Annotated in this window: 48 protein-coding genes; 30 read left to right on the top strand and 18 right to left on the bottom strand. The window is 65.0% G+C overall.

The features are described from left to right. Nucleotides 1–332: 332 nt before the first annotated feature. Nucleotides 333–3,095 (bottom strand): aconitate hydratase AcnA, encoded by a 2,763-nt coding sequence (acnA, locus tag Q0602_RS04850; RefSeq protein WP_298839699.1) that lies wholly within the window; start codon nt 3,093–3,095, stop codon nt 333–335. A gap of 385 nt (nt 3,096–3,480) precedes the next feature. Between acnA and Q0602_RS04845 the strand changes: the two genes are divergently transcribed. The 3 genes from Q0602_RS04845 (at nt 3,481) to trxB (ending at nt 5,631) form a co-directional block, all read left to right on the top strand. Then, entirely contained in the window at nt 3,481–3,687 is a 207-nt protein-coding gene (locus tag Q0602_RS04845; protein ID WP_298839696.1) for a CPXCG motif-containing cysteine-rich protein, read from the top strand. A gap of 150 nt (nt 3,688–3,837) precedes the next feature. Beyond that, nucleotides 3,838–4,440: a peroxiredoxin gene (locus Q0602_RS04840; protein ID WP_110602207.1), complete on the top strand. Its 603-nt coding sequence runs from the start codon at nt 3,838–3,840 to the stop codon at nt 4,438–4,440. 240 nt (nt 4,441–4,680) lie between these two features. Further along, nucleotides 4,681–5,631: a thioredoxin-disulfide reductase gene (gene trxB / locus Q0602_RS04835; RefSeq protein WP_298839693.1), complete on the top strand. Its 951-nt coding sequence runs from the start codon at nt 4,681–4,683 to the stop codon at nt 5,629–5,631. A 188-nt stretch (nt 5,632–5,819) separates the two neighbouring features. Here the strand turns inward: trxB and Q0602_RS04830 are convergent, their stop codons facing one another. Continuing rightward, the gene (locus Q0602_RS04830) at nt 5,820–6,098 is read right to left on the bottom strand and encodes a SlyX family protein (RefSeq protein ID WP_298839690.1); all 279 of its coding nucleotides are present in this window, start codon (nt 6,096–6,098) and stop codon (nt 5,820–5,822) included. A gap of 151 nt (nt 6,099–6,249) precedes the next feature. Here Q0602_RS04830 and Q0602_RS04825 point away from each other — a divergent pair, with 151 nt between their 5' ends. Then, nucleotides 6,250–6,732 (top strand): cold-shock protein, encoded by a 483-nt coding sequence (locus tag Q0602_RS04825; protein ID WP_295039540.1) that lies wholly within the window; start codon nt 6,250–6,252, stop codon nt 6,730–6,732. 60 nt (nt 6,733–6,792) lie between these two features. Here Q0602_RS04825 and Q0602_RS04820 read toward each other — a convergent pair whose 3' ends face one another. The 5 genes from Q0602_RS04820 to Q0602_RS04800 all read right to left on the bottom strand — a co-directional run bounded on the left by Q0602_RS04820 (nt 6,793) and on the right by Q0602_RS04800 (nt 10,820). Next, complete coding sequence (locus tag Q0602_RS04820; RefSeq protein ID WP_298839687.1) at nt 6,793–7,728, bottom strand: cation diffusion facilitator family transporter; 936 nt, start codon at nt 7,726–7,728, stop codon at nt 6,793–6,795. A 49-nt stretch (nt 7,729–7,777) separates the two neighbouring features. Then, nucleotides 7,778–8,170 carry a hypothetical protein gene (locus Q0602_RS04815; RefSeq protein WP_295039533.1) on the bottom strand — a complete coding sequence of 131 codons (393 nt, stop codon included), beginning with the start codon at nt 8,168–8,170 and terminating at the stop codon, nt 7,778–7,780. Then, nucleotides 8,154–9,335 carry a succinyl-diaminopimelate desuccinylase gene (gene dapE / locus Q0602_RS04810; protein WP_298839683.1) on the bottom strand — a complete coding sequence of 394 codons (1,182 nt, stop codon included), beginning with the start codon at nt 9,333–9,335 and terminating at the stop codon, nt 8,154–8,156. The genes Q0602_RS04815 and dapE overlap by 17 nt, the downstream gene beginning before the upstream one ends. 31 nt (nt 9,336–9,366) lie before the next feature. Next, entirely contained in the window at nt 9,367–10,392 is a 1,026-nt protein-coding gene (dapD, locus tag Q0602_RS04805) for a 2,3,4,5-tetrahydropyridine-2,6-dicarboxylate N-succinyltransferase (RefSeq protein WP_298839681.1), read from the bottom strand. Between the two features lie 68 nt (nt 10,393–10,460). Then, nucleotides 10,461–10,820: an ArsC family reductase gene (locus Q0602_RS04800; protein ID WP_298839678.1), complete on the bottom strand. Its 360-nt coding sequence runs from the start codon at nt 10,818–10,820 to the stop codon at nt 10,461–10,463. Nucleotides 10,821–11,035: 215 nt separating this feature from the next. On the opposite strand from Q0602_RS04800, the gene Q0602_RS04795 reads away from it, so the two are divergent. Further along, nucleotides 11,036–11,434, top strand: a complete 399-nt coding sequence (locus Q0602_RS04795) for a DUF305 domain-containing protein (RefSeq protein WP_298839675.1) — start codon at nt 11,036–11,038, stop codon at nt 11,432–11,434. 28 nt (nt 11,435–11,462) lie between these two features. On the opposite strand, the gene Q0602_RS04790 is transcribed toward Q0602_RS04795, so the two are convergent. Beyond that, nucleotides 11,463–14,138: a [protein-PII] uridylyltransferase gene (locus tag Q0602_RS04790; protein ID WP_295038059.1), complete on the bottom strand. Its 2,676-nt coding sequence runs from the start codon at nt 14,136–14,138 to the stop codon at nt 11,463–11,465. A gap of 42 nt (nt 14,139–14,180) precedes the next feature. Then, nucleotides 14,181–14,972: a type I methionyl aminopeptidase gene (map, locus tag Q0602_RS04785; protein ID WP_295038062.1), complete on the bottom strand. Its 792-nt coding sequence runs from the start codon at nt 14,970–14,972 to the stop codon at nt 14,181–14,183. A 362-nt stretch (nt 14,973–15,334) separates the two neighbouring features. Between map and rpsB the strand changes: the two genes are divergently transcribed. The 18 genes from rpsB to tilS all read left to right on the top strand — a co-directional run bounded on the left by rpsB (nt 15,335) and on the right by tilS (nt 36,354). Next, nucleotides 15,335–16,066 carry a 30S ribosomal protein S2 gene (gene rpsB, locus Q0602_RS04780; protein WP_295038066.1) on the top strand — a complete coding sequence of 244 codons (732 nt, stop codon included), beginning with the start codon at nt 15,335–15,337 and terminating at the stop codon, nt 16,064–16,066. 168 nt (nt 16,067–16,234) lie between these two features. Further along, the gene (tsf, locus tag Q0602_RS04775) at nt 16,235–17,104 is read left to right on the top strand and encodes a translation elongation factor Ts (protein ID WP_110714747.1); all 870 of its coding nucleotides are present in this window, start codon (nt 16,235–16,237) and stop codon (nt 17,102–17,104) included. Between the two features lie 155 nt (nt 17,105–17,259). Next, the gene (gene pyrH, locus Q0602_RS04770) at nt 17,260–18,015 is read left to right on the top strand and encodes a UMP kinase (protein ID WP_149434474.1); all 756 of its coding nucleotides are present in this window, start codon (nt 17,260–17,262) and stop codon (nt 18,013–18,015) included. A 10-nt stretch (nt 18,016–18,025) separates the two neighbouring features. Further along, nucleotides 18,026–18,583, top strand: a complete 558-nt coding sequence (gene frr, locus Q0602_RS04765) for a ribosome recycling factor (protein WP_295038070.1) — start codon at nt 18,026–18,028, stop codon at nt 18,581–18,583. Between the two features lie 64 nt (nt 18,584–18,647). After that, nucleotides 18,648–19,409, top strand: coding sequence for a polyprenyl diphosphate synthase (uppS, locus tag Q0602_RS04760; RefSeq protein ID WP_295038072.1), 762 nt, complete (start codon nt 18,648–18,650; stop codon nt 19,407–19,409). Continuing rightward, a complete protein-coding gene (locus tag Q0602_RS04755; RefSeq protein WP_295038073.1) occupies nt 19,402–20,202 on the top strand; it encodes a phosphatidate cytidylyltransferase in 801 nt (266 codons plus the stop codon). Before uppS ends, Q0602_RS04755 begins: the two co-directional genes overlap by 8 nt. A 7-nt stretch (nt 20,203–20,209) precedes the next feature. Further along, entirely contained in the window at nt 20,210–21,430 is a 1,221-nt protein-coding gene (gene ispC, locus Q0602_RS04750) for a 1-deoxy-D-xylulose-5-phosphate reductoisomerase (RefSeq protein ID WP_295038076.1), read from the top strand. Continuing rightward, entirely contained in the window at nt 21,430–22,785 is a 1,356-nt protein-coding gene (gene rseP / locus Q0602_RS04745) for a sigma E protease regulator RseP (protein WP_298839702.1), read from the top strand. The genes ispC and rseP overlap by 1 nt, the downstream gene beginning before the upstream one ends. 149 nt (nt 22,786–22,934) lie before the next feature. Next, the gene (gene bamA / locus Q0602_RS04740; protein ID WP_298839665.1) at nt 22,935–25,274 is read left to right on the top strand and encodes an outer membrane protein assembly factor BamA; all 2,340 of its coding nucleotides are present in this window, start codon (nt 22,935–22,937) and stop codon (nt 25,272–25,274) included. Between the two features lie 97 nt (nt 25,275–25,371). Continuing rightward, complete coding sequence (locus Q0602_RS04735; RefSeq protein ID WP_149434479.1) at nt 25,372–25,875, top strand: OmpH family outer membrane protein; 504 nt, start codon at nt 25,372–25,374, stop codon at nt 25,873–25,875. A 22-nt stretch (nt 25,876–25,897) separates the two neighbouring features. Continuing rightward, nucleotides 25,898–26,938, top strand: coding sequence for a UDP-3-O-(3-hydroxymyristoyl)glucosamine N-acyltransferase (gene lpxD, locus Q0602_RS04730; protein WP_298839661.1), 1,041 nt, complete (start codon nt 25,898–25,900; stop codon nt 26,936–26,938). A 149-nt stretch (nt 26,939–27,087) separates the two neighbouring features. Beyond that, nucleotides 27,088–27,531 carry a 3-hydroxyacyl-ACP dehydratase FabZ gene (gene fabZ / locus Q0602_RS04725; protein ID WP_110714740.1) on the top strand — a complete coding sequence of 148 codons (444 nt, stop codon included), beginning with the start codon at nt 27,088–27,090 and terminating at the stop codon, nt 27,529–27,531. Further along, the gene (gene lpxA, locus Q0602_RS04720) at nt 27,528–28,295 is read left to right on the top strand and encodes an acyl-ACP--UDP-N-acetylglucosamine O-acyltransferase (RefSeq protein WP_295038086.1); all 768 of its coding nucleotides are present in this window, start codon (nt 27,528–27,530) and stop codon (nt 28,293–28,295) included. The genes fabZ and lpxA overlap by 4 nt, the downstream gene beginning before the upstream one ends. 10 nt (nt 28,296–28,305) lie before the next feature. Further along, nucleotides 28,306–29,475, top strand: coding sequence for a lipid-A-disaccharide synthase (lpxB, locus tag Q0602_RS04715; RefSeq protein ID WP_298839656.1), 1,170 nt, complete (start codon nt 28,306–28,308; stop codon nt 29,473–29,475). A gap of 8 nt (nt 29,476–29,483) precedes the next feature. Then, complete coding sequence (rnhB, locus tag Q0602_RS04710; RefSeq protein WP_295038091.1) at nt 29,484–30,107, top strand: ribonuclease HII; 624 nt, start codon at nt 29,484–29,486, stop codon at nt 30,105–30,107. A gap of 166 nt (nt 30,108–30,273) precedes the next feature. Beyond that, nucleotides 30,274–33,783 (top strand): DNA polymerase III subunit alpha, encoded by a 3,510-nt coding sequence (dnaE, locus tag Q0602_RS04705; protein WP_298839652.1) that lies wholly within the window; start codon nt 30,274–30,276, stop codon nt 33,781–33,783. Between the two features lie 123 nt (nt 33,784–33,906). Beyond that, a complete protein-coding gene (locus Q0602_RS04700; RefSeq protein WP_298839649.1) occupies nt 33,907–34,860 on the top strand; it encodes an acetyl-CoA carboxylase carboxyltransferase subunit alpha in 954 nt (317 codons plus the stop codon). Between the two features lie 186 nt (nt 34,861–35,046). After that, nucleotides 35,047–36,354 carry a tRNA lysidine(34) synthetase TilS gene (gene tilS / locus Q0602_RS04695; RefSeq protein WP_298839643.1) on the top strand — a complete coding sequence of 436 codons (1,308 nt, stop codon included), beginning with the start codon at nt 35,047–35,049 and terminating at the stop codon, nt 36,352–36,354. Between the two features lie 13 nt (nt 36,355–36,367). Here tilS and Q0602_RS04690 read toward each other — a convergent pair whose 3' ends face one another. Then, on the bottom strand, nt 36,368–37,876 hold the full coding sequence (locus Q0602_RS04690) for a Ppx/GppA phosphatase family protein (RefSeq protein WP_295038099.1): 1,509 nt from the start codon (nt 37,874–37,876) through the stop codon (nt 36,368–36,370). Between the two features lie 190 nt (nt 37,877–38,066). On the opposite strand from Q0602_RS04690, the gene Q0602_RS04685 reads away from it, so the two are divergent. The 5 genes from Q0602_RS04685 to Q0602_RS04665 all read left to right on the top strand — a co-directional run bounded on the left by Q0602_RS04685 (nt 38,067) and on the right by Q0602_RS04665 (nt 43,370). Beyond that, the gene (locus Q0602_RS04685; protein ID WP_298839638.1) at nt 38,067–38,399 is read left to right on the top strand and encodes a thioredoxin domain-containing protein; all 333 of its coding nucleotides are present in this window, start codon (nt 38,067–38,069) and stop codon (nt 38,397–38,399) included. A gap of 434 nt (nt 38,400–38,833) precedes the next feature. After that, on the top strand, nt 38,834–40,093 hold the full coding sequence (rho, locus tag Q0602_RS04680; RefSeq protein ID WP_110602257.1) for a transcription termination factor Rho: 1,260 nt from the start codon (nt 38,834–38,836) through the stop codon (nt 40,091–40,093). Nucleotides 40,094–40,315: 222 nt separating this feature from the next. After that, the gene (gene ubiD / locus Q0602_RS04675) at nt 40,316–41,833 is read left to right on the top strand and encodes a 4-hydroxy-3-polyprenylbenzoate decarboxylase (RefSeq protein ID WP_295038104.1); all 1,518 of its coding nucleotides are present in this window, start codon (nt 40,316–40,318) and stop codon (nt 41,831–41,833) included. 20 nt (nt 41,834–41,853) lie between these two features. Further along, nucleotides 41,854–42,687, top strand: a complete 834-nt coding sequence (locus Q0602_RS04670; RefSeq protein WP_295038117.1) for an FAD-binding oxidoreductase — start codon at nt 41,854–41,856, stop codon at nt 42,685–42,687. Beyond that, complete coding sequence (locus Q0602_RS04665) at nt 42,684–43,370, top strand: SDR family NAD(P)-dependent oxidoreductase (protein ID WP_295038106.1); 687 nt, start codon at nt 42,684–42,686, stop codon at nt 43,368–43,370. Before Q0602_RS04670 ends, Q0602_RS04665 begins: the two co-directional genes overlap by 4 nt. 22 nt (nt 43,371–43,392) lie before the next feature. Here the strand turns inward: Q0602_RS04665 and Q0602_RS04660 are convergent, their stop codons facing one another. Continuing rightward, on the bottom strand, nt 43,393–44,100 hold the full coding sequence (locus tag Q0602_RS04660; protein ID WP_298839632.1) for an anti-sigma factor: 708 nt from the start codon (nt 44,098–44,100) through the stop codon (nt 43,393–43,395). Next, the gene (locus tag Q0602_RS04655; RefSeq protein ID WP_295038110.1) at nt 44,079–44,633 is read right to left on the bottom strand and encodes a sigma-70 family RNA polymerase sigma factor; all 555 of its coding nucleotides are present in this window, start codon (nt 44,631–44,633) and stop codon (nt 44,079–44,081) included. The genes Q0602_RS04660 and Q0602_RS04655 overlap by 22 nt, the downstream gene beginning before the upstream one ends. Before the next feature lie 181 nt (nt 44,634–44,814). Here Q0602_RS04655 and Q0602_RS04650 point away from each other — a divergent pair, with 181 nt between their 5' ends. Beyond that, nucleotides 44,815–44,940, top strand: a complete 126-nt coding sequence (locus Q0602_RS04650) for a hypothetical protein (RefSeq protein ID WP_295038112.1) — start codon at nt 44,815–44,817, stop codon at nt 44,938–44,940. A 148-nt stretch (nt 44,941–45,088) separates the two neighbouring features. Next, nucleotides 45,089–46,141, top strand: a complete 1,053-nt coding sequence (locus Q0602_RS04645; protein ID WP_367276915.1) for a 3-deoxy-7-phosphoheptulonate synthase — start codon at nt 45,089–45,091, stop codon at nt 46,139–46,141. A 21-nt stretch (nt 46,142–46,162) separates the two neighbouring features. Here the strand turns inward: Q0602_RS04645 and Q0602_RS04640 are convergent, their stop codons facing one another. From Q0602_RS04640 to Q0602_RS04615, 6 genes are read right to left on the bottom strand one after another with little or no spacing between them, the layout of a single operon-like run. Further along, complete coding sequence (locus Q0602_RS04640) at nt 46,163–46,888, bottom strand: hypothetical protein (RefSeq protein ID WP_298839624.1); 726 nt, start codon at nt 46,886–46,888, stop codon at nt 46,163–46,165. Next, nucleotides 46,885–47,457, bottom strand: a complete 573-nt coding sequence (locus Q0602_RS04635) for a hypothetical protein (RefSeq protein WP_298839622.1) — start codon at nt 47,455–47,457, stop codon at nt 46,885–46,887. The genes Q0602_RS04640 and Q0602_RS04635 overlap by 4 nt, the downstream gene beginning before the upstream one ends. Continuing rightward, on the bottom strand, nt 47,454–48,866 hold the full coding sequence (locus Q0602_RS04630; protein ID WP_298839619.1) for a type II secretion system protein GspL: 1,413 nt from the start codon (nt 48,864–48,866) through the stop codon (nt 47,454–47,456). Before Q0602_RS04630 ends, Q0602_RS04635 begins: the two co-directional genes overlap by 4 nt. After that, complete coding sequence (gene gspK, locus Q0602_RS04625; protein WP_298839616.1) at nt 48,866–50,002, bottom strand: type II secretion system minor pseudopilin GspK; 1,137 nt, start codon at nt 50,000–50,002, stop codon at nt 48,866–48,868. The genes Q0602_RS04630 and gspK overlap by 1 nt, the downstream gene beginning before the upstream one ends. After that, on the bottom strand, nt 49,999–50,607 hold the full coding sequence (locus Q0602_RS04620; RefSeq protein ID WP_298839613.1) for a prepilin-type N-terminal cleavage/methylation domain-containing protein: 609 nt from the start codon (nt 50,605–50,607) through the stop codon (nt 49,999–50,001). The genes gspK and Q0602_RS04620 overlap by 4 nt, the downstream gene beginning before the upstream one ends. Then, nucleotides 50,604–50,978, bottom strand: coding sequence for a type II secretion system protein (locus Q0602_RS04615; protein ID WP_298839610.1), 375 nt, complete (start codon nt 50,976–50,978; stop codon nt 50,604–50,606). The genes Q0602_RS04620 and Q0602_RS04615 overlap by 4 nt, the downstream gene beginning before the upstream one ends. Nucleotides 50,979–51,149: the final 171 nt, after the last annotated feature.

The following is a 51,149-nucleotide window of genomic DNA, read 5'->3' as shown; positions in this document are numbered from 1 at the left end:
CTACGAGCTACGAGCTACGAGCTACGAGCTACGAGCTACGAGCTACGAGCTACGAGCTACGAGCTACGAGCTACGAGCTACGAACAAGCCCCGCCCGAGAGCGGGGCTTGTTCGTTGATGGATATTTCTCTCCACGCTCGAGAGGCGTCAAGAAGGGGAGTGTGAGGGGCTTGCCCCTCACGACCATGAGCAGAAGGGAGGTTGGTGCCCGGTCAGTGGTAAATACGAGGAGATGAAATGAGTCGCCTCGTCCGTCTGGCACAGGATCCACGAAAAAGCCCCACCGATCGGTGGGGCTTCGCTGACTGCCATTCAAACGACGCGCTACGCGCTTACAGCATGCTGCGCAGTACGTAGTGGAGAATACCGCCGTGACGGTAGTACTCCAGCTCGTTGGCGGTGTCGATGCGGCAGAGCGCGTCGATCTTCTTCTCGCCCTTGTCGCCGGCAATGGTCACCTTGACGGTGGCGCCCGGAGAAAGATCCGTCAGACCCTCGATGGAGATGGTCTCGTCGCCGGTGAGCCCCAGCGTCTCGCGGCTTTCGCCCTCGGGGAACTGCAGCGGCAGCACGCCCATGCCGATCAGGTTGGAGCGATGGATCCGCTCGTAGGACTCGGTGATGACGGCGCGCACGCCAAGCAGTCGCGTGCCCTTGGCGGCCCAGTCGCGGGAGGAGCCGGTGCCGTACTCCTTGCCGGCGATGATCACCAGCGGGGTGTCGTCCTCGGCATACTTCATCGCCGCGTCGTAGATCGACATCTGCTCGCCGCTGGGCACGTGGCGGGTGTAGCCGCCCTCGACGTTCTCCAGCATCTCGTTGCGGATACGGACGTTGGCGAAGGTGCCGCGCATCATCACTTCGTGGTTGCCGCGACGCGAGCCGTAGGAGTTGAAATCCTTCACCGCCACGCCGTTTTCCTGCAGGTACTTGCCGGCGGGGCTGTCCGGCTTGATCGAGCCGGCCGGCGAGATGTGGTCGGTGGTGACGGAGTCGCCCAGCTTGGCCAGCACGCGGGCGTTGGTGACGTCCTCGACCGGTTTCGGCTCTTTTTCCATGCCTTCGAAGAACGGCGGATGCTGGATGTAGGTGGAGTCCTTGGACCAGGCGTAGACCTCGCTCTCCGGGAACTCGATCGACTGCCAGATCTCGTCGCCGTCGAAGACCTCCGCGTACTCCTTGCGGTACATCTCGGTCTTGACCTTTTCGACCGCCTCGGCGATCTCGGCCTGGGAGGGCCAGATATCCTTCAGGTAGACGGGCTTGCCATCCTTGCCTTCACCCAGCGGCTCCTTCGACAGATCCTTGCGGACGTTGCCGGCCAGCGCGTAGGCGACGACCAGGGGCGGAGAGGCCAGCCAGTTGGTCTTGACCAAGGGATGCACACGGCCTTCGAAGTTGCGGTTGCCGGAGAGCACCGAGGCGACGGTCAGGTCGCCGTCGTTGACCGCCTTCTCGATCGGTCCGGGCAGCGGGCCGGAGTTGCCGATACAGGTGGTGCAGCCGTAACCGACCAGGTTGAAGCCCAGCGCATTGAGATCGTCCTGGACGCCACCGGCTGCCAGATAGTCGGTCACGACCTTGGAACCGGGCGCGAGCGAGGTCTTGACCCACGGCTTGGTGTCGAGTCCTTTCTCCTTGGCCTTTCGCGCCAGCAGGCCGGCGGCCATCATCACGCTGGGGTTGGAGGTGTTGGTGCAGGAGGTGATGGCTGCGATCACCACGGCACCGTGGTCGAGCGAGAACTTCTCGCCGTCGTACTCCACGTCCTGGCTGGCGTCGGTACGATATTCGCTGCCGTTCCGGTCGGTCTCGTCGTCAGCCGGGGGCGCGCCGACAGCCGTGTCTCCGCCTTCCGACATCCACTTGCCCTGCTCTTCGGTCGAGGCGTCCGGCTTGTCGCCGTCCATCAGCTTCTCGAAGGTGGATTTCATGTCGGAGAGCGCGACGCGATCCTGCGGGCGCTTGGGTCCGGCCAGCGAGGCTTCCACTTCCCCCATGTCCAGCGCCAGCGAATCGGTGAACGTCGGTTCGGCACCCTGTTCGCGCCACAGGCCCTGGGCCTGGGTATAGGCCTTGACCAGTTCGATCTGGTCTTCCTCGCGGCCGGTCAGGCGCAGATAGTTGAGCGTCTCGTCGTCGACCGGGAAGAAGCCGCAGGTGGCGCCGTATTCCGGGGCCATGTTGGCGATGGTGGCGCGATCGGCCAGCGGCAGGTCGTTGAGGCCGTCGCCGTAGAATTCGACGAACTTGCCCACCACGCCTTTCTTGCGCAGCATCTGGGTGACGGTCAGCACCAGGTCGGTGGCGGTGATGCCCTCCTTGAGCTTACCGGTCAGCTTGAAACCGACGACTTCGGGGATCAGCATCGACACCGGCTGACCGAGCATGGCGGCTTCGGCCTCGATACCGCCCACGCCCCAGCCGAGGATGCCCAGGCCGTTGATCATGGTGGTGTGGGAGTCGGTACCGACCAGCGTGTCCGGGAAGGCGTAGGTCTTGCCGTCGATCTCCTTGGTCCACACGGTCTTGCCGAGATACTCCAGGTTGACCTGGTGGCAGATGCCGGTGCCCGGCGGCACGACGCGGAAATTGTCGAACGCTTTCTGGCCCCAGCGCAGGAACTCGTAGCGCTCCAGGTTACGTTCCATCTCCATGGCGACGTTGTCCTTGAACGCGGAGGCATCGCCGAAATGGTCGACCATGACGGAGTGGTCGATGACCAGGTCCACCGGCGACAACGGATTGATGCGATCCGCCTTGGCGCCCAGTTTCTTGACCGCATCGCGCATGGCGGCGAGATCGACGACGCCGGGGACGCCGGTGAAATCCTGCATCAGAACGCGCGCGGGGCGATAGCCGATTTCGCGAGTCGATCTGCCTTCCTTGAGCCAGTCGGCCAGCGCCTGGATATCCTCTTCGGCCACGGTGGGGTCGTCGGCGTAGCGCAACTGGTTTTCCAGCAGCACCTTGAGTGTCATCGGCAACTTGTCGATGTTGCCGAGCGTCTCGGCCGCCTTGGGCAGACTGTAGTAATGGAAAGTCGTGCCGTTGACGTCGAGCGTCGCTAGCGTATGACTCGGGTCGGTAGACATCGGGGGGTTCCTCCTCATGGCGGCAGCTGGCCCCTGGAGTCGGGCGCCAGCTAGCCTGTCAGGTTCCTTGGCGACGGTCCGAGAGCGTGCTGCCGGCTGTCGACCGTCTTTCGATGGGGTGTCTGTACACCACTCTTTTGTCTGGGCTTGTCCGGGCTCTGCTGCCGTGCCCGGCGAGAGACCTTGGCTGCCGTCGGCAGCTGTCGACGAACAGGTTGTCGACAATCATCATGGGCACGATAACATGTATTTTCAATCGGATGCTTCACGACTATCGTCCGGTACGCGTCCGGTACGACCTTGAAAGCGCGTCCCATCGCCACCAACTTCAGCGTAGCTCGTGGCGAGACACTCTGCCGGGCAACCACAGCGCTGGAGATGACCCATGTCACAGGATTCGCTCGTCGATTGGCCTGTCCACTGCCCCTACTGCGATGCGCCGTTCTCGTTGCTACTGGATCTGAGCGCGGGCGGTTACGACACCTGGGAGGACTGCGCGATCTGCTGTCAGCCGATTCATGTCGTGGTCGAGACGACCCTCTCGGGGGAGCTGCAAGGCGTGACACTGGCCAGCGACGACGATGTGGTATGAGCCCGGGCCCGATAGGAAGAGCGAAGAGATTCGATAGCCAATTGCTATATGATCCATTACGCCAATCAAATTGGCCCATGAGTGGTTAGCCTTTAGTCTGACCCCTCCAAAATTCGCCATCACACGACGACTCAATACAGGAGATGCCCAATGAGCGTACTCGTAGGACGCCAAGCCCCGGATTTCGAAACTGCCGCGGTGATGCCCGACGGTTCCATCAAGGATGACTTCCGCCTGTCCGACAGCAACGGCAAGCTGCGCGTGCTGTTCTTCTGGCCGCTGGACTTCACCTTCGTCTGCCCGTCCGAGATCATCGCCCACGACAACCGTCTGGCGAAGTTCAAGGAGCTCGGCGTCGAGGTGATCGGTGCCTCCATCGACTCCCAGTACACCCACCACGCCTGGCGCAAGACCTCGCCGGACGCTGGCGGCATCGGCGAAGTCGGCTTCCCTGTCGTGGCCGACGTCAAGCACGAGATCTGCCAGGCCTATGGCATCGAGCACCCGGAAGCCGGCGTTGCGCTGCGCGCCTCCTTCCTGATCGATGAAGATGGCGTCGTCCAGCACCAGACGGTCAACAACCTGCCGCTGGGCCGCAACGTCGACGAGATGCTGCGCATGGTCAAGGCACTCAAGTACCACCAGACCCACGGCGAAGTCTGCCCGGCGGGCTGGGAAGAGGGCCAGGAAGGTATGAAGGACACCGCCGAGGGCGTGGCCAAGTACCTGGGCACCTACGCCGGCAACCTGTAAGGGAAACACTGCATAAATGTCTGTGCAGGCGAATCGCCGCGCTGCAGCCTGCTCGTCAATTTATCCGGTATTTCCTGAGCGGCATGATGCCGGAGGCGGCCCATCGGGCCGCCTCTGTCGTTTCTGGTATCATGCCTGCCGATCGCAGTGCCCTGTGGCATGACTCGGGTTCGGGATATGCCACAGGGTGTTGAGTAACGATACTTACCAACCGAATCGTTGATCTGAATCGAGGTAGTCATGAGCGATGCGCGTCACGAACGTCTGATTATTCTGGGCTCCGGGCCGGCAGGCTACACGGCGGCGGTCTACGCGGCACGGGCCAATCTCAAGCCGTTGCTGATCACCGGTATGCAGGCTGGCGGTCAGTTGACCACCACCACCGACGTGGACAACTGGCCCGGCGACGACGAGGGCGTGCAAGGTCCGGAGCTGATGGAGCGCATGCGCAAGCACGCCGAGCGCTTCCAGACGGAAGTGCTGTTCGATCACATCAACGAGGTCGAGCTGCGCGAGAAGCCGTTCACCCTCAAGGGGGACAACGGCACCTATACTTGCGATGCGCTGATCATCGCCACCGGGGCCAGCGCCCGTTATCTCGGGTTGCCTTCCGAGCAGCAGTTCATGGGGCAGGGCGTGTCGGCCTGTGCGACCTGCGACGGTTTCTTCTATCGCAATCAGCACGTCGTCGTCGTCGGTGGCGGCAACACCGCGATGGAAGAGGCGCTGTATCTCTCCAATATCGCCTCGAAGGTCACGCTGGTGCACCGGCGCGACAGCCTGCGCGGCGAGAAGATCCTGCAGGATCGCCTTTTCGAGAAGGTCGAGAACGGCAACATGGCGATCGAGTGGAACCATACCCTCGACGAGGTGCTGGGCGACGGCAGCGGTGTCACCGGCGCGCGGCTCCGATCCACGTTGACGGGAGAGACCAGGCAGATCGATGCCATGGGCGTCTTCATCGCCATCGGCCACACGCCGAATACTGGCATCTTCGAAGGGCAGATCGACATGGCCAACGGCTATATTCGCGTGCAGTCCGGTCTGGAAGGTAACGCGACGGCGACCAGCGTTCCTGGCGTGTTCGCGGCGGGCGACGTCATGGATCACGTCTATCGCCAGGCCATTACCTCGGCTGGCAGCGGCTGCATGGCAGCGCTGGACGCAGAGCGGTTTCTGGACGAGCTCTAAGTCGGGCGTCGCCCGGAGCGGTATGAGCGGCGCTGCGCGCCTGGAAGAGATAAGCGGCAAGAAAGGGCAAGAGCCCTGAACGCAACATGCCAGCGACGATATCGTCGCTGGCATGTTGCATTCAGGGCTGCGGCACCCTGATTTCGCGGCTCGCGGCTCGCGGCTCGCGGCTCGCGGCTTAGCTTGGCTCAATAGTGCGGCGGCAGTTCATCCTCGGGGCGCGGCATCTCGCCGCCCAGTTCGTCGATGGCCTGACGCTGCTCGCTGAGCCGTTCGCGCATCAGCGCATTGACGCGGCCGAGTCGTTCGAGCTCGGTCGCCTGCTGTCTCACCAGGCGGTCGAGCGTTTCCAGCCAGTCTTCCTGGAATGTCAGGCGGCTCTCGAGCGCGTCGAGGCGAGCTTCCGAGGTCGTACGCGAGGGCGTCTCGACCGTGCTAGACTGCCGACGCTGTGTGTCATCTTTCATTCACGGCACCTTTAGTAATGAGTGAAACGGTAGCTGGTGGAATCGTAGTTAGTGAAAGTCGATTAACGATATTGGGTATGAAAACCGTCTCCGCTGGCCGATAAGGCGCGGTGGGTTTTCCTTGTTCCGACGTCCAGAGATATGAGAATCCATGAATAGCAAGATAATTTTGCGTTGTACGCTGATCAGTCTACTCCTCTCGATACCTTCGCCATTGCTGATCGGTCTTTTGATCACGCTGATCAGCAGCATGCTGGCCACCGACCTGACCTGGTTCTTGAACGTGGAAGGTGTCTCGGCGATGTATGGCGCGACGGTGATCGCCGTCTTCATCGTTCTGTGGCTGGGCACGTTGGCCATGGCTCTGCTGGCGCCAGCGACCCCACGCGCGGTCACGGCTGCCATGCTGGCGGACGTGGAGAACGACGATCGCGAGCTGGGTGAAGTCAAATGGTTCAATGTCAATAAAGGCTATGGCTTCATCACGCGCGCCGACGGCGAGGACGTGTTCGTGCACTTTCGGGCGATCCGGGGCAAGGGCCACCGGACTCTCGCCGAAGGACAGAAGGTCCGTTACCACGTGATCGAGAACGACCGCGGCCTGCAGGCGGATGACGTCACCGTCATCACCTGACAGCCTCGGCTGGATTGCCCGATGACCGACCCCCGGAGGCCTGCCTCCGGGGGTTTTTCGTCAAGCGCCGGAGGACGATGGGGTTTCGTCGACTCCCGCGCGCGCTTCGGCCTCGACGAATACCCGCTTGACGCCGTCGTGGGCCTGCTTGATCTCCCGGTCGAGCCTGGCGATGGCACGCTCGATGCGCTCCGCCGTGGCTCCGCGGGCGAAACGAACGCTGAGATTGACCAGGATGAAATTGGGGCCCATGTGCATGGTCAGGACTTCGTTGACGCCCTCCACCCCGTCGGCATCCCCGGCCAGCCGGCGGATGCTCTCGACCACGTGCTGGTTGGCGCTCTCCCCGATCAGCAGGCTCTTGGTCTCCTTGGCCAGCCAGATCGCGGTGCCGCCAAGGATCAAGCCGATGATCACCGAAGCGATACCGTCGAAGAGCAGAATCCCCGTCCACTGGGAGAGGGCGACACCGGCCAGCGCCACCAGCAGGCCTAGCAGAGCGGCGGAGTCCTCGAAGATCACCACGAACATCGAGGGGTCCTTGCCGCGGTGTACTGCCTCGACGTAGCCCCATTTGCCCTTGGTCTTGCGGAATTCGTTGAGCGCGAAGGCCCAGGACGCGCCCTCGAACAGGATGCCCAGCCCGAGCACGACGTAGTTGACCAGCGGCGACTCGATCGGCTCGGGGTGCAAGATGTGGATCACGCCCTCGTAGAGGGAGACGCCGGAGCCGATCGCGAAGATCAACAGCGCCACCACGAAGCTCCAGAAGTAGACCTCCTTGCCGTGGCCGAAGGGGAACTGGGGGCTCGGAGGCCGCTTGGCCCGCTTCATGCCCAGCAGCAACAGAATCTGATTGCCGGTGTCCACCACCGAGTGAATGCCTTCGGAGAGCATGGCGGAACTGCCGGTGATGGCGGCCGCGACGAACTTGGTGATCGCGATGAGCAGATTGCCGCCCATGGCGGCGTAGATGACTGGCTTGGATTCCGCCATGTTAGTGACTCCCTGTCGGATGGGCCGCGTGATGGCGGCGACGGCGTGATCAGCGGCCCGAGTCGGGCCACTCTATGGTGCTCTCGCGACCGTCCGGCGTTACCTGCCAGAAACGATCGGGGTCGTCGCCGGGCTGCCAGCCACCCAGCGAGCAGCGGGCCTCGCAACCCAGCTCGCGAGCGGCATCACGCGCGCAGTCGGCATCCCTGGGCCAGGGAGTGGCGTCGCAGTCGAACCACAGGCTGGCGTAACCATCGGCGGCCCGTTCGACCAGCATGATGCCGATGCCGCGCTCGGCGCCTGCGGTCCTGCCGCGCCAGATTCCCTTGCCGGCCCGGTTCAGCGTCAGAGCGTCGTCGTCCAGAGCCTGCCGCAGCCATTGCGTGATGGCGTCGACGTCGGCAACGGCCAGGTAGATTTCGATATCAGGAAAACGCTCCATGGGTTCCTCTGGCGAACAGCCGCTCGAGTATCGTCTCGTAGATGCGGCTCAGGGTATCGAGGTCGTCGGCACGGATGCGTTCGTTGACCTGGTGGATGGTGGCGTTGACGGGGCCCAGCTCGATCACCTGGGTGCCCAGTGTAGCAATGAAGCGTCCGTCCGACGTGCCGCCGGAGGTGGAAAGCGCGGGCCGGTGGCCGGTGATCGTCTCGCAGGCGCGCCGTGCCGCCTCGAGAAGCTCCCCCTCCGCGGTCAGGAAGGGTTCGCCATTGAGCGTCCAGTCGAGCTGGTGATCGAGCCCGTGGGCGGCCAGCTTCCGCTCGACCCGCTCGCGCAGCTGCATCTGCGTGACTTCGCTGGAGTAGCGGAAGTTGAACGTCACTTCCAGCTCGCCGGGAACGACATTGGTGGCGCCGGTTCCCGCATGCAGGTTGGAGATCTGGAAGCTGGTCGCCGGAAAGAAGTCGTTGCCGGCGTCCCAGGGCTCGTCGACCAGTTCGGAGAGGACGGAGAGCGCCTGGTGAATCGGATTGCGGGCCAGATGAGGATAGGCCACGTGGCCCTGGATGCCGCGCACCCGCAGCACGCCGCCCAGCGAACCGCGGCGGCCGTTCTTGATCACGTCGCCCAGGTGGCTGGTGGAGGAGGGCTCGCCGACGATGCAGTAGTCCAGCGGCTCGTGACGCTCGCGCAGTCGCTCCACCACGGCCCGGGTGCCGTGTACCGCAGGGCCTTCCTCGTCGGCGGTGATCAGAAAGGCGATTCTGCCGTGGTGATCCGGATGGGCGGTGACGAAGCGCTCGGCCGCCGTCACCATCGACGCCAGGCTGCCTTTCATGTCGGCGGCCCCGCGCCCGCAGAGAAAGCCCGCTTCGTCGATGCGCGGCTCGAACGGCGGATACTGCCACTCGCTCTCCGGTCCGCTGGGCACCACGTCGGTATGGCCGGCAAAGGCGAGCATCGGGCCGTGCTGGCCCCGGGTGGCCCAGAAATTGTCGATGCCGCCGATCGACATCCGCTCGATCCGGAAGCCGATGCGCTCCAGACGTTCGATCATCAGCGCCTGGCAGCCGTGATCGTCCGGCGTCACCGACGGTCGCTTGAGCAACTCGAGAGCCAGTGCCAGCGTGTCGGAAGGCGCGGTCGTCATTGACGCTTGGGGCATGCGGTTCTCCAGGGCAGCCGGTCGGGTCGGATCAATTGTGGGCGTGCAGCGATTCATTGAGGGCGACGGCGCTCTTGTTGGTGCGGCACTCCAGGCGCCCAGTCACCGAGTGACGAATGAACAGCAGGTCGTCCTGGCCGGCGAGTTCGCGTGCGGCCACGGTCTGCACGGCTTCACCCCGATCGTCCAGCACGGTGACCTTGGAGCCCGCGGTGACATAGAGGCCAGCCTCGACGGTGCAGCGGTCGCCCAGCGGGATGCCCAGGCCGGCATTGGCACCGATCAGGCAGTTCTCGCCGATCTTGATCACCACGTTGCCGCCGCCCGAGAGCGTACCCATGGTCGAACAGCCGGCGCCCAGGTCGGAGCCCTTGCCGACGAACACGCCGGCCGAGATACGGCCTTCGACCATGCCGGGCCCTTCGGTGCCGGCGTTGAAGTTGCAGAAGCCCTCGTGCATGACCGTGGTGCCTTCGCCCAGGTGCGCGCCGAGGCGCACGCGGGCGGTGTCGCCGATTCGGACTCCCTTGGGCACGACGTAGTCGGTCATCTTGGGGAACTTGTCGACGCAGTCCACCGAGAGCGGGCGTCCGGCCAGGCGGGCCTTGAGGCGGCGCGCGGGGAGTTCCTCGACGTCGATGGCGCCTTCGTTGGTCCAGGCGATGTTCTTGAGCAGGCCGAACATGCCATCGAGCTTGACGCCATGGGGCTTGATCAGCCGATGGGACAGCAGGTGCAGCTTCAGATAGACCTCCGGCACGCTGGCCGGCGCATGGTCGTCGCTCAGGAACACCGCGACCAGCGGGCGCCTGGCATCGACGAGCGACTCGGCGAGTTCGGCCTGGTCGGCGGCGCCAGCTGTTCGCAGCGCCGCGGCGAGCCCAGTCGCGTGCTCCGGCAGGAAACTGACGACTTCCTCGCTGGCATCGGCACCCAGTGCCTGGCGTGCGGCGGCGACGAGATCGGCGGCGGGCTGATGCAGCGGAGCCGGATAGTAGACTTCGAGCCAGTCGCCCTGGCTGTTCTGGGTGCCGATTCCTAGCGCGAAGCTCAACATCGCAGGTTCCTCATCGTGTTCGGTGAAAGGGTGTCGTGGAAGGTCGTGGGCCGGCGCGAGTTCGCCCGCTAGCCCAGCGTCGCGTAGCGGGCGGGATCGAAGCCGACGATCAGAGTGTCCTGGCCGGCAGGGCCGGTGCGCTGCAGTAGCGGGCGCTTCAGCAATGTCGGGTTGGCCAGCATCAGCTCGCGCGCGCGCTCGGCGTCCAGCGGCTCCTTGTCCGCGGCATCGAGCTGTCGCCAGGTGGTGCTGCGGGTGTTCAGCAGTGTCTGCCAGCTGGCGGTGGCCAGAAAGGCATCCAGTCGTTGCGGATCGAGTCCATCCTCCCGCAGGTCGTGATAGCGATACGGGATACCCAGCTCGTCGAGCTGGCGGCGGGCCTTGCGGCAGGTGTCGCAGGTCTTGATGCCGTAAACGGTGATGGTCATGTCGCTGGCCTGTCGGGCGCTGCCGGAGAAGCGGCAGATTATAGGCGCCCACGGACGGCGGCTCAAACCGCACCGCTGCGACGCCAGTCGCGTGTCGGTCGGGGACCGGTCCGACTGGTGTCGATGAAACGACAGTCGAGCGTCTCGGGTCGCGCTTGACCTATGGGTGACACCAGGGTGCTAGCGTCGGATGTTTCCCTGGGGAGAATTGACGAATGACGACTTCAAGGCGCTGGTTGGCCGGTATCGCAGCCGCCGGCTCACTGGTGTTTGCCGCCAGTGGTCTGGCTCAGCAGCAGGGCGATGGTCATGGTGACCATCAGGTCCGTTCCGACGCGTCCGGACAATCCAGCGAGGCCAGCGAGGCCTACCGTGAGGCGGCGACGAGAATGCAGCACGACATGGAGCTGGCGAACAGCGGTGATCCGGATGTCGACTTTGCCACCGGCATGCTGGCCCATCACATGGGGGCAGTGGCGATGGCCGAGGTCGAGCTCGATCACGGCAAGGATCCGGAAATGCGAGCGCTGGCTCAAAAGATCATCGAGGCCCAGCAGGCCGAGATAGAACAGATGCGGGCCTGGCTGAAGGCCAACCCCGCACCGGCCGATTGAGGAGATCTGGAGCTGGCACGACCGGGCGCTACACGTCCAGGACCTGGTACAGGCGCTCGCGCAGTCGTGCCTGGGCTTCGGGATCGGTCAGCGGCCGTCCGTGCTTGTCGGTGATGAAGAAGACGTCCTCGACCCGCTCGCCGAGCGTGGCGATCTTTGCCGTCGACAGCGCGATGTTCTGCTCCATGAAGATGCGGCCGACCCGGGCCAGCAGTCCCGGGCGATCGGGGGCGATCAGCTCCAGCGAAGTGCGCGCGTTGGCGGGGTCCTGCTCGATGATCACCTCCACCGGTACGCGGAAGTGCTTCAGTTGCCGAGGGGTGTGACGGCTGACGATCTGGGGGTAGTCGTCGGGATCGTCGAGCTCCTCGACCAGGTGTCGGCGGATCGTCTCCAGTCGCGCCGGATCGCGGATGGCGTCGTCGTCGTCGTCGAGCAGGATGAAGGTGTTGAGCGTCCAGTCGTCGCTGGAGGTGGCGATGCGGGCATCGTGGATCGACAGGCCCAGTTGCTCGATGGCGGCCGCCGTCGCGGCGAACAGGTCGTCGGCCGAGCGCGTATGAATGAACAGCTTGGTGCCGCCCTCGGTCATGTCCTCGCTGGGCGCACTGACCAGCACCAGCGGCAGGTGGTCGTCGTGATGGGCGAGAATCCCCTGGGTCTGCCAGACGATCTCGCTGGGCGTGTACTGCAGGAAGTAGTCTTCGCCGAAGGTCTGCCAGAGTGCCGCGACGCGGGTCACGTCGGCGCCGACGGTCCGCAGCAGCCCCAGCGCCTCCTCGCGGGTCTCGCTGACCCAGCCCTGTCGGTCGACGGTGTTGTCGAGGCCCCGGCGCAGCACGCGGCGGGTCTCGGTGTAGAGCTGGCGCATCAGCGAGGCGCGCCAGCCGTTCCATAGCGTCGGGTTGGTGGCGCTGATATCGGCGACGGTGAGCACGTAGAGATAGTCGAGGTGGGTCTCGTCGCGCACCGTGCGGGCGAAGGCGTGGATCACGTCCGGGTCGGAGATGTCGCGCTTCTGTGCCGTCTTCGACATCAGCAGGTGGTGCTCGACCAGCCAGGTCACCAGCTGCGTATCCCAGCTCGACAATGCATGGCGACGGCAGAACCCGGCGGCATCGACGGCGCCGAGTTTCGAATGATCGCCGCCACGGCCCTTGCCGATGTCGTGATAGAGCCCGGCAATCCACAGTAGTTCGAGCTTGGGCAGTTTCTGAATCACATCGATGGCGACGGTGTATTCGTCGGTATCCCGCTCTTCGCGAAAACGCTGCAGGAAACTGAGCAGGCGCAGGGTGTGCGCGTCGACGGTATAGATGTGAAACAGGTCGTGCTGCATCAGGCCGACGGCCTCGCCGAACTCGGGCAGATACTTGCCCAGCACCCCGTAGCGATTCATGCGGGTGAGCTGGGTGGGGACATCGCCGCCACTGCGTAGCAGTTCCATGAACAGGCTCTGGTGGCGCAGGTCGTCGCGGAAAGCGTCGTCGATCAAGTGGCGATGATCGCGAATCTGACGGATGGTGTCGGCCCGGACGCCCTCAATCTCCGGATGCTGGGCCATCAGCAGGAACAGCTCCAGCAGCGCGCCGGGGCGCCGCAGGAAGACGTTGGGGTGACGGAGCTGAATGTAGCCACCCCGATTCTCGAAGCGCCCGTTGATCGGCTTGACCTCGAGCGCCTCGCCGGCGTGGAGAATCACTTCATCGAAATGCTGCAGCAGCATGTCGTTCAGTCCCGCCAGGGCGGTGACGTGGCGGTAGTAGGCTTTCATGAATTGCTCGACTGCCAACCGCTGCGGTGTGTCCGCGTAGCCGAACAGCTTGGCCAGGGCGCGCTGGTGGTCGAACAGCATGCGATCCTCGGCACGCCCGGCGATCATGTGCAGGGCGTAGCGAATCTGCCACAGGAACGCCTGGCCCTGGCTGAGGATCCGCAGCTCGGCATCGTTCATGAAGCCCTGTGCGACGACGTCTTCATAGCGCAGGGGGCCGAAATGGCGCTTGGCCACCCAGCCGATCATCTGGATGTCGCGCAGGCCGCCCGGCGCGCTCTTGAGGTTGGGCTCGAGGTGATACTCGGAGTTGTTGTGCTTGTAGTGGCGGGCGATCTGCTCCTGCCACTTGCCTTCGAAGAACGCCGCCGACGACCACATGTGGCGGGTGGAGAGGCGCTCCCGCATGGCGCTGCGCAGGGTTTCCGGGCCCGCCAGGGTGCGGGTTTCCAGCAGGTTGGTGATGACCGTGATGTCGCTTCGGGCCTCCCGCTCGCAGTCATTGAGCGAACGCACGCTCTGCCCGACCTCGAGGCCGATATCCCACAGCAGGGTGATGAACCCCGTCAGCGACTCGCGATAGGGCGTGTCGTCGTCCGTGCCGAGCAGCAGCAGCAGGTCGATGTCGGAGTAGGGGTGCAGCTCGCCGCGACCGTAGCCACCGACGGCCAGCAGGGCGACGTTGTCGTCCGGCCACTCGAACCGCTCCCAGGCGATCTCGAGCAGTCGGTCCAGGCACCAGGCGCGGCCGTAAACCAGGTCGCGCACATCGGCGCCGCCGCGAAAACGGTCGTCGAGGCGCTCGCGGATCGTCTTCAGCGCCAGCTTGAACAGCGCGACGGGTTGGGAGTCACGCGCCAGCTCCTCGCGAAAGGCCGCTGCATCGAATAGTGTTTCGTCGGGTTGAAAACGATAGTGGTGCAGCAGCATGCGACGGGCGTCTCCGGAGGCGAGGCAGCAGGCGGGCGACGATCAGTCCGTCAGGAAGCCGAAATCTTCGTCGGAACGGGCCGTCAGGACCTCCACGCCGGAAGCGGTGACCAGCAGAGTGTGTTCCCACTGCGCCGACAGGCTCTTGTCCTTGGTCACTGCCGTCCATCCGTCCTTCAATACCTTGGTGCGATAGCCACCGGCGTTGAGCATCGGCTCGATGGTCAGGCACATGCCTTCGGCCAGTTCGGCATCGGCTTCCGGCGCGTAGCCATCATAATGCAGCACCTGCGGTTCCTCGTGGAAGCCTGCGCCGATGCCGTGACCGCAGAAATCCCGGACCACGGAGTAGCCGGCTTTCTCGGCATGGTTCTGGATCACCCGGGCGATGGTCGACAGCCTGGCGCCCGGCCTGACTTCGGCGATACCTTTATAGAGGCTCTCCTGAGTGACGCGGCAGAGGCGCTCACCCTGTATCGTGTCACCGATGACGAACATCATGCTGCTGTCGCCGTGATAGCCATCCTGGGTCTTCACGGTGATATCGATATTCATGATGTCGCCGTTCTTGAGCTTCTTGTCGAAGTCGGGGATGCCGTGGCAGACGACGTGGTTTATCGAGGTGCAGATCGACTTGGGAAATCCGTGGTAGTCGAGCGGCGCGGGGGTCGAGCCCAACTCCTTGACGATGAAATCGTGGCAGAGCCGGTCCAGCTCACCAGTGGAGGCGCCGGCCGTGACGTGCGGGATGATCATCTCGAACACTGCGGCGGCCTGGCGGCCGGCTTCGCGCATTTTTTCGATTTCGTCGGGCGTCTTGCGTGGAATGTTCATGCGCTCTCGCAATGGGGCAATAGGAGGATGAGTCGTTCCGGATGGCGATGAATGGCTCGCCCGGGAGCGGTCTTAGACGACCGGCGACTTCATCTTGTGCGTCTTCTATGGTATAAATCCGCGCGCTCGACTGCAATTGCCCGTCGACACGTTCCGGCGAGGATGGGCGATCTGGCCCGCGACAGGCGTCTCTACGCTGTCGCAGGGCGGTCGAGTCAGTAGCGGCGACGGCTTTCGAACGAGGGCCGCGTCATCAAAAACACACACGCACCGACACATGGTCCCGGGTGCCGCGACGGTCTAGCCGAGCGGTCGGATCCATGGGGTGTGTGGAGGCCTAACCCGATTCTTCAGGAGTCATCATGGCACAAGTCAATATGCGCGATCTGCTCAAGGCAGGCGCACACTTCGGTCACCAGACCCGTTACTGGAACCCGAAGATGGGGCAGTACATCTTCGGCGCACGTAACAAGATTCACATCATCAACCTCGAGCATACGCTCCCGGCACTGCTGGAAGCGACTGGCATCGTCGAGAAGATGGCCTCTTCCAGCAACAAGATCCTGTTCGTCGGCACCAAGCGTTCCGCCAGCAAGATCATCAAGGAAGAAGCCACTCGCGTCGGTCAGCCGTTCGTCAACCATCGCTGGCTGGGCGGCATGCTGACCAACTACAAGACCATCCGCCAGTCGATCAAGCGCCTGCGCGAGCTCGAAACCATGCGCGAAGATGGCACGTTCGAGAAGCTGACCAAGAAAGAAGTACTGATGGCAACGCGCGAGCAGGACAAGCTCGAGCGTTCCATCGGCGGCATCAAGGAGATGGGTGGTCTGCCCGACGCGCTGTTCGTGATCGACGTCGATCACGAGCGCATCGCGATCAACGAAGCCAACAAGCTTGGTATTCCGGTGATCGGTGTGGTCGACACCAACTCCAACCCGGACGGCGTCGATTACGTCATCCCGGGTAACGACGATTCCATTCGTGCCATTCAGATCTATGTGCAGGCGATCGCCGACGCTTGCGGCAAGGCGAAGGAAGGTCGTCCCGACGAGTTCGTCGAGGTGAGCGAGACCAGCGAAGCCGCTCAGTAATCGAGAGAACGGCATCGAGTCTGCGCTGAGCATGCTCCCGCAGGGCGGCAGTCGGTTCGCCGATATCGGCGCAGACACAAGGGGGCTCCATAGCCCCCTTTTTACACCCGGAGCGACGCTCGCGTGGCGTCGTTCGTCAGACGAAACAGCGATTCTCAGGGGTAGAACATGGCAGCTATCAGCGCTTCTCTAGTCAAGGAACTGCGTGAGCGTACCGGTCTCGGCATGATGGAATGCAAGAAGGCATTGACCGAAGCCGACGGTGACATCGAGCGCGCGATCGAGGATCTGCGCAAGAATTCCGGCCTGAAGGCCGCCAAGAAAGCGGGCCGCACGGCCGCCGAAGGCGCGATTCTGACCCGAGTCGCCGAAGACGGCAGCTACGCCGCGATGCTGGAAGTCAACTCGGAGACCGATTTCGTCTCCCGTGACGACAACTTCAAGAGCTTTGCCTCCAAGGTGCTGGCCAAGGTGTTCGAGACCAAGTCCGAAGACGTGGCGGCCATCATGGACGGCGAGCTGGAAGACGCGCGCAATCAGCTGGTGCAGAAGATCGGCGAGAACATCTCCGTGCGTCGCGCGGTCGTCGTCGATGCGCCGGAAGGCGGTGTCGTTGGCGCCTACGTCCATGGCGACCGTATCGGCGTGCTGAGCGTGCTCAAGGGTGGCAACCCGGAAGTGGCCAAGGATGTCTCCATGCACGTGGCCGCAATCAACCCGGTCGTCGCGCGTCCGGAAGACATGCCGCAGGCCCAGCTCGACAGCGAGAAGGCGATCATTCTGGCCCAGCCGGACATGGCCGGCAAGCCGGCGGAAATCGCCGAGAAGATGGTTCAGGGTCGCCTCAAGAAGTATCTGGCGGAGAACAGCCTGACCGAGCAGCCTTTCGTCAAGGACCCGAACCAGACCGTTGCCGAGTACGCCAAGACGGCGGGCGGCGAAGTGGTCGGCTTCACGCGCTTCGAGGTTGGCGAGGGGATCGAGAAGGAAGAGGTCGATTTCGCCAAGGAAGTGATGGAACAGGCTCGCCGCAGCTGAGTTCCTTGCAGTGCCTGGGATCGTGCGCAGGTGCTTGCACCTGTGGACGGTCCCTCTGATGGCGTGCGCGAAAGCGCACGCCATCGCGTATCCGGCGGATGAGAAGAGCGTCTGCCACCTGCCGAATCCGACTCGTCAAACCAGGAGAGAGCGTCATGCCTGAAGTCATCGATCGACCCAGCAAGCCCAATGAGCGTAGCGACAAGTCGAAGTACAAGCGCATATTGTTGAAGCTGTCAGGCGAGGCGCTGACCGGTGAGCAGGATTTCGGCATCGACCCCAAGGTGCTCGATCGCATGGCGCTGGAGATTGGCCAGCTGGTGGGGATCGGTGTCCAGGTCGGTATCGTCATCGGCGGCGGCAACCTGTTCCGCGGTGCGGCGCTGCACGCGGCGGGCATGGAGCGGGTCACCGGCGACCATATGGGCATGCTGGCCACGGTGATGAACGCCCTGGCGATGCGCGATGCGCTGGAGCGTTCCAATATCCGTTCGCGAGTGATGTCGGCGATCCCCATGAGTGGTGTCGTCGAACACTACGACCGGCGGACCGCGATTCGGTATCTGACGTCGGGAGATGTGGTCATCTTCTCTGCCGGTACGGGCAATCCCTTCTTCACGACCGACTCGGCCGCCTGCCTGCGGGGCATCGAGATCGACGCCAACGTCGTGGTCAAGGCAACCAAGGTCGATGGCGTCTACGACAAGGACCCGGTCAAGCACCCGGAAGCCGTCAAGTACGAGCGGTTGAGTTACGATGAGGTTCTGGATCAGAAGCTCGGCGTAATGGATTTGACCGCCATCTGTCTGGTACGGGACCATGACATGCCGGTTCGCGTCTTCGACATGACCAAGCCTGGGGCACTGTTGAATCTGGTGGTCGGTGGGCGAGAAGGCACGCTGATTGATTGAGGTTTAGGACATGATCGACGATATCAAGAAAGATGCTGGCGCGCGCATGCAGAAGAGCCTGGATGCGCTCCAGAGCAATTTCCACAAGATCCGCACCGGCCGGGCCCATCCGAGCATACTGGATGCGGTGATGGTGGAGTACTACGGCAGTCAAGTGCCGATCAACCAGGTCTCGAACATCACGATCGAGGACGCTCGGACGCTGGCCGTGACGCCTTGGGAACGCCCGATGGTGCCGAAGGTCGAGAAGGCGATCATGACCGCCGATCTCGGGCTCAACCCGGCTACCAACGGCAACGTGATTCGCGTGCCGATGCCCCCGCTGACCGAGGAGACGCGGCGCAACTATATCAAGCAGGCGCGTGCCGAGGCCGAGAACGCGCGAGTCGCGATTCGGAGCATTCGCCGCGATGCCAATGGCGATCTCAAGGCGCTGCTCAAGGACAAGGAGATCACCGAAGACGACGAGCGTCGCGGCGAAGAGGAAATCCAGAAGTTGACCGACAAGCATGTCAGTGAGATCGATCGACTGCTGGAAACCAAGGAACACGACCTGATGCAGGTATGAGGGTCCGGGTGCCCGACGTCCTCCGGTACGCGGGCGCCGCTACCCACCTGTCTTGCGAGCTATCATGACAGACACGCAGTCGCGTGACGTTCAAGCGATGCCGTCGATGCCCCGCCACGTGGCGATCATCATGGATGGCAACAATCGCTGGGCGCGCGCCAGAGGGCTTTCCAGCGCACAGGGACATCGCGCTGGCGTCGAGTCGTTGCGCGCCGTCATCCGGCGGGCGGCGGAGCAGCGTATCGAGACCCTGACCCTATTCGCCTTCTCGAGTGAAAACTGGCGTCGTCCCTCGGCAGAGGTCGGCGCGCTGATGGAGCTCTTCATGCTGGTGCTCAAGCGCGAGGTGAAGAAGCTCCACGAGAACGGCATCCGGCTGAGCATCATCGGTGACCGCCGGCGCTTCTCGCCCTCCCTGCAGAAGCATATGAATCGTGCCGAAGCGTTGACCCGGGACAACTCCGGGATGCATCTCGTCGTGGCTGCCAACTATGGCGGGCGCTGGGATATCGCGTCCGCGGCGCAGCGCCTGGCACGCAAGGTCGCCGATGGGGTCATGAGTCCGGATGCGGTCGACGAGGCGGCTCTGGATCGCGAGGTGTGCCTGAGCCAGGAGCCGCCCATCGACCTGTGCATCCGCACCAGTGGAGAGCAGCGGATATCCAACTTCCTGCTGTGGCAGCTTGCCTATGCGGAGTTCGTGTTCGCACCGGAGCTTTGGCCCGACTTCGACGGTGCGGCGTTCGATGCCGCGATCGACGCTTTCAAGCAGCGCCAGCGTCGTTTCGGCATGAGCCAGCAGCAGGTCGAGGTTCAGGGTGCTTAGACAGCGAATACTGACGGCGCTGGTGTTGGCGCCACTGGCCCTCGGCGGCCTGTTTGGCCTCTCCGGGGGCGGTTTTGCCGCCTTCACCGCGTTCGTCCTGCTGCTCGGGGCCTGGGAGTGGGCGCGTCTGGCCGGATTCGACGCGGTCAAGCCGCGACTGCTCTACACCGCCGGTCTCGGTCTGCTGCTGCTGGTCGCGTGGTGGTCCGGGTGGATCGTGGCGCGCTGGCCGCTCTGGCTCGGTGCGCTCGGCTGGCTGGCCAATACCTGGTGGGTCTCGCGTTACCCCGGAGCGACCGGCCAGTGGCAACCTCCGGTGCTGCGCCTGAGCATGGGCGTGTGGGTATTGTTGCCCTGCTGGGTGGGGCTCTATCAGCTGCGGCAGCAGGGCAGCGAGTGGCTGCTGTTCGTGTTGCTGCTGGTCTGGGTGGCGGACATCGGGGCCTATTTTGCCGGGCGGCGCTATGGCCGGCGCAAGCTGGCACCGAGCGTCAGCCCGGGCAAATCGTGGGAAGGCGTCTACGGTGGCTGGGTCGCGGTTGCGGTTCTGGTCCTGCTCTATGCGCTGTGGCTTTCGCTCGATTTTGGCCAGGCGCTGGCCTTGCTGGTGGTCGCGCTGGTGGTGGCGTTCGTCTCCGTCATCGGGGATCTGCTCGAGAGCATGCTCAAGCGCTTTCGCGGGCTGAAGGATTCCAGTCACCTGCTGCCGGGCCACGGTGGCATTCTCGATCGTATCGACAGCCTGACGGCTGCCGTTCCTCTCTTCGCCCTGATCCGCCCCTGGCTGGGATAGCGCACCGATGTCTTCCTCTTCCTGCAAGGTCACACTGCTGGGCGCGACCGGCTCCATCGGTCGCAGCACGCTGGACGTGATCGCCCGGCACGCCGATCGCTATCAGCTTCATGCGGTGACCGCCCAGCGCTCCCGCGAGGCGCTGCTCGAGATCTGTCTGCGATTCGAGCCGCAGCGAGCGGTGATCGGCACGTCGCAGGATGCCGAGTGGCTGCGCTCCCGGCTGCGGGAAGCCCGGTTGACGGAGATCGAGGTCTCCCATGGGGAGTCTGCCCTGCTGGAAGTGTCGCGGGCCACCGAGGTGGACGTGGTGATGGCAGCCATCATGGGGGCGGCGGGGCTGATGCCGACGCTGGCAGCGGTCGAGGCGGGCAAGCGCGTGCTGCTGGCCAACAAGGAGGCGCTGGTGATGTCCGGCGGGCTGTTCATGGATGCCGTGTCGCGCCATGACGCCACTCTTTTGCCCATCGACTCGGAACATAATGCCATCTATCAGTGTCTTCCTATGCAGCGTGCCGGTCGACACCGCGAGCTGAACCGCGACGGGGTATCGCGACTGCTGCTGACGGCGTCGGGCGGACCGTTTCGAACCTGGTCGCTGGAGGCGCTGGAAAACGTCACGCCCGAGCAGGCGTGTGCGCACCCCAACTGGTCGATGGGACGCAAGATATCCGTCGACAGCGCCACCATGATGAACAAGGGGCTCGAACTGATCGAGGCGTGTTGGCTGTTTGATACGGCGCCTGGGCAGGTCGAGGTGGTGGTTCATCCGCAGAGCATCGTTCATTCGATGGTCGGATACGCCGACGGTTCGGTGCTGGCGCAGATGGGCAACCCCGATATGCGCACGCCGATCGCCTACGGCCTGGCCTGGCCTGCGAGGCTCGATGCCGGCGTCGAGCCACTGGACCTGTTCGCGATATCGCGTCTCGACTTCGAGGCCCCGGATGAGGCTCGCTTCCCCTGTCTGCGGCTGGCCCGGGAGGCGATGGAAGCGGGTGGCACGGCGCCGGCGACCCTCAACGCCGCCAATGAGGTCGCGGTGCAGGCGTTCCTCGACGGAGAGCTCTCCTTTCTTGGCATTGCCAAGCTGGTTGAGGCCACGCTCGAGGCTACCGAGAGGCGAGCAGCGGATTCGCTCGACGTGATATTGTGCGAGGATGCGCGAGCGCGGCGGTCGGCCGAGCGCCTGCTGCATCAACGATCTTTCCAGAGGGGGCGGGCGTGATGGATACGATCCAGAACGTACTGGCGGTCATCGTCGTACTCGGCCTGCTGATCACGTTTCACGAGTTCGGGCATTTCTGGGTGGCCCGCCGCTGCGGCGTGAAGGTTCTGCGCTTCTCGGTGGGGTTCGGCAAGCCGCTCTGGTCGCGTTTCGATCGCCAGGGTACGGAATACGCCATTGCCGCCATCCCGCTCGGCGGCTACGTCAAGATGCTCGACGAGCGCGAGGGGCCGGTGGCGCCGGAAGAGCGGGATCAGGCGTTCAATCGCAAGAGCGTCTGGGCGAGAATCGCCATCGTGGCGGCGGGACCGATCGCCAATCTGCTGCTGGCCTTGGTCGCTTACTGGGCGCTGTTCGTCTATGGCTCCACCACCGTGGCGCCGGTGATCGGCGAGGTGACGCCGGGGTCGCTCGCGGCCCAGGGCGGGCTTCGGAGCGGGCAGGAGATCGTCAGCGTCGAAGGACGGGAGACGCCCTCGTGGAACGAGGTCAACCTCCAGCTGATCGCGGCGATCGGTGCCAACGGCGAGCTGGACGTCACGACCCGGGACCCCGCGGGCGGCGCGACTCGAACTCACGCCGTGCCCGTGCAGCAGTGGCTGGTGCGGCAGGATCCGCCGCAGCCGATGTCGTCGCTCGGCATCACGCCCTGGCGTCCCGAGGTGCCGGCGGTACTGGGCCGCGTGCTCGAGGACAGCCCGGCGAGTCGTGCGGGATTGCAGGCCGAGGACCGTATTCTCAGCGTCGACGGCTCGCCGGTCGCCGACTGGGTCGCGTTCGTCGACGTGGTGCGCGGCCACCCTGGCGCCGAGCTGTCGCTGACGGTCGAGCGGAATGGTGTGACCCGCGACGTCACGCTGATGCCCGAGGCGAGGCAGGCGGAGGATGGCGAGAACATCGGCTATGTGGGCGCCGCTTCCCGGCCGGTCGAGTGGCCCGAGTCCTATCGGCGCGAGATTCGCTATGGCCCGGTGGCGGCTGTCGGGCAGGCGCTGAGCAAGACCGGTGAAATGACCTGGCTGACGGTGGACTCGATCCGCAAGATGATCGTCGGCTGGATTTCGCCCTCGAACCTCTCCGGGCCGATCACCATCGCCCGTATCGCCGGAGACTCGGCGCGTAGCGGCGTCGAGACGTTCATCGGCTTTCTGGCCTATCTGTCGATCAGTCTGGGGGTGTTGAATCTGCTGCCGATTCCGGTTCTCGACGGCGGTCACCTGGTCTACTACCTGATCGAGCTGGTTCGAGGCAAGCCGGTGTCGGAAACGGCCCAGGCGGTGGGCTTGCGCGTTGGCGTGGCATTGGTGGGATGCCTGATGGTGATGGCGTTCTACTTCGATTTGATGCGGCTTTGACGACAGGACGTCGTTGCCGGACGGCGCCGGGACCATCGGCGCGCGGGAAGACCCCATGAGTGGTGAGTGACGAGCTTGTCAGTCATAGGGAGAAATGTATAAGGTGCCTGTTCGATACGCGGGCGGACCCCACAGAAGCGACTGATTGCATGAAACTCAAGACCATCGGATTGGCAGGATTTCTGCTGGCCAGCTCTCCCGTTGCGCTGGCGGCACCTTTTGAGATTTCGGATATTCGTGTAGAGGGGCTGCAACGCGTCTCGGCTGCATCCGTCTTCAACGCTTTCCCCGTCAGCGCCGATCAAACGGTCGATGATCAGCAACTGGGCCAGGCTGCCCAGAAACTGTTCGATACTGGATTGTTCGACGACATTCGACTTTCCCGCGACGGTGACGTGCTGATCGTCAACGTGGTCGAGCGGCCGTCCATCGCCGAGATCAACATCGACGGCAACTCCCAGATATCCGACGACGACCTGCGCAAGGGGTTGAGCGATGCGGGGCTGGCCGAAGGCCAGGTCCTGCAGCGTTCGACCCTGGAGGAGATGCAGCGCGAGCTGGAACGGCTCTACCAGTCCCAGGGCCGATACAGTTCGAACATCAAGACATCCGTCGAACAGCTCGAGCGCAACCGGGTTCGCGTCAACATCAACATCAACGAAGGCGAAGTCGCCAAGATCCGCCAGATCAACGTCGTCGGTAACCAGGCGTTCGACGACGACACGCTGCGCGATCTGTTCCAGCTCGAGGACAAGCCAGGCTGGTTCTTCGGCTGGTTTTCCGACGACGAGTATTCTCGCGAGGCGCTTTCCGGCGACCTGGAGACGCTGCGCTCTTGGTACCTCGACCGCGGCTACGTCAACTTCGCCATCACCTCGACCCAGGTATCGATCAGTCCGGACAAGTCCCGCATCTTCGTCACCATCAACGTCGACGAGGGCAAGCGTTACAAGCTGGACAAGATCAATTTCGACGGCGATCTGAAGATCGACGAGTCGACCGCCCGTTCGCTGGTGACCGCCAAGTCCGGCGAGTACTACTCCCAGAGCAAGCTGACCGAGTCCTCGGAAGCGCTGCGCCAGAAGCTCGGTGCCGAGGGCTTCGCCTTCGCCGATATCAAGGCCGTGCCTACCGTCAACGAGGCGGGCGATACGGTGGATATCACCTTCCGCGTCGATCCGGGGCGGCGGGCCTACGTGCGCCGGATCAATTTCGAAGGCAACACCACCACCCAGGACGAAGTGCTGCGGCGCGAAATGGTGCAGATGGAAGGCGCGCCGGCCTCCACCGACCAGATCTCGCAGTCGCGCCAGCGTCTCGAACGGCTGGGGTTCTTCAAGCAGGTCGACGTGGATACCCGACCGGTGGCCGGCGAACCGGACCAGCTGGACGTCACCTACAACGTCCAGGAGCAGCCGTCGGGTTCCATCTCCGCCAGTGTCGGCTTCTCCCAGAGTGCCGGGGTCATCTACGGTGCGGCGCTGTCGCAGAGCAACTTTCTGGGGACCGGTAACCGGGTCAACATCGGCGCGCAGCGAAGCGACACCTTCACCAACATCAACTTCGGCTTCACCGATCCGTACTGGACCCTCGACGGTATCTCGCGCGGTTACAACGTCTTCTATCGCGAAACCGACTACGAAGACTCCGATATCTCGACCTATTCGACGGATTCCTACGGCGGTAACATCAATTTCGGGTATCCGATCAACGATCTGTCGCGGCTGAACTTCGGTGTCGGCCTCGAAGACCTGTCGATCGACACCTACGACGACACGCCCTCCGAGATCGTCCGGTACACCGACGATCAGGGCGAGGACTTCTTCAACTACAAGCTGACCGCCAGTTGGACCCGCAACAACCTGAACCGCGGGATCATGCCGACCGCCGGCAGCTACCAGCGCGTCTCGCTGGAGACCGCGCTGCCCGGATCGGACGCGGAGTACTACAAGCTGCGCTATCGCGGCCAGAAACTGTTCGAGCTCAACCCCGACTGGTCCGTCAAGTTCAGCAGCAACCTGGGCTACGCCGATACGCTGGGTTCCAATGATCCCTATCCGTTCTACGAGAACTTCTACTCGGGCGGCCTGGGCTCGGTACGTGGCTACACGGGCAACACGCTGGGGCCGAAGACCACCGAGCGCGGCGACGGCGACGACGATACCCTGGGGGGCAACGTGCTGGTCGAGGGCTCGGCGGAACTGATCTATCCGTTCCCGTGGGTCGAGGACCGCCGTTCGCTGCAGACCAGCATCTTCCTCGATGGCGGCAACACCTTCCTGACCGATTGCTACGAAGTGGTGCCTGGCGATGGCCCCTCCAGTTGCAACAGCGGTGTCCATCTCGACGATCTGCGCTACAGCGTGGGCCTGGGGCTGTCCTGGCTGACCCCGGTGGGACCGTTGACGTTCAGCGTCGCCAAGCCGCTGAACGAGAAGGATGGGGACGATCCCCAGGTCTTCCAGTTCTCGCTTGGCCAGACTTTCTAATTCAAGCGCGGTGAATTCGCGACGTGCCGATGACGTCGCGAATTCGAATTCAGATGTTTCAGATGGTTAAGTCAGGCTCGTTCCAAGGAGATGCCGCATGCGCAAGATAGCAGGAGTTCTCGGGCTAGGTTTGTTGACGATGGTTTCCGTCCCCGCGATGGCGACAGAAGTGGGCGTCCTCGATTGGCGCGAGGCGCTGATGTCCTCCAACTCCGCCCAGGCATCGATGAACCAGTTGAAGAACCGCATCAGCTCCCAGCAGCAGCAGGCGGAGTCGCTGAGCCAGGAGCTGCAGCAGCTGCAGCAGCGTCTGCAGAAAGATGGCGACGTGATGTCGGAGTCCGAGCGCAACTCGGTGACCCAGCAACTGCGCCAGAAGGGCGGTCAGTTCCAGCAGTTGCGTGGACAGATCTCCCAGGCGCAGCAGCAGGCCGAGCAGCAGTATCTGAAAGGCGCCAAGCCCAAGCTGGATCAGGCCATTCAGCGGGTCGTCGACGAGCATGACCTGGATATGGTGGTGGATCGCGACGCCGTGGTCTACTCGGGTGACAGCCTCGATATCACCCCCGAAGTGACGAAGATCTTCAATTCGCTCAACTGATGATTCAATCCGGCGCCCGCTCATGAAGAGAGAGACTTCCCGCTCTTATACGCTTGGCGAACTCGCCAAGCGTTTGGATGCACGCCTGGTCGGCGACGCGGATCTGCGTGTCGACGGTCTGTCGACGCTGGCCGATGCCGGTCCGACGGATCTCGCGTTCCTGGCCAACCGGGCGTACCTGAAGTATCTGGCAGCGACTCGTGCCGGTGCCGTTCTGGTCCATCCCGCCCATGGCGACAGCTGCCCGTGTCCGCGGCTGGAGCTGGAGAACCCCTACCTGGGGTATGCCAAGTTGTCGCGACTGTTCGACCCGCTGGTCAATCAGCCGCTTCGTGGCGTGCACGCGACGGCAGTCGTCTCGCCGGGGGCCCGGCTCGGCGAGCGCGTCGAGGTCGGCGCCCACTGCGTCATCGAGGACGGTGTCGATATCGCCGACGACTGCGTGATCGGCGCAGGGTGCTTCATCGGTACCGACACCACGGTGGGCCGCGGGTCTCGCCTGCATGCCAACGTGACGCTGTACCACGGTGTGATCGTGGGCGAGCGCGCCATCCTCCACAGTGGCTGTGTCATCGGTGGCGACGGCTTCGGCTTCGCCCACGACGGCGCGCAGTGGGAGAAGATCGCGCAGCTCGGCGGTGTCATGCTGGGTGACGACGTCGAGGTGGGCAGCTGCTCGAGCATCGATCGTGGTGCGCTGGGCGATACGCAGATCGGAAACGGGGTCAAGATCGACTCTCAGGTCCAGATCGCCCACAACGTGCAGATCGGGGACCACAGCGCCCTGGCGGGATGTGTGGGCATCGCGGGTTCCACCAAGGTCGGCCGTCACTGTCTGCTCGGCGGCGGGGTCGGGCTCTCAGGCCATCTCACCTTGGCCGACGGGGTTCAGGTGACCGGCATGAGCCTGGTCACCAACTCGATACTGGAACCCGGCGTCTACTCCTCCGGTACCGGCTCGATGTCGAATAGTCAGTGGCGGAAGAACGCTGTACGCTTCAAGCAACTCGACGAAATCGCCAAGCGGCTGACGCGTCTCGAGCGGGATATCCGCGATAGCTGAAGAGCTTGGGAGCCCATCCCCGTAGCGCGCCGAAAGGCTGGCGGTCGCCATGTGCGCCTGTATAATGCCCGCCCACACGGGTGAACGCCGTTTTGCCGCCCTGTGCCTGCCTTCGTGGCGGGCATTTCGTTATTTCAGAGGTTGTATTGATGATCATGGACATCAACCAGATTCGCGAATATCTACCGCATCGTTATCCATTTTTACTGGTAGATCGCGTGATGGAAATCACGATTGGCGAATCGATCGTGGCGTACAAGAACGTCAGCATCAACGAACCTTTCTTCAACGGTCATTTCCCTCATCACCCGATCATGCCCGGTGTGCTGATCATCGAAGCGATGGCTCAGGCCTGCGGCATTCTCGGCTTCAAGACCGTCAACAAACTGCCGGCAGACGGCTATGTCTACTATCTCGTCGGTAGCGACAACGTACGCTTCAAGCGTCCGGTCATGCCGGGAGATCAACTGCGGCTCGAGGCCAATGTCATCAAGGGCAAGCGAGGCATCTGGAAGTTCGCTTGCCGGGCAACGGTTGGTGACGAACTGGCCTGCGAGGCGGAAATCATCTGCGCCGAGAGGAAAATCGCTTGATTCATCCCTCCGCCATCGTCGATCCCTCTGCCCGACTGGCCGATGACGTCGAAGTCGGTCCATTCAGCGTGATCGGAGCTGACGTCGAGATCGGGGCCGGGAGCGTGATCGGGCCGCACGTCGTGCTCAAGGGGCCGACTCGACTCGGCAAGCGCAACCGGATCTTTCAGTTCGCTTCGGTCGGAGAAGACTGTCAGGACAAGAAGTACGCCGGCGAGCCGACGCGGCTCGAGATGGGAGACGATAACGTCGTGCGCGAGAGCGTGACGATCCATCGAGGCACCATCCAGGATCGCGGTGTCACCACCATCGGCGACCGCAACCTGTTCATGGCCTACTCCCACGTGGGGCACGACTGCCTGATCGGCAACGACTGCATTCTTGCCAACCAGGCCACGCTGGCCGGCCACGTGACCCTGGGGGATTTCGCCATCATCGGCGGGCTGTCCGCCATCCATCAGTTCGCCCATATGGGCGAGCATGCGATGGTCGGCGGTTGCTCCGCGATCACCAAGGACATTCCGGCCTTCATCATGGTCAACGGCAACCCGGCGGCGCCCCACGGGCTGAACTCCATCGGCCTCAAGCGCCGTGGCTTCTCCGCCGAGGCGATCAAGGCACTGGGTGAAGCGTACCGTCTGGTCTATCGCAAGGGGCTGACGCTCGAGCAGGCCGTCGGCGAGATCGAGAGCCGTTTCTCGCTCGACGAGACGCGCCGCTTCATCGATTCTCTCAAGGTTTCCCAGCGCGGTATCATCCGCTAGGAGAGAGCGGATGCGGGTCTATCTCGTTGCCGGGGAGCTGTCGGGCGATATTCTCGGCGCCGGGCTGATGCAGGCGTTGAAGCGCCGCCACGCGGACATCGAGTTCCGTGGTATCGGCGGCCCGCGGATGCAGGCACAGGGGCTCGATTCGCTCTATCCCCTGGAAACCCTTTCGGTGATGGGCCTGGTCGAGGTGTTGAAGCACCTGCCGGGCCTGGTCAAGGTGCGTCGTCATCTCAAGCGCGACGCGCTGGCCTGGCGACCCGACATCATGGTCGGCATCGACGCACCGGACTTCAACATCGGCCTCGAGCGCCAACTGCACGATCAGGGCGTGCGTACCGCCCACTACGTCAGTCCCTCGGTCTGGGCCTGGCGACAGGGGCGGGTGAAGACGATCGCCAAGGCGGTCGATGGCATGCTCACCTTTCTGCCGTTCGAGGCCGACTTCTACGCCGAACATCGCGTGCCGGTCGCCTATGTCGGCCATCCGCTGGCCGATGAGCTGCCGCTGGTCAACGATCGCGGCGCGGCGCGGCGCGAACTCGGACTCGCCCCCGATGTGCCGACCCTGGCCGTGCTGCCCGGGTCGCGCGGCAACGAGATCCGTTTTCTGGGCGAGATGTTCCTGCGCGCGGCCTCGGCGCTACGCCAGCGCCTCGGTGCGTTGCAGGTGGCCGTCCCTGCCGCCTCTCCCGAGCGGCAGCGGGAGCTCGAGGCTCTGCTCGCGCAATTCCCCGATCTGGCTGCAGACACGGTGATCGTCGAGGGCCGCTCGCGGGAGGTGATGACGGCCGCCGATGCGGTGCTGCTGACGTCCGGCACGGCCGCGCTGGAGACCATGCTCTGCCACCGTCCCATGGTGGTCGCCTACCGCATGGCGCCAGCCACCTATTGGCTGGCGCAGCGGCTGGTCAAGACGCGCTGGATCTCGCTGCCGAACCTGATCGCGCAGGAAACCCTGGTGCCGGAGCTGGTCCAGGATGCGGTGACCCCCGAGTCGCTGGTCGAGACGCTGCTGCCCTGGTTCGAGGATGAGTCGGTACGGTCGGCACTCGAACGGCGCTTCGCGGCGATGCACGCCGAGCTGCAGCGCGGTGCCAGCGAGCGAGCTGCCACCGCCATCACGTCGCTGGTCGAGCACGGGGCGCTGGATCTCGCGCTCGGGAATGGTGAATGAGAGACGCCATGCCATTGAAATCTTCGCCATCCGTCTGGCCGGACATCGTCATCGAGTACGAGGGGCACCTGATCGCCGGTGTCGACGAGGTGGGGCGGGGGCCGTTGATCGGCTCGGTCGTGGCCGCCGCCGTCATCCTCGATCCCGAGTGCCCGATCGACGGACTGACCGACTCCAAATGCCTGAGTGCCGCGCGTCGCGAAGCGCTAGATCTCCGGATTCGCGAATGCGCGCTGGCGTTCTCGATAGCCGAGGCCTCGCCGCGGGAGATCGACTCGCTCAACATCTATCACGCCACGCATCTGGCGATGCGGCGGGCGATCGATGCGCTGCCGACACCGGCCGAGTATCTGCTGGTCGACGGCAATCGGCTGCCCGGTCATGCCTGCCCGGGACAGGCCGTGGTCAAGGGCGATCTCCGGCACCCTGCCATCAGTGCGGCCTCGATTCTGGCCAAGGTGGCCCGGGACGCGCAGATGCTGGCCCTCGATGCGCGCCATCCGGAATATGGCTTTCGTCGCCACAAGGGGTATCCGACGCCGGAACACCTCGAGGCACTGGCCCGACTGGGCCCGCTGGTGGAGCATCGCAGTTCCTTCGCGCCGGTTAGAGAACGGCTCGCCGGGGTGTGAGCGCCCGATTTGGCCGATAGACCCATTGTGGCCCGTACCGCCTTTGGGCATGCTTGTCCTGCCGATGCGCGGGCCACGTCGATCCGTCAACGGCGTTGCCGTCCACATGACGGGAGCGCTTGCCTGATATCCGAATCATCCATTCGCCGCCTGACTCGAGTTCGTCATGACAACACCCTTCGTTCACCTTCGTGTCCACAGCGAATACTCTCTGGTCGATGGCCTGATCCGGCTCAAGCCGTTGATCAAGGCCACCGCCGAGGCCGGCATGCCGGCCGTGGCCGTGACCGACGATACCAATCTGTTCGGCCTGGTGAAGGTCTACAAGGCGGCCCAGGGGGCCGGCCTCAAGCCGATCATCGGTGCCGATCTGTGGCTGCACAACGCCCATGACGAGAGCCACCCCTATCGTCTGACGCTGCTGGCGATGAACGACACCGGCTACCGCAATCTGACCGAACTGATCTCGCGGGCCTGGACCGACGGCCAGCGCCAGAACATGGCGATTCTCGACAAGGCCTGGGTCTTCGAGCAGAACGAGGGACTCATCGCGCTGTCCGGCGCCCGCGAGGGGGAGATCGGGCGTTTCCTGATCGCCGAGCAGGTGGCCACCGCGCGGCAGCTGCTGGAGGAGTGGCAGCGACATTTTCCCGGGCGTTTCTATCTCGAGCTGCAGCGTACCGGCCGCCAGTACGACGAGGAGTGCGTGCATCACTCCGTTCGCCTGGCCAGCGAGAGCGGTGTGCCGGTGGTGGCGACCAATGACGTGCGCTTTCTCGAACGAGACGACTATTGGGCCCACGAGACCCGCGTCTCGATCGGCGAGGGCAAGGCGCTGGAAGATCCCCGCCGCGAGAAACGCTACAGCGAAGAGCAGTATCTGAAGACGCCGGAGGAGATGGCCGAACTCTTCGCCGATATCCCCGAGGCGCTCGAGAACAGCGTGATGATCGCCGCCCGCTGCAGTGCCAGCGTGCGTCTGGGCGAGATATTCCTGCCCGAGTACCCGATTCCCGAGGGCCTGACCCAGGACGAGTTCTTCCGCAAGATCTCCCACGACGGTCTCACCGATCGTCTGAATCAACTGTTCGGTGGCGATACGCCGATCTATCCGGGGCGATCGCTGGCAGAGCACGAGCCGGAGTACCGCAAGCGGCTCGATTTCGAGCTCGATATCATCCTCAAGATGGGGTTCCCCGGCTACTTCCTGATCGTGATGGACTTCATCCAGTGGGCCAAGGACAACGACATCCCCGTCGGCCCGGGGCGAGGTTCGGGTGCCGGCTCGCTGGTCGCCTACGTGCTCAAGATCACCGATCTCGATCCGCTGGAATATGACCTGCTGTTCGAACGCTTCCTCAATCCGGAGCGTGTCTCGATGCCCGACTTCGACGTCGACTTCTGCATGGAGAAACGCGACCGGGTCATCGACTACGTGGCCGACCGCTACGGCCGCAACGCGGTCTCCCAGATCGTCACCTTCGGTACCATGGCCGCCAAGGCGGTGGTGCGCGACGTGGCGCGCGCCCAGGGCAAGCCCTATTCGATGGGGGACAAGCTCTCCAAGCTGATTCCGTTCGAGGTCGGCATGACCCTGGCCAAGGCGATCGAGCAGGAGCCGCAGCTCAAGGAGTACCTCGAGTACGACGAGGAGGCCGCCGAGATCTGGGAGATGGCGCTCAAGCTCGAGGGCATCACCCGGGGCACCGGCAAGCACGCCGGGGGCGTCGTCATCGCCCCGACCAAGCTGACCGACTTCTCGCCGCTGCTGTGCGAGGAGAACGGTTCGGGGCTGGTGGTGCAGTTCGACAAGAACGACGTCGAGGACGCCGGGCTGGTCAAGTTCGACTTCCTCGGCCTGCGCACGCTCACCATCATCGACTGGGCACTGGAGATGGTCGACGTGGTGCGGGCGCGCGATGGTGTCGGCCCGCTCGACATCAGCACCATCCCGCTCGACGACAAGCCGACCTTCGACATGCTCAAGAAGGCCGAGACCACGGCGGTGTTCCAGCTCGAATCCCGGGGCATGAAGGAGCTGATCAAGCGGCTGCAGCCGGATTCGCTGGAGGACATGATCGCCCTCGTCGCGCTGTTCCGCCCGGGGCCGCTGCAGTCCGGCATGGTCGACGACTTCATCAACCGCAAGCACGGCCGCGCCGAGCTCGCCTATCCCCACCCGGACTACCAGCACGAACTGCTCAAACCGGTATTGGAGCCGACCTACGGCATCATCCTCTACCAGGAGCAGGTGATGCAGATCGCCCAGGTGCTGGCGGGCTATACGCTGGGCCAGGCCGACATGCTGCGTCGTGCCATGGGCAAGAAGAAGCCCGAGGAGATGGCCAAGCAGCGCGCCGGTTTCATGGAGGGGTGCGCCGCCAACGGCATCGACAAGGATCTGGCCGGCAACCTGTTCGACCTGGTGGAGAAGTTCGCCGGCTACGGCTTCAACAAGTCGCACTCGGCCGCCTACGGCCTGGTCTCCTACCAGACCGCCTGGCTGAAGGCGCACTATCCCGCGCCATTCATGGCGGCGGTGCTCTCGACGGAGATGGACAACCTCGACAAGGTCGTGCCCCTGATCGAGGAGTGCCGCCACATCGGGCTGACGGTGACACCGCCCAACGTCAACGTCGGGGCCTACAAGTTCACCGTCGACGAGGACGGCCAGGTGGTCTACGGGCTCGGCGCGATTCGCGGGGTCGGCGAGGGGCCGATCGGTGCCATTGTCGAGGCGCGGGAAGCCGAAGGCGGATTCTCCGATCTGTTCGATTTCTGTCGCCGCATCGACGGCAAGCGCATGAACAAGCGCACCCTCGAAGCCCTGATCCGCTCCGGCGCGCTGGATACGCTGGGGCCGTCGCGAGCGGTGCTGGCGGCCTCCCTGGATGCGGCCATCAAGGCGGCGTCGCAGAACCAGGCCAACCAGAACCTGGGGATGATGGACATGTTCGGCGAGGCGTTCGTCGACGCCGACGAGAATCAGGACATCTATGCCGACTACCGGCACGCCCGGGACTGGAGCGACAAGGAGCGACTGGCCGGCGAGAAGGATACGCTCGGCCTCTATCTCACCGGCCACCCGATCGATGAGTACGAGCACGAGCTCAAGCGCTTCGTGGCGACTCGCATCGTCGACCTCAAGCCGTCGCGAGAGCCCCAGCGGGTTGCCGGGCTGGTCGTCGCGATGCGGACCATGAAGTCCAAGCGTGGCGACACCATGGCGTTCGTCACCCTCGATGATCGCACCGGTCGTATCGAAGCCTCGCTGTTCGGCGAGCTGTTCGATCAGGTGCGCGGGAAGCTCACCGCCGACCAGGTGCTGATCATCGAGGGCGAAGTCTCCAGCGACGACTACTCCGGCGGTTTGCGTCTGCGCAGCAAGGACGTCACTCTGATGGCCGATGCGCGTGCTCGCTTCGGCGAGGCGGTGGAGCTCTCCGTCGACGGCGGCCGGCTCAATGGGCGTTTCTCCCGCACCTTGCACGACAGCCTCTCGCCGTGGCTGAGCGACTCCGGTCTGCCGGTGCGCGTACGCTATCGCAACGCCAAGGCCAGCGGCTGTTTCGAGCTGGCGGCCTCGTGGAGAGTGTCGCCCAGCGACGAGCTGATGACCGCACTTCGCGAGGTCGAGGGCTATGAAAACGTCGCCTTGCGTTACCGCGGCGGCTGACGCAGCGCCGGGCGCAGCTCCTTGCTAACACTCGTGAAGGTGCGATAATAATTCGTTTCGCGGCACGCCAGTCGCTCGTATTTCAGACACCGAAGCTTGCCAGGATCACACAGTAGAAGCTCTATGAATCCCAATTATCTAGACTTTGAACAACCGATTGCCGAACTTCAGGCCAAGATCGAAGAGCTGCGCCTGGTCGGTAACGATAGCCGCATCAGCCTGAGCGACGAGATCGGCAAGCTCGAGGAGAAGAGCCGCAAACTTACCGAGCAGATCTTCCGTGACCTGACCGCCTGGCAGGTGACGCAGCTGTCTCGCCACCCGCAGCGGCCCTATACGCTGGACTACCTCGACAGCATCTTCACCGACTTCGACGAGCTGCATGGCGATCGCCATTTCGCCGACGATGCCGCCCTGGTGGGTGGCGTGGCGCGCCTCGACGACAAGCCGGTGATGGTCATCGGTCATCAGAAGGGCCGCGACGTGAAGGAGAAGGTGCGGCGCAACTTCGGCATGCCGCGTCCCGAGGGCTACCGCAAGGCGTGCCGCCTGATGGAGATGGCCGAGCGTTTCAAGATGCCGGTGCTGACCTTCATCGACACACCTGGCGCCTATCCCGGGATCGATGCCGAGGAGCGTGGCCAGTCGGAAGCGATCGCCTACAACCTGGCGGTGATGTCGCGATTGAAGACGCCGATCATCGCCACGGTCATCGGCGAGGGCGGTTCCGGTGGTGCACTGGCCATTGGGGTCTGCGACGAGCTGCAGATGCTGCAGTACTCCACCTATTCGGTCATCTCCCCGGAAGGCTGTGCCTCGATTCTGTGGAAGAGCGCCGAGAAAGCGTCGGAGGCCGCGCACGCCATGGGCATCACCGCCTCGCGTCTGAAGGAGCTGGGCTTCGTGGATACGCTGATCGAAGAGCCGCTGGGTGGCGCCCACCGCAATCCGCGCAAGACCGCCGACAAGGTGAGGGAAGCGCTGGCGGGCAGTCTGGACCGGCTGCAGGCGATGGATACCGAGACGTTGCTCGAACGGCGGTATCAGCGTCTGATGTCTTACGGCGCCCCTCAGTAAAAATGACTGGCGGCGCTCACTCATACGGCGTTGAGCGCTCGCTCGGACTGCTCATGTAGCGAACTACACTGCGCATCCTCGCTCGCGCTCGCCTTGTCTGAGTGCCGCTCGCGCAGTCACTCTAGTTTGTGGGCTGATCTGGTCGTCCTCGAAGCCTCTCTTCCTGCGCCCAGGAGGAGTTGAAATATGACGCTACAACGATTTGTCGATGACGCCCTGGCGGGTCATGTGCCGGGGTGTGTCGTCTGGGTGGCGCTCTCCGGTGGACTCGATTCCTCGCTGCTGTTGCACATGGTGGCCCCACTGGCACGGCGGCGCGGCATCGCGCTGCGGGCGATCCACGTCAACCACGGGCTGCAGGCGGCGGCGGGCGATTTCGAGCTGCACTGTCGGGCGCTGTGCCAGGCGCTGGCAGTGCCGTTGAGTGTGGCCCATGTCGAGGTAGAGCCGGCGGGGCGGGGGCTCGAGGCCGCGGCCCGGGAAGCCCGCTACCGGGCCTTCGCCGAAACGCTCTCTGCCGGCGACCGTCTGTGGCTGGCGCAGCACGCTGACGACCAGGCCGAGACGTTCCTGTTGGCGGCGCTGCGGGGCAGCGGCGTGCGAGGTCTGGCGGGCATGCCCGCGACGCGGCAGTGGCGGGGGCTCCGAATCGAGCGTCCCTGGTTGGCGCTGCCCCGGTCCGATCTCGCGCAGGAGGCCCGGCAGCGGGGCATCGCCTGGTGCGAGGACCCCTCCAACCACCATCTCCGGCACGACCGCAACTTCCTGCGTCACCGGGTAGTGCCGCGGCTGGCCGAGCGCTGGCCGCGGGCTGCCGACGCCGTGGGGCGCAGCGTCGCGCATCTGCAGGAAGCCGACGAACTACTGGGAGAGCTGGCGGAGATCGATCTCGCCCGCGCCGGTGGCGACCCGGAGCGCCTGCCGTTGACGACACTGCGCACGTTGCGCCCGTCCCGCCTGCGCCTGCTGGTGCGCCATGCACTTCAACGTCAAGGACTGCCCGCCCCGCCGGCCAAACGCCTGACCGAGCTCGAGCGCCAGGTGAGCGTAGCCGGTGGGGACCGGTTGCCCGCTATCGCCTGGGCGGGGGGCGAGGCGCGAATCTGGCGCCATCATCTGTTTCTGATGGCGCCGCTGGCGGCGATCGATCTCGACTGGCAGCGGTTCTGGGATGGACAGGGCCCGCTCGAGACGCCCTGGGGGCGTCATTCATGGGAGCTGCGATCCTCGTCGCATGACGCCGCCAGGCCGATGTTGCGAGTCGGCCTGCGACGGGGCGGCGAGACCATGCGCCTGGCTGGCAGGGGCGCGCGGGATATCAAGCGGCTGTTCCAGGAGGCCGGCATTCCACCCTGGCAGCGCGATCGGCTACCGCTGGTGTGGCAAGGCGGGGAACTCGTCGCCGTGCTGGGTGTGCTGACGGCGGAAGGGTGGCGACAGACGGCGCTGCCGACTCGCCCGATGGAGGATGCACGCTTCGAAGACGACGCCTGAAGTGGCGTCGCGTTCACACGTCGTAAGTCAGCGCCAGGCCCGCGGCCTTCTGATAATCGGCTTCCTGTTCGAGGTCGTTGAGCAGTAGCGCCTGAAAGCTGATCTCCGGCAGCGAGAGGTGCAGATCGTCACCGTTGCAGGTCAGCCGGAAATCGACCGGCGCCTGCTCCGGACGCGGATGATTGAGCATCACTGCCAGGCGCAGCAGGCGGGCCAGCCGACAGTAGGTCGGCTGTATGGCACCGGGCAGCGCCTCCAGCTCCCGCTGGGCAAACTTGCGCCGATGCGCGCGTACCAGGAAGGCCAGCGCCTGCTGCTCGGGACGCGAGAAACCGGTCAGGTCGGAGTACTCGATGAGGTAGGCGCCGTGGCGATGGAACTGGCTGTGGGAGATCGCCAGTCCGATCTCGTGCAACTGAGCCGCCCAGACCAGGAATAGCCGCTGTTCCTCGCCGAGGGCCCAGGACTCGCTCACCTGGTCGAAAGCGACCATGGCCGTTTGCGTCACATGATCGGCATGGGACGCCTCGACGCTGTAGCGCCGCATCAGCAGTTCCACGCTGTGACGGCGGGAGTCCTCCGGGGTGTTGCGGCCGATCAGGTCGAACAGCACGCCTTCACGCAGCGCGCCGTCGGAGTAGCGCATGCGCTGGAGATCGAAGGCCTCGAACACCGCGCAGAGGATGGCGACCCCAGCCGGGAACACGCGTGCCCGGTCCTCCTTGAGGCCTTCCATGGCGACCTTGTCCAGTTGTCCGAAGCCGACCAGCCTTTTGCGCAGCTTCATCAGCGCGTCGCGTTCGATCAGCGTGGCGTCGCCGTCTCCCCGTGCACCGATCACGGCCGCCACCGCCTTGATCGTGCCGCTGGAGCCGATCGGGTCCTGCCATCCCAGCCGGCAGTACTGGCGCTGGATATTGGCCAGTTCGGACAGCGCGGCCATCTCGGCGCGGCGGAAACGCTTCTCGCTGAGCTCTCCATTGGCGAAGAACGCGCCGGTATAGGCGACACAGCCCATATGAAGGCTCTCCAGCGCCTGCGGTTCGAAATCCTCGCCGATGATGAACTCGGTGGACCCGCCGCCGATATCGACGATCAGGCGTCGGCCGTGGACCTCGGCCAGCGCATGGGCGGCCCCCAGGTAGATCAGGCGGGCTTCTTCGCGACCGCCGATGATCTCGATCGGATGGCCGATCATGGCCTCGGCACGATCGATCAGCACGCGCGCATTACGCGCCGAGCGGAGCGCATTGGTGCCGACGATGCGCAGATCGGCGGCAGCGACGCCGGCAACGAAAGGCGCAAAGCGTTCCAGGCACGCCATTGCCCGATCCATGGCCGCGTCGGTGAAGTTCTCCTGGTCGTCCAGTCCGGCTGCGAGCTGGACTTTCTCGCCCATCTTGGCGACGACCTGCAGCTGACTGTCCTGATAGTTGGCCACCAGCAGATGAAAACTGTTGGAACCGAGATCGATGGCGGCCAGACGGCGCGTCGCGTCTTTGGCGGTCGACTTCCCGCTCATGGCGTGGCGTCCTCGAAGGCTGGCGTGAAAGATGGATGTCCACAGGACAACGCCGACGCCGCGTCGTCCCTGGCATCCGAGACCCTGCGTCGGGTGGCTCAAGATTGCGGTGGGGGCGTGGCCTTGTCAATCGTCGGGGTGGCAGGCATGCTGCACGACGAGGTCACCTTCACGATCGAGACGGATGCTCATGCAGCCACCGCGGCATCATCTGAACAGCGAGACTTTCGAGCAGCAGCGTGAAACGCGGGAATCGCCCTGGCTGGCGATCTTCGTCGCCGGCTGGTGTCAGCCCTGCGAAACGCTGTTGTCCCGGCTCTCCTCGATTTCGCACGAGTCGATCCGCGGTGTGCCGGTGGGCGTGGTGGATGTGGACCGCGAGCCGACGCTGGCCGAACGTTACGGGGTCAAGGGAACGCCCACGATGATTCTGTTCGTCGACGGGGAGCCTCGGCTGACACGAGTCGGGGCATTGTCGGAACAGCAATTGTTGCAGCTGGGCGAGGAGTGTACGCGTCATTAGGCGTTGGCCTTGCGGAGACTTGACCTCATGGTTCAATATCTCCATATCGTGACTTGCTTTCGGCAGATAGCTTGTCTACCATCTGGACGTTCGCCTGTTCCGAATGCTTCTCGACCGCGTCGCGGTCCCCCAAGTCGTCAGTCAATCCCAGTACCGATTCTCGGCCAACGCCGATTTTTGGATAGCGACAACTCTTTCGGATGACTCTTTCCGCGAGATTGCAGGCGAATCGAATCGCTCTCCCGGCACCTTCACCACACGCCAAGTCGGCATCCCGACCTGCGTTGATGGCAGGGCCAATAGACCATGCGAAGCGCCTGGCTTCTGGGACGACTGAACGCGCCGCGCGGCGTTTGAACTGACCGCCTCTTGTCCTTCTTTTCTATCTCGGCAAAAGTCATTGCCTGCGACACGAGCCCTCTCTGACCGAACTCATGAATCTAACCGAACTCAAGCAAAAATCCGTTCCTGAACTGCTGGATATCGCCCGAGAGATGGGCATCGACAATCTGGCGCGCTCACGCAAGCAGGACATCATCTTCGCCATCCTGAAAAAGCATGCGAAGAGCGGCGAGGACATCTACGGCGATGGCGTCCTGGAGATTCTGCAGGACGGATTCGGTTTCCTGCGTAGCGCCGACTCCTCCTACCTCGCCGGCCCCGACGACATCTACGTCTCCCCGTCTCAGATTCGCCGCTTCAACCTGCGCAAGGGCGACTCGATCTCCGGCAAGATCCGGCCGCCGAAAGAGGGGGAGCGCTATTTCGCGCTGTTGAAAGTCAACGAGATCAATTTCGACAAGCCGGAAAACGCCAAGCACAAGATCCTGTTCGAGAACCTGACGCCGCTGTTCCCCCAGGAACGGATGGTGATGGAGATCGGCAACGGCTCCACCGAAGATATCACGGCCCGGGTGATCGATCTCACGGCGCCGATCGGCAAGGGCCAGCGCGGACTGATCGTCTCCCCGCCCAAGGCCGGCAAGACCTTGATGCTGCAGAACATCGCCACCTCGATCACCCGCAACAACCCCGAATGTCACATGATCGTGCTGCTGATCGACGAGCGGCCGGAAGAGGTGACCGAGATGTCGCGCACGGTCCGCGGCGAAGTCGTGGCCTCGACCTTCGACGAGCCGCCTGCGCGCCACGTTCAGGTCGCCGAGATGGTGATCGAGAAAGCCAAGCGCCTGGTCGAGCACAAGAAAGACGTGGTCATCCTGCTCGACTCGATCACTCGCCTGGCGCGTGCCTACAACACCGTGGTGCCGTCCTCCGGTAAGGTATTGACCGGTGGTGTCGACGCCCACGCGCTGGAGAAGCCCAAGCGCTTCTTCGGTGCCGCCCGTAACATCGAGGAGGGTGGCAGTCTCACCATCCTCGCCACGGCGCTGGTCGATACCGGCTCGAAGATGGACGAAGTGATCTTCGAGGAGTTCAAGGGCACCGGCAACATGGAAGCCCATCTCGATCGCAAGCTGGCCGAGCGCCGCGTCTACCCGGCATTCAATATTCGCCGCTCGGGCACGCGCCGCGAGGACCTGATTGCCTCCGAGGAGGAGATGCAGCGGATGTGGATTCTGCGCAAGCTGCTCAACCCGATGGATGACGTGGCGGCCACCGAGTTCCTGATCGATCGTCTCAAGGATACCAAGACCAATCTTGAATTCTTCGAAGCCATGAAGCGTAGATAACATCGGTCTGCGCTCGGCAGTACGGCGTTGAACGCCGATTCGCCATGCTCATGTACGACAGTACACTCCGCTGGCTCGTCGTCGTTCGTCTTGTCCTGCCATCGCTCGATCCGATGTTCGGGGCTGATGGGATCGAGATTTGGAAATCGAGCAGAGATGCAATAGGGCAGCATGTTATGCTGCCCTTTTTGCGTTCTTGGATAGCGGGATGCGGGCAACGGTATGAAATATCACGATTTACGGGATTTCATCGCGGCGCTGGAGTCACGCGGTGAACTCAAGCGTGTCACGGTGGAGGTGGATCCCTATCTGGAGATCACCGAGATCTGCGATCGTACCCTGCGCGCCGGCGGGCCCGCGCTGCTGTTCGAGAACGTCAAGGGCAGCGACATGCCGGTACTGGGAAACCTGTTCGGCACCCCCGAGCGGGTCGCCTTCGGCATGGGCCAGGAGAGTGTCGAAGCGCTGCGGGAGGTGGGCAAGCTGCTGGCGTTCCTCAAGGAGCCCGACCCTCCCAAGGGGCTCAAGGATGCCTGGGAGAAGCTGCCGATCTTCAAGCAGGTCATGAGCATGGGGCCGAAGACATTGCGCTCCGCGCCGTGTCAGCAGGTGGTGCTCGAGGGCGAGGATGTGGACCTCGACCGCCTGCCGATTCAGCACTGCTGGCCCGGCGATGTCGCGCCGCTGGTGACCTGGGCGCTGGTGGTGACCAGGGGGCCGCACAAGTCGCGGCAGAACCTGGGGATCTATCGCCAGCAGAAGCTCGGCAAGAACCGGCTGATCATGCGCTGGCTGAGCCACCGGGGCGGCGCGCTGGATTTCCGCGAGTGGCAGCAGACGCATCCCGGCGAACCTTTTCCGGTGGCGGTGGCGCTGGGCGCCGATCCGGCGACCATCCTCGGTGCCGTGACCCCGGTGCCGGATACGCTCTCCGAGTACGCGTTCGCCGGGCTGCTGCGTGGCTCGCGCACCGAGCTGGTCAAGTGTGGCCACGCCGATCTGGAAGTGCCGGCCTCCAGCGAGATCGTACTGGAGGGTTTCATTTACCCGGACGACATCGCGGCCGAAGGGCCCTACGGCGATCACACCGGCTATTACAACGAAGTCGAGCATTTCCCGGTGTTCACCGTCGAGCGCATCACCCATCGTCGGGATCCGATCTACCATTCGACCTACACCGGCCGGCCACCGGATGAACCCGCCGTCCTCGGCCTGGCGCTCAACGAAGTCTTCGTGCCGATCCTGTGCAAGCAGTTTCCCGAGATCGTCGACTTCTACCTGCCACCGGAGGGGTGCTCCTACCGCATGGCGGTGGTCACCATGAAGAAGCAGTATCCCGGCCATGCCAAGCGCGTGATGATGGGGGTATGGAGCTTCCTGCGCCAGTTCATGTACACCAAGTTCGTGATCGTGCTGGACGACGATGTCGATGCGCGCAACTGGGAGGACGTGATCTGGGCCATCACCACCCGAATGGATCCCGCCCGGGATACGGTGATGGTGGAAAACACGCCGATCGACTATCTCGATTTCGCCTCGCCGACGGCCGGCCTGGGATCCAAGATGGGGTTGGACGCGACCAACAAGTGGCCCGGCGAGACGAACCGGGAGTGGGGCGAGCCTATCGTCATGGACCCGGCCGTCAAGTCGCGGGTCGACGAGCGCTGGGACAGCTACGGTATCGAGATGGCGGTGCCACCGGCACGAGTGGGGAAATCGAACGAAGACGGGGCGGCATGACGGCAAGCAGCGAGGTGAACATGACGGTCAGGACTTTGACCTGCCAAGTGGAGTCCGTCGAGGATCTAACGCCCGATGTGTTTCGGGTGATACTGGAAGGGCGTGCCGAGGCGATCGCGCATGCGCCCGGGCAGTATCTCGAGCTGGAACTGCAGCCAGATACGTGGGTGCCGTTTTCGATCGCCTGCGCCGAGACCGGCGACGGGCGGCTGGAGCTGCATATCCAGCACTGGCCCGAGCGCACCCACTCGGCGCGCCTGCGGGAGCTGTTGACCCATCGCAACCGGCTCTCGGTGCGGTTGCCCAGCGGCGAGTGCACGCTCCCCGCCGGGCGCCCTGAGCCCCTGCTGCTGATTGCGGCCGGTACCGGCTTCGCCCAGATCAAGGCCATCGTCGAGGCGGCACTGACCGAAGACCCCGATCGGGAGATAGCGATCTGGTGGGCGGTGCGTGAGCGTCGCGATCTCTACGCCGAGACCCTGGCCCGGGAGTGGGCGCTGACGTATTCGAACGTGACGCTCCACGCCGTGGTCGAGACGCCGGAATCCGAACTCGAGAGTCTGCCCGGCATTCGCTGGTACAGCGGGCGTATCGACGAGGTACTGGCCGACGTTCTGGGCGGGAAGCCCGGGTCGTTGGCGGGCAGGGAGATCTATCTCGCCGGGTCGCCGGGCATGGTCTATGCCTGCGTGGACACGCTGGCGCCGTTGGGGCTCGCCGAGCATCAGGTGCATTCCGACGTCTTCAGTTATGCGCCGCGGGTGCCGTTCCTGCCGTTGCCCGAGGGCGATCCGGCGCGGGCGCCACTGACGCCGGGCGAGGCGTCCTCGGTGTCGGGAGAGGGCGAGTCATGAGCCAGTCCCCGATCCTGATAACCGGGGGCGCGCAACGCCTGGGGCGCCACTGCGCCGAACGGCTGCTCGACGACGGCCATCCGGTCATCGTCACCTATCGGCGGGAGCGGGAGGCACTGTCGGGGCTACGGGAGCGGGGCGCGGTGACGCTGGCGGCGGATTTTGGCAGCGAAGCCGGGATTCTCGATTTCATTGCCCGCCTGCGAGACAGCACCCCGAGTCTGCGCGCCATCATCCACAATGCCGGCGAGTGGCTGTCGGACCCCGAGCCCGAGGCGGCGGGGGCCATCTTCGAGCGCCTGTTCCGGGTCCACATGCAGGCCCCGTACCTGATCGATCTGCATGCCAGAAGCCTGCTGGAAGCCTGCCAGGAACCGCAGCGCGATATCGTTCACATCACCGACAGCGTGGTACGGCACGGGGCGGCGGGGCAGGCTGCCTATGCGGCCACCAAGGCGGGGCTCGAGAGCCTGACACGATCGCTTGCCGTTCAGTTCGCGCCGCGAATACAGGTCAACGCCATTGCGCCGGGACGGGTCATGTTGGCCGACGATGGTCAGCAAGGTGAGCGGCGGGTGCCGGGCCCCGGCGTGATCTACCAGACGCTGCGATATCTGCTCGACAACGATTTCGTCTCCGGCACGGTCATCTCGGTAGACGATGGGCAATACCCGACCGGCTAACCCCTGATCGCCACCGTCGGCGCTACAACGATACCGTCGGATTGCGGATCTGGACGAGCTTGCCCTCGTCGATCACCGGCCCCGAGGGTTTTCCGCCGGGCGCACCGGCGCTGGGTTCCATGCTCACGGCGAAATCGGCGGTCTTCATCAGCCCCAGCATCTTGGCGGGCAGCTGCATGGTCGCCTCACCCTGCGTGGGAAGCATGCCCAGGGAGACCGGCGTTCCGTTCTCCATCATCCACAGTTCACCGCCCTTGCCCTCCGGCATCGGTTCCGGCGACACCGCCTGCACCATCATCTTGCCGTTCAGCGTCGCGTTCAGAATCCAGGCCGTCTGGCCGTTGGGCTGGTTGATCACGAACACGTACTCACCCGGCATCATGGCCGGTTCCCGCGGCACCAGCGCGACGATCGCCAGGATCAGCGCCGCTGCCGTGGCGATGCCGCTGAACGCACGCCAGAAACCCAGCCGTTGCAATGGCCCCGTCTTCAGCCCCAGACGCGTCACGATACCCGGCCAGACACCCTTGGGGGGGGCGACGGGCTCCAGTTGCTGGTTGAAGAGCTGCAGTCGTTCCCGCCAGGCTTCGACGCTGTGCTGGAGATCCGCGCTGACCGCCAGCAGGGCCTCGAATTCGGCGCGCTGGTCGCCCGTCAGGGTGCCGAGGACGTATTCGCCTGCAGCCATCTCGCGCTCCTCGGGATCGGTCAGGCGAAACGTGTCATGCATGCTTTCAACCTCTCGAGGCCTCTTCGGACCCAACTCTTGACGGTGCCCAGCGGCGTGCCCAGGTGCGATGCCAGATCGTGATGGGTCAGGCCCTCGAAAAATGCGAGCTCGAGGGCCTGGCGCTGCTGCGTCGTCAATTCGGTCAAGCAGAGCTGGAGCGACTCCGCCTGTTGATTGATATCGCTCTCGCTCTCCACGTCCGATTCGCCCGGCAGCGTCTCGATGATGGCGTCACCGTCGGCCTCCTGCGGCCGCTGGCGCCTGAGCCAGTCGATACCGATGTTACGCGTGAGCGTCGAGAGCCAGGTCATCGGCCGGGCACGACCGGCGTCGTACTGGCCGGCCACCTGCCACACGCGAAGGTATACTAGTTGCAGACAGTCCTGAGCCGCTGCTTCCTGCCTGACGATACGCAGCAACTGCGCATACAGATGCGGGCTGGTCGCACGGTAGAGCTTTTCGAAGGCAGGACCATCGCCGCGGGCGCAAGCCTGGAGATTGTCGATCAATACGTCATGAGGCGGGTAGGCCATGAAAGTCCTTTGAATTCTTTCTTTTTCTTGATTAGCAGTCTCGTCAACGAGCTCGCACAAGTAAAGCCCGGAGAGAGACCGTTCACGGTTTGGCATCAAAAGACTTGTCAAACCGTGTCGCCACGTTAGGATAGAGCCACCACTTCATGCACAGCACGTTTGCGAGAAAGCGGAAAGCGACATGACCGAACGCCACGATACAGCTCTCATCGACATTGCCGACACGGTTGGCGATGCGATGGCGTCTGCGTTCTTCGGTTATGGCTATTGGTTTAGGACTGGCGTGCCCGCCGGTTGGTCGACATGACCTGAACCCGCGAGGCACGCCCGGACCTGGGCTGCCTCCTCGCATCAAGAACCCCCGGATGGCAGCCCCATCCGGGGGTTCTCGCGTTTCGGGTCTCAACCTTGAAACACAATCATGAAAAGAGATCGTTATGGACGCTGCTACCTCCATGCTGAAACCGACCCCATCGAAACCGGGGCCGGCGAGACCGCTGCCCTTGCCATCGGCGCAAGAGCTGCGCCAGCGCATGCCATTGAGCGCCACGCTCGCCAGGCAGATCGCCGCGAGTCGGCAGGCGATCCGCGCCATTCTCGACGGTGAGGACGACCGCCTGCTGGTGGTGACCGGACCCTGCTCCGTCCACGACCCCGTTGCCGCGCTGGAGTACGCCGAGCGCCTGGCAGCGCTCGACAAGGTGGTGGGCGACCGGTTGCTGCTGGTGATGCGAGTGTATGTGGAAAAACCGCGCACGACGGTCGGCTGGAAGGGCATGGCCTACGATCCCCATCTCGACGGCAGCGACGACATGGCAGCGGGCCTGGCCATGGCGAGACGACTCATGCGGGATATCGCCGAATTGGGCCTGCCGGTAGCGACGGAGCTGCTGCAGCCGATGGCGGCCACCTATTTCGACGACCTGCTGAGCTGGGTGGCGATCGGGGCGCGCACCACCGAGTCGCAGATCCACCGCGAACTGGCCAGCGGGCTCGACGCCTGTGTCGGCTTCAAGAACGGCACCCAGGGCAATGTCGACGTGGCGGTGGCGGCGATGCAGTCGGCGGCGCAACCGCACCGCCACTTCGGGGTCACTGCCGAGGGCACGCCGGCGATGATCGAGACCCCGGGCAACCCCTTCACCCATCTGGTGCTGCGCGGCGGCCTGAGCGGGCCCAACCATGATGCGGACAGCGTTGCCGCCAGTCGCCGGGCGATGTCGCAGGCGGGGCTCGAGGCGAGGATCATGGTCGACTGCAGTCATGCCAACTCGCACAAGGATCATCGACGTCAGACCGAGGTCCTCTACGACGTGCTGGAGCAGCGGCTGGCTGGTGACCGCAGCCTGATCGGCGTGATGCTCGAAAGCCACCTCTTCGAGGGCAAGCAGCCGCTGAATCTGGCCGCCCTGCGCTACGGGGTCTCGATCACCGATGCCTGCCTGGGCTGGGAGGCGACCGACAGCCTGCTGACGCGAACGGCCGAACGTCTGCGCCAGCCGCGCTGAGCTGCGCCATCAGCGCAAGCGCTACCAGCGGAAATGGTGTTCGAGTCGTTCGCCGCTGGCGTCGGGATCTAGACGCCGGCGCCACTCGGCCAGCGGATGGCTGTCGGCGATGCGCCCGCGCAGCTCGCCCCGGCCGCTGTCGGGCTCGAGTGTCAGGGCGAGCGCCAGGGCCTGACCCTGTTCCAGGTTCAGCCGCAGCTCGGGCGCGCCGCCACGGCACCTGAGCTGCAGTTTGGCGTGGCCCAGCGCGACCCGGATCGGGGTGAGCAAGGTCACGCTGGAGGCCGTCAGCGCGCCGTGACTGGCGAGACAGCGCCTGCCGCGCAGGGTGACATCCAGCTGCCCCTCCCAGCGCGCCGCCAGCGCCAGCGGCAGGCGCGAGAGATCGAGCGCGTCGAGGTCGCCGCCGCTGATCGTCCAGTGGGTGTCGAGGCCGCGCCAGGTGCCGTGGGCGTGCCAGGCGCCGCGGCCTTCACCCAGGGTGAGAGCGAGCTGGTCGGGCCAGGCCAGTTGCCAGTCGAGCGGCCCCAGCGCCAGCGGCCAGCCATCGGCGCGCCACGCGATGCGCGCCACGCGGCCCGCCGCCAGCGTCCCCGAGGGGGCGACCAGGGTGACATCGTGGGCCACCGCTACCCGCGGGCCGAAGGTCGTCAGCGGCCAGGTCAGGGCCAATGTCGATACGAAGACGAGGGCGATGGTCAGCCCCGCGCCGAGTGTCCCCAGAACGGCGATACCGCGTCGCATCATGGGCTCTCCGTCGCTGTTGCGCGGGTATCCAGCGGCGCCGATCCTGGCCCCAGCTCTGATTCCGGCCCCGAACCCGGCTCTGACTCTGGCCCCGAACCCGGCCCTGACTCTGGCCCCGAACCCGGCCTTTCGAGCTGACTGCGCCAGTGCGCTGCCAGCGCCAGGCTCTGCCCCTCGCGGCGTTCGAGCTGCCATCCCACCGCCCACCAGCCATGCTGCGCCGCCCAGCGGGCGAAATCGCTGAACGCCGCGGGGGAGGCCGCCTCGCCGCGGGTCGTGACGCCATGCTCCGTCACCTCGATTCGGGTCAGCGCCAGCCCCTGTTCCACCGCGGCGCTGCGCCATTGCTCGACGTTCACCTGCGCGATCGGCGGCAGCCGCAGCAGGCTCGGCGCCGGCCTCACCGTGGCGAACGGCTCGCCCCCTGCGGGCAGACGTGTCAGTGCGGCGTGGCCGGCGTAGGCCAGCACACCGACCAGCGCCAGCATCAGGAGTCCTTTCTCCCGCGCCGAGCGCGCCGTCCACAGCGGCGCCAGGCGAGCGGGCAGACGAGGGACAAGTCGGCTCATGGCGTGGGCTCCGGGGTGTTGGCGGCGAGGGAGAGGTTCAGGCTCAGCTCGCCCGGCCCCGCCTGCCACTGCGGCTCGCCCAGGTCGGCCAGCCGCTGGCGGGCCCGGTTCACCACCACCGGCGCCGGCGGCTCGGGGTAGCGCCAGGCCAGCGTCGCCTGGCTGCCGGCGACCTCCAGCCGTGATAGCTGCCAGGGCGTGGCGGCGAGCTGTGCCGTGGCCGCTGCCAGGGCCTCACTGAGCTGGCGATTGCGCCGGGCCAGGACGTCGATGGCGTCAGCGCGGCTGGCCAGCGCCGCCCGGGCGTCCACCGGCGGCGGGCCGACGAAGCGCGCGGCCAGCGCCGCCGCCTGACGCTGGCCTGCTGCGGTGTGTTCGCGCCAGCTCGTGGCCAGCCATAGCGAGGCGTCGAGCAGCGCCAGCAGGGCGATGGCCCCCGCCAGCCAGCGCGTGTGTCGCTGCGGCCGCCAGGTGATCCCTTGCCAGCGCGCTCCGCTGTCATCGGCGAACGGCAGCGCGGTGGGCGGCTGCGTGGCCAGCCAGATGAGGCTTCGTCGGCGCGCCTCTTCGGCCACATCGCTCGCTGCGTCGCCCACCTGGCTGCCGTGGTGCGAGCCAGCGGCAGACGTATCACTGCCGACAGCGGGTCGCGTATCGGGACTTTCATCCATACCCACATCGAAATCGGTATCGACACTCGCATCGACACCGGCACCGCTATCCGCCGTGCCCGGGCGCTCGGCGTCGACCCTGAGACACTCGCGCTCGCGCCAGGCCGGCGGTAGCGGCCATTCGCGCGGCCAAGCCAGCCACTGGCGAGTCTCCGGCGCGCCCGGCGCTGCGGGTGCGGCCAGCCCCAGACACAACCGGTGGCTGCCGTCGTCGAGTGTGGTGATCTGATCCGGCGCCGCCGGCTGCGGCAGTGCCAGGAAGGCGCAGCTCCAACCCGCCGGCGCCAGACCGAGGCGCTGCGCCCAGGCGCGCCAGGCGGCGAGCTCGGCGCTCGGTAGGGCGATCAGTTCCAGGTGGCCGCGGCCGCGCTGCAGCGGATGCAGATGGAGCTGGTCCACCGCATCGCTGGTTACCGTCTCCAGCAGCAGCGGCCACTCGCGGCGCTTGAGCCCGCGTGGCGCGGCGAGATGGAAGTGGCTGACCGCATCCGCCGCCAGCAGCAGGGTGACCGGGTGGGTCGCGGCCAGCCGCGTCAGCGCCTGCCACGCCTCGGGAGGGCTGGCGGCGCTTAGCGTCTGCGGGGTGGCGCCTTCCAGGCACCAGTCGACACGGAGCTGGGTGTCTGTGTCCGTATCTGTATCTGTGTCGGCGCCAGCATCGGTGAGCGGCGCGAGGCGCTGGCGCGGGGCGACGAGCAGGCGGGTGGCGGCGCGCGCCGGGCGTGCGGATCGGCGCATCAGGGTGACTCCTGGGTGAAGACGTTGTCCGCCGCCGGCCCGGCGGCGTCGGTCGAGATGGCATCGGTCGAGATGGCATCGGTCGAAATAGCGTCGTTCGAGATAGCCTCGAGCCGGGCGCTGGGGTAGCCGCTGCGGCGGCTCAGCACCCGCACCCGCGCGGCCGGCTGGCGCGGATAGAAGGCGCTGGTGCCCTCGGCCAGCAGCAGACGCTGGAAGTCGTAGTGGCGATCTGCCAGACGGATGCGGATATCCAGCGCCACATAGTCTGGGGTCAGACGCAGGCGGTTACCGTAGCGGTCGAGCCAGGTGGCATCGCCGCCCAGCACCTGGCGCACCGCGTCGAGGTCGGTATATCCCCCCGGCGGGCGGGCGCGCAGCAGCGTGGCCAGGGCGCCGCGATCGACCTGGCCCTCGAACAGCGCATCCAGCAGCGGCAGGTCGCCGGGCCCGAGGGCGTTGAGGTCGAGCCGCCAGGGGCCGTCGTCGGGCAGCGCGCAGAGTTCACTGAAACGCTCGGCGCGGCGGCTGTCCAGCGGCGCCAGCCAGTTGATCTCGCTGGGATCGCGCAGCCAGGTGTCGGCGCTCGTCCGGGGCGGGTCGAGGCGCGCATAGTCGGCACCATCCATGCCGCTGGCGCGGGCGATGTTATCGGGATCGATCCAGTCGGCGAGACGGGTGACGAACTCGCCCGGAGTCATGTCGGTGAGGCGCTCGCCGGCGTAGTTCGCCACCCAGTAGCGCAGCTGGCGCTGGGCCAGCGCGGCCTGGCTGCCGCCGAGTGCGTTGAGGTTGAAGCAGGTGCGCAGGTCGTGCACCACCAGGCGCAGCTCGCCGGCGTCGGTGGGGTAGCGCAGCGGGCGCCCGGCCAGGGTCTGCCACCACAGGTCGGCATGGCGCACCGCGGCATCGGTGAGCGCACGGCGGGCGATGATCTCCGCGCCGCGGGCGTAGAACTCGGCCTGGGTCTCCTGCTGCAGCAGTTCGAGACGGGTCAGCTCGCGCCGCCCCTGCAGGGTCAGCGCGCTCAGGGTGACGCTCACCAGCGCCAGCGCCAGCAGCACCATCAGCAGCGCGGCCCCGGTCTGGCGCGGCACGCCCGATGAGCCGCGGCGGGCGCTCGGCGGTGGGGTCATGGCAGCAGCTCCGGCAGGATGGCGGTCGATGTCATCAGCCGGCCGTGGCGCTGCCACTGCACGCGCACGCCCTGGGCGATGCCGTTCGGCGGCGGCGCGGCGAGCCAGCGCCCGGCGGCGAAGAACTCCAGCGTCAACGCGTTGACGCCGTCGAGCGCGGCCACCCGCTGCCACTCGGGCTCCCCGGCGGCGTCGAGCAGCCCGCTGGAATCGAGCGTCAGGGTGGCGCTGTCGCGATCCCAGTGCAGACGTTGGCGACGCAGGCGGGTGTAGAAATCGCCCACCGGCAGCGCCACCGCGCCCAGCGAGACCCACTCCAGCCTTGCCAGATCGGCACCATAGGCCAGTGGCAGGTTGAACAGGACCAGGCCGCGTTCGTGCACCGGGCGCTGTACCAGCGCCTCCAGGCGCCGCGTGAGCAGGCGGCTGAAATCGATCTCCGCGTCCAGTGGGGCTGGTTCGGCGAAGCGCTCGCGGACACTCACCAGCTGATTGACCAGCGCCGCCACGCCGATGCCGACCAGCGCGGTCAGGGCGATGGCGATCATCACCTCGAGCAGGGTAAAGCCGCGCTGGTGCGTTGTGGCTCGGAGGACGGGTATCACGGTGGCGCCAGATAGAGGGTGAAGGTGAGCACCGGGTGCGCGCGGGCCGGGTCGTCGTAGAGCGCCAGGCGCCCCTGGCGCAGCCGCTGGATCGGTGTGGCGCTCACCGTCAGGCGCCACCAGCAGGTGTGCCCCGCCTGGCTCAGCTCGCCTTGCTGGGTGCCCAGGCGCGGCCAGTAGTGGTCGAGCGCAGCGCGGCTCTCGAACTCCCGCGCGCACAGCAGCATAGGGGCGCGGCGCGCCGCACTCTCGGCGATGCGCACGCGCTGCTGCACGCCCTGGGCGACGATCGCCGCGATCAGCGCCAGGATGAACAGCGCCACCATGACCTCGAGCAGGGTGAAGCCGCGCTGGCCGCGCCTGGCACTCATCGTCCACTGCCTGTCACGCTGACGCCGAGCGCGTCCACTGCCAGGGTGCGGCGGGCGCCGTCGCTGGCCAGCTGGATATGCGCACCCACCACCTCGCCGTCGGGCAGCCACACCAGCCAGGGCGCGGTGGTGTCGGCGGCCGGCGGCTGGCGGCTGGGCTGTAGCGGCGGA

The sequence above is a fragment of the uncultured Salinicola sp. genome (assembly GCF_937921195.1).
Classification (GTDB): Bacteria; Pseudomonadota; Gammaproteobacteria; order Pseudomonadales; family Halomonadaceae; genus Salinicola.
Note: the sequence above shows the minus strand (reverse complement) of the source record. Positions and strands in the feature narration are given on the sequence as shown.

Excerpts from the sequence above, each read along its gene's own strand:
- fabZ (WP_110714740.1), top strand. The coding sequence starts at position 27,088 with ATGATCATGGACATCAACCAGATTCGCGAATATCTACCGCATCGTTAT.
- pyrH (WP_149434474.1), top strand. The coding sequence starts at position 17,260 with ATGCCTGAAGTCATCGATCGACCCAGCAAGCCCAATGAGCGTAGCGAC.
- rseP (WP_298839702.1), top strand. The coding sequence starts at position 21,430 with ATGGATACGATCCAGAACGTACTGGCGGTCATCGTCGTACTCGGCCTG.
- Q0602_RS04615 (WP_298839610.1), bottom strand. The coding sequence starts at position 50,978 with ATGAGTGCCAGGCGCGGCCAGCGCGGCTTCACCCTGCTCGAGGTCATG.
- tsf (WP_110714747.1), top strand. The coding sequence starts at position 16,235 with ATGGCAGCTATCAGCGCTTCTCTAGTCAAGGAACTGCGTGAGCGTACC.
- ispC (WP_295038076.1), top strand. The coding sequence starts at position 20,210 with ATGTCTTCCTCTTCCTGCAAGGTCACACTGCTGGGCGCGACCGGCTCC.
- uppS (WP_295038072.1), top strand. The coding sequence starts at position 18,648 with ATGACAGACACGCAGTCGCGTGACGTTCAAGCGATGCCGTCGATGCCC.
- Q0602_RS04735 (WP_149434479.1), top strand. The coding sequence starts at position 25,372 with ATGCGCAAGATAGCAGGAGTTCTCGGGCTAGGTTTGTTGACGATGGTT.
- rho (WP_110602257.1), top strand. The coding sequence starts at position 38,834 with ATGAATCTAACCGAACTCAAGCAAAAATCCGTTCCTGAACTGCTGGAT.
- Q0602_RS04820 (WP_298839687.1), bottom strand. The coding sequence starts at position 7,728 with ATGGCGGAATCCAAGCCAGTCATCTACGCCGCCATGGGCGGCAATCTG.
- Q0602_RS04825 (WP_295039540.1), top strand. The coding sequence starts at position 6,250 with ATGAATAGCAAGATAATTTTGCGTTGTACGCTGATCAGTCTACTCCTC.
- tilS (WP_298839643.1), top strand. The coding sequence starts at position 35,047 with ATGACGCTACAACGATTTGTCGATGACGCCCTGGCGGGTCATGTGCCG.
- Q0602_RS04800 (WP_298839678.1), bottom strand. The coding sequence starts at position 10,820 with ATGACCATCACCGTTTACGGCATCAAGACCTGCGACACCTGCCGCAAG.
- Q0602_RS04630 (WP_298839619.1), bottom strand. The coding sequence starts at position 48,866 with ATGCGCCGATCCGCACGCCCGGCGCGCGCCGCCACCCGCCTGCTCGTC.
- acnA (WP_298839699.1), bottom strand. The coding sequence starts at position 3,095 with ATGTCTACCGACCCGAGTCATACGCTAGCGACGCTCGACGTCAACGGC.
- Q0602_RS04700 (WP_298839649.1), top strand. The coding sequence starts at position 33,907 with ATGAATCCCAATTATCTAGACTTTGAACAACCGATTGCCGAACTTCAG.
- rpsB (WP_295038066.1), top strand. The coding sequence starts at position 15,335 with ATGGCACAAGTCAATATGCGCGATCTGCTCAAGGCAGGCGCACACTTC.
- Q0602_RS04790 (WP_295038059.1), bottom strand. The coding sequence starts at position 14,138 with ATGCTGCTGCACCACTATCGTTTTCAACCCGACGAAACACTATTCGAT.
- Q0602_RS04665 (WP_295038106.1), top strand. The coding sequence starts at position 42,684 with ATGAGCCAGTCCCCGATCCTGATAACCGGGGGCGCGCAACGCCTGGGG.
- lpxB (WP_298839656.1), top strand. The coding sequence starts at position 28,306 with ATGCGGGTCTATCTCGTTGCCGGGGAGCTGTCGGGCGATATTCTCGGC.
- bamA (WP_298839665.1), top strand. The coding sequence starts at position 22,935 with ATGAAACTCAAGACCATCGGATTGGCAGGATTTCTGCTGGCCAGCTCT.
- Q0602_RS04840 (WP_110602207.1), top strand. The coding sequence starts at position 3,838 with ATGAGCGTACTCGTAGGACGCCAAGCCCCGGATTTCGAAACTGCCGCG.
- Q0602_RS04635 (WP_298839622.1), bottom strand. The coding sequence starts at position 47,457 with ATGAGCCGACTTGTCCCTCGTCTGCCCGCTCGCCTGGCGCCGCTGTGG.
- map (WP_295038062.1), bottom strand. The coding sequence starts at position 14,972 with ATGAACATTCCACGCAAGACGCCCGACGAAATCGAAAAAATGCGCGAA.
- Q0602_RS04655 (WP_295038110.1), bottom strand. The coding sequence starts at position 44,633 with ATGGCCTACCCGCCTCATGACGTATTGATCGACAATCTCCAGGCTTGC.
- Q0602_RS04815 (WP_295039533.1), bottom strand. The coding sequence starts at position 8,170 with ATGGAGCGTTTTCCTGATATCGAAATCTACCTGGCCGTTGCCGACGTC.
- dapD (WP_298839681.1), bottom strand. The coding sequence starts at position 10,392 with ATGTTGAGCTTCGCGCTAGGAATCGGCACCCAGAACAGCCAGGGCGAC.
- Q0602_RS04690 (WP_295038099.1), bottom strand. The coding sequence starts at position 37,876 with ATGAGCGGGAAGTCGACCGCCAAAGACGCGACGCGCCGTCTGGCCGCC.
- ubiD (WP_295038104.1), top strand. The coding sequence starts at position 40,316 with ATGAAATATCACGATTTACGGGATTTCATCGCGGCGCTGGAGTCACGC.
- Q0602_RS04645 (WP_367276915.1), top strand. The coding sequence starts at position 45,089 with ATGCTGAAACCGACCCCATCGAAACCGGGGCCGGCGAGACCGCTGCCC.
- Q0602_RS04650 (WP_295038112.1), top strand. The coding sequence starts at position 44,815 with ATGACCGAACGCCACGATACAGCTCTCATCGACATTGCCGACACGGTT.
- dapE (WP_298839683.1), bottom strand. The coding sequence starts at position 9,335 with ATGCCCCAAGCGTCAATGACGACCGCGCCTTCCGACACGCTGGCACTG.
- dnaE (WP_298839652.1), top strand. The coding sequence starts at position 30,274 with ATGACAACACCCTTCGTTCACCTTCGTGTCCACAGCGAATACTCTCTG.
- Q0602_RS04830 (WP_298839690.1), bottom strand. The coding sequence starts at position 6,098 with ATGAAAGATGACACACAGCGTCGGCAGTCTAGCACGGTCGAGACGCCC.
- frr (WP_295038070.1), top strand. The coding sequence starts at position 18,026 with ATGATCGACGATATCAAGAAAGATGCTGGCGCGCGCATGCAGAAGAGC.
- lpxD (WP_298839661.1), top strand. The coding sequence starts at position 25,898 with ATGAAGAGAGAGACTTCCCGCTCTTATACGCTTGGCGAACTCGCCAAG.
- Q0602_RS04670 (WP_295038117.1), top strand. The coding sequence starts at position 41,854 with ATGACGGTCAGGACTTTGACCTGCCAAGTGGAGTCCGTCGAGGATCTA.
- Q0602_RS04660 (WP_298839632.1), bottom strand. The coding sequence starts at position 44,100 with ATGCATGACACGTTTCGCCTGACCGATCCCGAGGAGCGCGAGATGGCT.
- trxB (WP_298839693.1), top strand. The coding sequence starts at position 4,681 with ATGAGCGATGCGCGTCACGAACGTCTGATTATTCTGGGCTCCGGGCCG.
- Q0602_RS04640 (WP_298839624.1), bottom strand. The coding sequence starts at position 46,888 with ATGATGCGACGCGGTATCGCCGTTCTGGGGACACTCGGCGCGGGGCTG.
- Q0602_RS04685 (WP_298839638.1), top strand. The coding sequence starts at position 38,067 with ATGCAGCCACCGCGGCATCATCTGAACAGCGAGACTTTCGAGCAGCAG.
- gspK (WP_298839616.1), bottom strand. The coding sequence starts at position 50,002 with ATGACCCCACCGCCGAGCGCCCGCCGCGGCTCATCGGGCGTGCCGCGC.
- rnhB (WP_295038091.1), top strand. The coding sequence starts at position 29,484 with ATGCCATTGAAATCTTCGCCATCCGTCTGGCCGGACATCGTCATCGAG.
- Q0602_RS04845 (WP_298839696.1), top strand. The coding sequence starts at position 3,481 with ATGTCACAGGATTCGCTCGTCGATTGGCCTGTCCACTGCCCCTACTGC.
- Q0602_RS04795 (WP_298839675.1), top strand. The coding sequence starts at position 11,036 with ATGACGACTTCAAGGCGCTGGTTGGCCGGTATCGCAGCCGCCGGCTCA.